Origin of the sequence: Litorivicinus lipolyticus (assembly GCF_009650135.1) — a bacterium.
Classification (GTDB): domain Bacteria; phylum Pseudomonadota; class Gammaproteobacteria; order Pseudomonadales; family Litorivicinaceae; genus Litorivicinus; species Litorivicinus lipolyticus.
In genome coordinates, this window is sequence record NZ_CP045871.1 from 2,175,001 (window position 1) to 2,231,086 (window position 56,086).

Below are 56,086 nucleotides of genomic sequence, written 5' to 3' on the forward strand. Positions count from 1 at the left end.
GCCGCAGAAAACGCCCAGCCCGATAGCCGGCGTGTGGTGATTGACCTGCCGGCGACGCCAGCACCGCAGTCGTCGACAACGGTGTTGCCGCTCGCCAGCGCGCAGCGTGTGCAGCCCAGCGCCACCACTACCGGCATCGACGTGGTGACGACTGACTTGCCAAGCCCGGCCAAACCGGCCGAGCCATCAGCCTTTGACAGCACCGCAAAGACGAACCAGCTGGAACCGGTAGAACCGGTAGAACCGGTAGAACCGGTAGAACCCTGGCAAACCCTAACCGTCAAGTCGGGCGATTCGATGTCAGCGCTGTTTCAACGAGCCGGCTTGTCCAGCGCCGAGCTGTTCCGCATCACCAGTGCCGACAGCAAGCGGCGGCTTTACAGCATCAAGCCCGGCCAACAGATCCGAGTACTGGCCCGGGACAGCCGTGTCGAAAAGCTTGAATACCTGCAAACCGACCTGAAAACCTACGTCTTCGATGCCACCGGCGACAGCGTCACGGTGGACCTGGTCGAGCGCGTACCGGACATACGGCTGGCACACGCGACCGGCGTCATTAAGGGCAGCCTATTCTATGCCGGCAAAGATGCCGGACTGAGCGAGCGCCAAACCATGAACTTGGCCAACATTTTTGGCCACGTCATCAACTTCGTTTACGACCTGCGCGCCGGCGATTACTTCCACGTTGTCTATGAAGAGCAGTTTCTGGAAGGCAAAAAGATCGGCGAGGGCCGCATTGTCGCCGCTGAATTCACCAACTCTGGCGAACGCTTTTCGGCCTATCGCTACCAAGACAGTGAAGGCTACTTCGGCTACTACGACGAAAAAGGCACCAGCATGCGCAAAGCGTTTTTACTCGCGCCGCTGAATTACTCCCGCATTAGTTCCAACTTTAAGCTGGCCCGCAAGCACCCGGTACTGGGCAAAATTCGGGCCCATAAAGGCACCGACTACGCAGCCCCAACCGGAACGCCTATTTACGCATCCGGTGACGGCCGAGTCAGTTTCTCGGGCACCAAGGGCGGCTATGGCAAGACCGTGATCGTAAAGCACGCCGGCGGTGTCGAAACGCGCTACGCGCACATGTCCCGGATCGCAGCGAGCTCGGGCAAGCGCGTCCGCCAAGGCCAGGTCATCGGCTACGTGGGCGCAACCGGCTTGGCAACCGGCCCGCACCTGCACTATGAATTTATTTTGAACGGCGCCCACCGCAACCCGCGCACGGTGCTGGCGAAACTGCCAAAAGCCAAGTCATTGCCAAGCAGCGAGATGGCACGGTTCGGCGACGCCATCGCCACCAAGGTCGCACTGATCGAAGGCCTACGGCAAACCCAACTGGCCCAACTGGAGCGCGCAAACTGAGCGCGCATCGGGTCATTGGCCTGATGACCGGCACCAGTCTTGACGGCGCCGACCTGGTACTGGCGACCTTTGATGACCACCCCACCGTTATCGCTGCGGAACACCACCCCTACCCCGACGCACTGCATGACCAGGCGGCTGCGCTGGCTGATGGTGAGCGCATCGATTTTGTCGCCATTGCCCGCTTTAAAGTGGACTTATCGGAGTGGTTTGCGGACTTGGCACTGCGCATGATCCAGCAGCACGGCGCCGTCGATGGCATCGCCGTTCAGGGTCAAAGCCTGGCCCACTTGCCCGGATTACACGCCTTCCAAGCGCTGCAACCTGAACGTATTGCGGCGCGTTGCCAAACCCCGGTCATCGCCGAATTCCGCAATACAGACATGGCCTTGGGCGGCCAAGGCGCCCCGCTAAGCGCGGCTTTTCACCAGCGACTGTTCGATCTGGATGGCATTGCCCGCGCCGTCGTCGGCATCAGCGGCATGGCACATCTGACCTACCTGGGGCCGAAAGGTGAATTATCAGGTGACGAAATTGGGCCTGGCAACTTACTGATGGATGCGTGGGCTGAACGCCACCTAAACCTGCGCTGGGACATGGACGGCGCATGGGCACGGCAAGGCCGAGTCAGCACGGATCTATTGCGCGTACTCAGAGCCGAACCCTTTTTCGATCAGCCCTCGCCCAAGGCCGCAGGCCCAGGCTTGTTCACCATCAGCTGGCTTGACCAAACCCTCAAAACACTGGCGACCAAGCCAAGCCCGGTGGACGTTATGGCGACGTTACTGGAATTGACCGCGTGGTCGATTTCGAAGCACTTGGCAGCGTGCCCCGTGGCACCGACGGACGTGGTGTTGTGCGGGGGCGGCGCTAATAATCGGGCACTGGTGGAGCGCATTGGCCAATTGTGCAGCCTGCCGACACGCCTAAGTGATGAGTTGGGCATTCCAGTGGGCCAGGTCGGGGCGACCGCATTTGCATGGTTTGGGCACTGCCGGCTGGCACGCCAGCGCTTGGATTTGGGCACCATCACCGGCGCCAGCAGCGCAGGACTGTACGGCACACTGTTCGAAATTTAGGCTAAAACGGAATTGCACCTGAGCGGGCCAGGCCGGCTTGGAAGCTGGGGCCAAAGGGCACCAGTTCAACGAAGGGCGGCAAATCCGTGACCGCCACTTGGTTGTCTCGCAGCCAGGTTTCGCAAACACGAACGTCAATCACTTTGAATGCGTCCAGTCGCGCCGCCAAGTCAACCAATGACTGGTTGACCCCATAGTTAGCGCGCTTGAACAGATTGATTTCGTCACCGTGCAAGACAAAGGTGACGGGCTCCACCGGGCTAAAATTGGACGCCCGCGCCAAATCGTCGGCGCGCATTAACAGCGCACTGAGTTCGTCAAAGTTATGATTACTGAGTTGGGTAAAAGACGGTGCTTGTAGCGGGACCAACTGGGCGCCTGGTAGCGCCGCTGCCAGCAAGGAGCCGCTAAACAGTAAAGCTAGCGCCGCAACCACAGGTTGATGTCGCATTCGGATTGTTGACCACAAATCGACTGCCCTCCAGCCCCTCTTTATAGTCAACTTCCGAGCCGACCAGGTATTGGTAGCTGAGGGGATCGACCAATACTGTAACGTCGTCGACCGCCACTTGGGTATCGTCCTCATTGACGGCGTCATCAAATGTGAAGCCGTATTGAAATCCGCTGCACCCACCGCCGGTGACGAATACCCGCAGCTTTAGGGCTGGGTTCTCTTCTTCGATCACCAACCCACGTACTTTGTTGACCGCACTGGCGGTGACCGCAATCGGCTGGGGAATATACTGCTGAGTCATTGTCTTCTCCTGATCCGCTTGAGTGGCTGCAGGTGCACCCTATTTCAAGACTAAGGTAGCAAACCGATGCCGCCAAGGCCCGCGCTTTCGTCCAGCCCCAACATCAGGTTCATACACTGCACCGCCTGACCGGACGCGCCCTTGACCAAGTTGTCTTCGACCGCCAGCACCACCACCCGGTCCGAACCAGGCGCACGATGGACCGCCAAACGGCACTGATTCGAACCGCGCACGGACCGGGTTTCCGGATGCGAACCGGCCGGCATGACATCGACCATGGGTTCGTCCGCATAGGTCGATTCAAACAGCGCCTGAAGGTCAGCGTCCGCGGTCAACCGCGCGTAACAGGTGGCGTGAATGCCACGGGTCATGGGCGTCAAATGTGGGGTAAAGACCAAGCCTACTGGGGTCCCCGCCGCAATCGACAGCTGCTGGCTGATTTCCGGCAGATGACGGTGACCCGACACACCGTAGGCTTTAAAGCTGTCATTAACCTCGGCAAACAGGGCACCGACGTTGGCGCCACGGCCGGCGCCGGACACGCCGCTTTTACAATCGGCAATCAAATCGCTGGGGTCCACAAGACCCGCCGCCAACAGTGGTGCCAGCGCCAACTGAACCGCGGTCGGGTAGCACCCCGGCGCCGCCACCAAGTCCGCCGACTGAATGTCAGCACGGTTAAGCTCGGGCAATCCATAGACCGCTTTGGCGGCCCAGTCCGGCGCGCTATGGGTCATGCCGTACCACTGGGCGAACACGTCCAGATCACGCAACCTAAAGTCAGCCGACAAATCGACCACCTTGATGCCGCGCGCTAACAAGGCCGGAGCTTGGGCCATAGCGACCCCGTGCGGCGTCGCAAAAAACACCAAGTCGCAACCTGCCAAGGCGGCTTCGCTGGGCTCGACGAAGCACAGATCGGTGTGGCCTCGAAGGTTCGGGTATAAATCCGCCACCGGTCGACCCGCTTCGGTGCGCGACGTTATCGCGCAAAGCTGTGCGTGGGGGTGCGCGCACAGGATGCGCAACAATTCGACCCCGGTGTAACCCGTGCCGCCGACAATGCCGATTTTTACCATGATGACCTCAGTACTAGGGTCGCCTATGATACCCCAAGCCCAATTGGAGTGTGGATGTCGTTTTTCGCTTTTCGCCGGCGCCTGTCCCAGGGCGACGAGTTCGTCTTTCAGACCCTGATCGGCCTGGTCATTGGCATGGCCGTGGCGGTCATCGTCATGATGTTCCATGAACTGATAGATGTGGCTGCCAGCGCGTCTCAGTTTGAAGACTGGCCGTGGTGGCAGCGACTGCTGCTACCGATTGCCGGTGCGATCGCCTGCTATGCACTATTACAGCGCCACCAAAATCGCGCCCAATTGGGCGTCGGCCATGTCATCGAAACCTTGCACCGGGCGCCGCGTCACTGGCCGGTGACGAACGCCATACTGCAATTCCTGTTGACCCCGGTGCTGCTGGCCAGTGGCCAAAGCGGTGGCCGCGAAGGCCCTGCGGTCCACCTCGGCGCCACCTTTGGCGCTTGGATGACCGAGCGCATGCACCTGCCGCGCAATAACCTGCGGGTGTTTGTCGGTGCCGGCGCCGCGGCTGCGATTTCCAGCACCTTTGGCACCCCGCTCGCCGGCGTCGCCTTTGCCATGGAAGTGGTGGTGATGGAATACACCGTCGCAGGGTTCCTGCCAATCATCGCCGCGGCCGTCGCCGCCTCATGGCTGATCGGCATACTGGTCGGCGCGCCACTGGTGTCGATTCCCGATTTAAGCAGCATGCAAAGCCCCGATTTGGGCTGGGTGTTGGTCCTGGGGTTGGGCAGCGGACTGATTTCAGCGGCCTTCAACTGGGTTGTTCGAACCACCGCCCAGCACCGGCCGCGCTTTGGCGTGATCTGGGCCGGAGTCATTTGCGGCGCCGTCGGTGTATTCGTGCCCGACGTTATGGGCGACGGATTTTATGTCCTGGGTGATCTGTTAGCGACGCCCAGCGTGTGGCAGCTGCTGGTGTTGTTGTTGGTGTGCAAACTGTTAGTCACCGGGCTTAGCCTGGGGCTGGGGATGCCGATCGGCTTTATCGGCCCGCTGTTACTGATGGGCGCAGCCTGGGGGGCACTGGTGGGCCTGGCCTCGGGCGCGCCGGATCCGCTATTGACGCTGATCGGCATGACTGCGGTCATGGGGGGGGCGTTGTTTGCGCCCTTAGCTGCGGTGTTAGCCGTGATCGAGCTGAGCCAGCAAACGGACTTAATTTTGCCGGCCATGACCGCCGTTGCGATCGCTATTTTGCTGCACCGACTGCTCGGTCAAGAGGGGCTCTTCGTGCACCAGCTAGCCGATGCTGGACGGCCGCTGGCCCTGCACCGATCAAACCACCCTATGCACCACCTCGGTGTCGATGCCGCCATTCGCAACAATGTGGTTCAAATCAACCGCCGCTTTAACGGTTTGCCCAAGCCTGCGGACGTAGTGGTCTGGGGAGTCGGGCGCCGACAAATGCGGGCCATGGAGTGGCTCGAGTTCGTTAAAGCCAGCAACGAGCTGGCCCCGGGCAGTGATTTGGCCACCGTAATCCAAGGCCATACCCTTGAACGCATGCATAACGACGCCACCTTAGCGGAGGTGTGGGCGCATACCCGCGCCAGTCACGCCCAAGGCGCATACTTTCGCCACCCAAACGGCCGCCTCAATGGCATCATATGGCGCACTCAACTCGAGGATCAGTTCCAATGACGTATCTAACTATTAAAGCCCTGCACTTAATCGCGATCGTGACCTGGTTCGCGGCCCTGTTTTACTTGCCGCGCCTGTTTGTTTATCACCGCAGTGCCGACGACAGCATCAGCCGCGAACGTTTTTGCATCATGGAACGCCGACTGCTCAAGGGCATCATGACGCCCTCGATGATTGCGGTCTGGATTTTAGGCATCACCCTCATCTCGATGAACCCCGGGGTAGCGTCGAGCGGCTGGTTGCACGTCAAACTGGTATTGGTATTGATCCTGTCTGGCTATCACGGCCTATGCGGCAAACACGTCAAAGCCTTTGCGCGCGACGAAAACCCTAAAACTGAAACCTACTTTCGCTGGTTCAATGAGTTCCCGGTCGTGATCTTGATCGCCGTGGTCTTCCTCGCCATCTTAAAACCGTTCTAATTTTCGGAGCCACCTGCATGAATGCCTCGACCCCCCTATTTGAAAACGCCCAAAAACACCTCGTCGGCGGCGTCAACAGCCCCGTGCGTGCGTTCAAGTCCGTTGGCGGCACCCCGTTGTTTGTGTCCAAAGCCAAAGGCGCCTACCTGTATGGCCCTGACAACCAACGCTACATCGACTACATCGGTTCGTGGGGACCGATGATACTGGGCCATGCCAACGAGCAGGTCCTGCAGGCGGTGCGCGAGGCGATCGAGTTGGGGCTGAGCTATGGCGCGCCCTCGGAGAAAGAAACTGAGCTGGCGATCGCGGTCAAAACACTGATGCCCAGTATCGAAAAACTGCGACTGTGTTCATCCGGTACCGAAGCCACTATGAGCGCGATTCGTCTGGCGCGCGGATTCACCGGTCGCGATGTGATCCTCAAGTTTGAAGGCTGCTACCACGGCCACAGCGATTCGTTGCTGGTCAAGGCCGGCTCTGGCGCGTTGACGCTGGGCGTCCCCACCAGCCCGGGCGTGCCGGCTGAATTGGCTCAGTTCACCTACACGCTGCCGTACAACGATGTGGCGGCCTTGCACCAGGTGTTCAGCGAAGCGGGTGATCGCATTGCCGCGGTCATCTTGGAGCCGATCACTGGCAATATGAACATGATCAAGCCCTTGGACGGTTACTTGGAGGCGATGCGGACGCTGTGCACCGAGCACGGCACGCTGTTGATCTACGATGAAGTCATGACTGGCTTTCGTGTCGCCGCTGGCGGCGCTCAGTCATTACAGGGCATCACGCCGGACCTGACCTGTTTGGGTAAAGTCATCGGCGGCGGCATGCCGGTTGGAGCCTTTGGTGGCCGCGCCGATGTGATGGCGCAGCTGGCGCCGGAAGGCCCCGTGTACCAAGCCGGCACATTAAGCGGTAACCCAGTAGCGATGGCGGCGGGCCTGGAAACCCTGAAAGGCCTCAGCGCCGAGGGTTTCTTTGACAAGCTGCAAAACAAGACCGACGTCCTGACTGCGGGCCTGAAAACCGCCGCGCACGAGGCCGGGGTTCCGCTGTGCACGGAAATGGCCGGCGGCATGTTTGGCTTCTTCTTTAGTGACGCCGAGCGCGTCACCAGCTTTGAGCAGGCCACGGCCTGTGACGCCCCGGCGTTCAACCGGTTCTTTCACAGCATGCTCGATCAAGGCGTGTATTTAGCGCCCAGCCACTATGAGGCTGGGTTTATCAGCGCAGCCCACACCCAGGCTGACTTGGATCAGACCTTGAGCGCGGCCCGGGTCGCCTTCAAGGCCGCTCGCGCCGGCTAAAGGCCGCGCGCCTTGGCGCGTGCCGCGGTCGCACCCGCGGCATTGCCGGCACGTTCGCGCGCCAGCGCAACCAGGTTCCAACTGTCGCGTCGCACGAAACTGTCGGGCGCCAGGTCAACGGCTTTCAACGCCAACTGTTCGGCCTCGCCCGCCTGACCCATTTCCAGCCGCAAACGGCCCATCTGGTAATAAATCTCCGGCTCGCGTGGGGCCAAGCGCAAGGCCCGCTCCAAGGTCGCCATGGCCTCGTCATTTTTGCCGCCGCTGGCTTGCTGGTCCGCGGTGTCCAGCAGTTCCAACACCGGCTCCGAAATCGGCGTTGTGCTGGCCGGCTCATCGGCCATCGGCTGCGATTCGATTTTCGCCACCTCAACCGGCTGGGTTTTGCCGCGCACCACGGCCGTGGTGGCCGGCGTCGTGACCGCGGCTGGCACATCAGCCCGCGCCGGGGCCTTGCGCACCCGGTCTTGCTCGCCGGCGTTTTGGGTGCCGTCGATTATCGGCGGCGGTACACGCAAACCCGAGGCACAACCTGCTAACACGAATGACGCCACCACTAAACCAATCCGAATCACACTAACCTCCAAAAATCTGTTTTACCCGACTCCATAGACTCGGGGCGTTGCTGCACTGTCCAGGCTCCGGCATGCGATCGCTTTGTACCACAACTTGCTGGGCGCTGGGGCAGTCGGCACTGGCCAAACGGCCCAGATCATCAACCCAAACGACCTCGACGCCGGCCGGTTGACGAAACCCTAAACCGGCCCCGGGAAAGGTCCGCATGACGTCCAACCACACCAGCCCGGCCCCGGATGAACCGGTCAAGCGCGTGGCCTGGTTATCATCCGAGCCGACCCACACAGCGACCACATTGGCCGCGTCAAAACCGGCAAACCAAGAATCGCGCTGGTCATTACTGGTACCACTTTTACCCGCCACCGAACGCCCAAGACGCTCACCAATAAAGCGCCCGGTGCCGCGTGACATGACTTGGGCCAGCACCTGCTGCAACTGATAGACACCACGCGAATCCAGCCGCGCGCTGGGCTGGGTCGGGTACGGATCGACCCCTTCGCCGTCTGGGCGCAACACCGCGCGTATTAACTTAGGCGGCACTTCAAACCCGTCATTCGCAAACAGGGCGTAAAGCTGGGCGACCTGGTACGGCGACATCAAATGCGCCCCCAGCACCCAACTGGGCAAGTCCGGGTTAACCTCGACGCCCGCGCGCTGGGCAGTTTTTGCCGTCGCGGCAAAGCCCAGCCGCTGAGCCAGCGTAACCGCCGCCAGGTTTTTGCTTTCACTGAGGGCCACGAACAAAGGCACCTGACCGTCAAAGTCACCGCTGTAGTTTTTCGGCTGCCAGACCCCGTCCGAGGTCGTGATCGAAACTGGCACATCGTCGACCGGGCTGAGCGCATTCAGGCCCTGTTCGAACGCATGCAGGTAAACCAGCGGTTTTAGCAACGAGCCAACTTGACGCCGCGCATCCAAGGCACGGTCAAAGCCGATGCCTTGACCGGCGCGATCCCCCAACAGGGCACGAACTTCGCCGGTGCCGGCAGCCAACACCACCGCCGCTGCCTGCAAATTCGATCCGCGGCCGGCTTTTTCAAACTGGGCCAAGCGGGCGCGAGCACTGGCCGCCATCGAGTCCTGCAAAATCGGGTCCAGCGGCGTCAGTACCGTCAGCCCCTCAGTTTCCAGCACGTCTTTGGGGTAGCGCTCTAACAGCGCCTGCTTGACCAGCCTCAGGTAGCCGGGGAAACGCCCTTGCTGGGTGCCAGGACGCTCGCTAACGCCCAATGGCGCAGTCCGTGCTCGGGCGTGCTCCGCGTCACTTAATAAGCCCTCGCGCAGCCATACATCCAACACCGCGTTGCGCCGATTAAGCGCACGTGTCGGGTGCCGGCGCGGGTTAAATGCACTCGGCCCCTTAACCAGACCGACCAGCACGGCCAAATCCGCAGGCGCAAGCTCGGCCAGCGGGCGCGCAAACCAATAAGCCGAGGCGCGCGAAAAGCCATGAATGGCGCGATCGCCACTCTGGCCTAAATACGCTTGGTTGAGGTAGGCCTGCAGGATGAATGCCTTGTCGTAGTGCCATTCCACCAGCAGCGCCATGGCCGCTTCATTGAGCTTGCGGGTCAAGGTTTTATCCCGCGTTAAAAACAAGTTCTTGACCAGCTGCTGCGTCAAGGTGCTGCCGCCTTGAACCACACGCCCTGCTTTGACGTTGGTCACCATCGCCCGCGCCAAACCGCGCACATCCAACCCCAGGTGCTGTTGAAAGCGCCGATCCTCGACCGCCAACAAGCCTTGGCTTAACAGTGCGGGGGTGTCCGCCGCTCGCAACAAGGTTCGGTCCTCGCCCGAACCGGGCACCAAGGTGCCGATCAGCGGCGGCTCCAAACGCGCGATCGCGGCGCCCTCGAGGGTCGCGATGGTGCTGGCGGCAAAGGTTAGGTTCAAGCGCCGCGCAGGCTCCGCCCCGTCTGGAAAGACAAAGCCGCGGGTAAAGACCTGAACGCGATTGCCGGCACGCAAATAGCGCCCCGGTCCCGATGTCGAGGATTTTTGATAGCCTAAACGCCGCAGCTCACCCTCCAGCTGATCCGGTGAGAGGCGCGCCCCTGGGTAGATCTCCAGTGCCCGGGCGTAGATTTTGGCCGGCACCTCCCAACGAAAGTCGTCGAGCACCTGGGTGACCCGCGCATTCAGCCAAATGACCCATAGCGCCACGACCACCGACCCGGTCAATGCAAGTTTTAGGGCCAGTCGAGCCCCACGTTGTTTCGTTTCCATGGGTGCGAGTATAAAGTGATCCGACACTAAACACGTTAGCTAGGAGTCTGTGTGCAGTCAGTGAATCTGTCGGTGCTGAAACAACCTGAGTTTTGGGGCGTCACAGCAGAGCAGTTTGAGATCAAAGAAACCCACTTGAGTTGGGTGTTTTTGGCCGGCGACGACGCCTGGAAACTCAAAAAACCGGTCGCCCTGTACTTTGTGGACACCTCAACATTAGAGAACCGCGCGTTCTTTTGTGACGAAGAAATTCGCCTCAACCGGCGCACCGCGCCGGACTACTACCTCGGCGTGGCCACACTGAATGGCGATCCGGACGCGCCGACCTTGAATGGCAGCGGCGAGCTGCTCGACACGCTGGTCCACATGCGTCGCTGGAACAGCGAACAACAGCTGGACGGGCATCCATTGCTGACCGACGATGCCGCCACGCTGGCGGTCTACCTGGCCCACTATCAAGCCCAGTGTGCGCCGGCGCCGAGCGACTCGCCGTTTGGCGACCCTACCGAGTTGGCCGCCCCGGCGCTGCTCAATTTTCAACAGGTCCAGCCGGTGTTGAGCGAACGCCAAGACCTGGAGCAACTTGAGCAACTCAGCGGTTGGGCGGACGAAGCATTGAAGCGGCTGTGGCCGCGCATGTCCGAGCGCAAAGACCAAGGTCGCGTGCGCGAAGTACACGGTGACCTGCATGCCGGGCACATTATTGTCGATGACTGGGGCTACCATTGCGTCGACTGCGTTGAGTACCGCAGTGAATTTCGCTTCGTCGATGTCATCAGCGAAATCGCCAACTTGGTCATGGATTTGGAAGCGCGCGGCCAGCAGGCATTTGCCAACCGGCTGATTAACGCCTGGTTGGAAACCACCGGCGACTATCACGGCATGTGGGTCTACCTGCCGTACAAAGCCTACCGAGCCATGGTTCGGGCCAAAAGCGCCTTGCTGCAATTGGAACCGGCCAAAATCAGCGCCGAAGCCAGCACAGCGCCGTTGACCCTGTACCGCCAATATGCCGATCGCGCCGAGAGCTACACCCAAGTGGCGCACCGATTTTTGATTATCACCCAGGGCACCATTGGTTGTGGTAAGGGCGAATTGTCCAACCGACTGGTCGAGGATCTGGGCGTCATTCGACTGCGCACCGACGTCGAGCGCCGGCGCATGAACGGCATGGCGATAGACGCCCCGACGGACGCCGAACTGGACGCTGGCATCCACGGCGACGCTGCCAGCGACGAGGTCTATCGTGTCCTCGCCCGTCACGCCGAACAGCTGTTACGCGCCGGTTTCCCGGTGATGGTCTCGGGCAGCTTCCTAAAAGCCAAGCAACGCGAACGTTTCCAGCGCCTGGCCGACGCCCAGGGTGTGTTGATGGTGATCCTGAAATGCGAGCCGCCGAGCGCGTGGGTCGCCCAACAGATCCGCGAGCGCGCCGTCGTCGCAGCCGACACCAATCGCGCCAACCTCAACGTGTTGGCCCACCAGCGCGCAGCCATGGAACCCCTATCGGGTGACGAGGAAACCCGCACACGGGTCATCGACAGCAGCGACAAGGCCGCCGTCGCGGCCCTTAGCACTTCATTAAAACAGGCCTTGCAGCCGCACTATGGATAGCTTTAAGGACCGCGCCATTGACGCCCTGGACGTGGGTTTAAAAACCCTGACGGACAGTTTTGGAGAGGCCAAACGCGACAACCCGGGCGCTGGACTGGCTGATCAGCTGGACGAGCACGAGCGGGCTCATCTGAATGGATTAATGCGCGTCAATCACACCGGCGAGGTATGCGCCCAGGGCTTGTACGCGGGCCAAGCACTGTTTGCGCGCAGCCCAACAACACGTGCCCAGATGCAGCACAGTGCCGACGAAGAAGTCGATCACTTGATTTGGTGCCAATCGGCACTAGCGCGACACCGCGGTCGGCCATCGCGCCTGAATCCGCTGTTTTACGGGGCCAGCTTTGCGATCGGTGCCGGCGCGGCAATGGTTAACGATCAAACCAGCCTAGCGTTCGTACATGCCACCGAAGAAAACGTCGAAGCGCACCTGGCGGACCACCTGACTCAGCTGCCGCCGGGGGCGGCCGCCTCGCGGGCGGTGCTGACACAGATGCAGCAGGACGAATTCGAGCATGGGCAAGCGGCCCTTGAGCAAGGCGGCAAGCCCTTGCCGGCGCTGGTGCGGCGTGCAATGAAACAAGTTGCGCGGGTCATGACCGCGACCGCCTACCGAATTTAGCGCGCGCGCTGCGCAGATGGCAGTGCCTCGAAGCTGTGGGTGATGGTGACGTTGCCCGCGCTCAGCATAAGTGACGCACTGCAGTATTTTTCTGCGCTTAGGGTCACCGCTCGGCTGACTTTGGCTGGGTCCAAGTCATCGCCAAACACTTTGAAATGAACATGGATGTCGGTGTAAACCGCCGGCACCGCATCGGCACGCGTGCCCGATAATTCGACCAGACAGTCGGTGACCGGCTGGCGACTCTTTTTAAGAATCGACATGACGTCAAAGGTGGTGCAACCACCCAAACCCATCAGCAATACCTCCATCGGTCGGGCGCCTGCATTGCGACCGCCATTGGCGGGCGCACCGTCCATCAAAAAACCGTGCCCTGAACCGGATTCGGCAACCATTGCCATGCCGTCCAGCCATTTGATCGTTGCCGTTGTTTGGGCCATCGATTGCTCCAAAGATTGCGAAAGTCGCGAGTCTACGGCAAATGCCTAGGTAGTTCACCGTAGCGCCTAGGTGCAATACCCTGAAACAGTCGACCCAGTAATAGTGATGCCACTCACACACAAGCAGGAACCAGAGTCATGCACAAGTTACTGATGCCGCAACCGGACAAAAACTTGGAGTATTTCCTCTCCCACTGCCACCGGCGCCGCTATCCTGCAAAAAGCACACTGATTTATGCCGGCGATAAGGCCGAGTCTTTGTTTTTCATCATCAAAGGTTCGGTGACCGTCTTGATCGAGGACGACGACGGCCGGGAAATGATTATTGCCTACCTTAACAAGGGCGACTTCATCGGCGAGATGGGCCTGTTCGACGAACACCCCACACGCAGCGCTTGGATTAAAGCCAAAACCGAATGCGAAGTGGCGGAAATTAGCTACGCCAAGTTCAAAGAAGTCATCCGCGAAGACCCGGAGTTCTTTTTACGCATCGGCCAACAAATGGCCCATCGCCTGCGCGACACCACCGGCAAAGTCGGCAGCCTGGCGTTCTTGGACGTGACCGGCCGGGTCGCACGAACTCTGCTAGAGTTAACCCGCGAGCCGGACGCCATGACCCACCCGGACGGCATGCAAATTAAGATCACTCGCCAGGAGATTGGACGCATTGTTGGTTGTTCACGGGAAATGGTTGGCCGGGTACTCAAAAACCTGGAAGAGCAGGGCCTGGTCCAGGTCTCCGGTAAAACCATGGTCGTTTACGGCACCCGCTAATGCTAGCGCCTGAGGCTGCGCACTGGCTGCGCGGTCAGGGCCTCGAACAAGTCCAAGCGCGCTCGGCCCTCGGCGCCAGCGCGTCCAGTCAAGTCAGTCGCTACCGGTTCATCCAAGGCACCTCGGTCATTTGGAAAGAGCAGCCAGGCATGAGCTTTGATTTTTTCCAAGCCGAAGCCGATGGTCTTGCGGCACTGCGCGCGGCGACAAGCTTGCGCGTGCCGCGCGTCTATTTTGTCGGTGAAGATGGTTTGCTAATGGAAGACCTCAACCCGGCACCCAGCTCGCCGCGGTACTGGGAATCGCTCGGCCGTGGCCTCGCCGAACTGCACCAATTCCGAGGCCCTCACTTTGGATTTAGTGGCGACAACTATTGCGGACTCGGCCCTCAGATCAATTCACCCTGCGCGGACGGACACGAATTTTTCGCGACCCGGCGGCTACTGCCACAGGCCCAGCGCGCGACGGAACGCGGCCTCCTCGGCGGCGACTTGTTACGCCAAATAGAGCAGCTATGCCAGCGACTGCCTGAATTGATTCCGCCGGCACCGGCGGTACTGGTGCATGGCGACCTTTGGAGCGGCAATGTCATTGCCGATGAACAAGGGGAACCGGCATTGATTGATCCGGCCGCGTATTGGGGCTGGGCCGAGTCGGACCTGGCCATGACCTGTCAATTTGGCGGATTTGCCGGCCGCTTTTACGATGCCTACCAAGAAGCCAGCGGCATGAACGGCGAGTGGCGATCACGCGCCGAGCTACTCAACCTGTACCACCAACTCAACCACTTAAACCTGTTTGGCACGCTGTATGCCGAGACCGTAAACAGCACCTTAGCTCGCTATCGTTGAGTATTACTCCTACACTCAAGTCAGATGAAATCGCTCGTACTGACAACGCTGCTGCTAGCCAGCGCACCCCTTTACGCCTCCACCACCTGGGTCATTGCGTCAGCGTCTGCGACTGACCCTTGGACCAGTCAAGTGCTGGTCGCACTCGGCCGCAATCTGCCGGCCAGTCATCAGCTTGAAAGCTATTTTTTGGATGGCGGTAATGCCGCCATCGCCTTGCCGGACGAGCGCCCGACTCACTTAGTGTTGCTGGGCGACCAAGCCGGCCAATGGCACGCCGCCCACCCCCGCGCGCCCATGCCCAGCGCCCAAGTCCGCATCAGCGCTAAAAACGATCGCGACAACGCTTGGACACAGATCATTCAACGCCCTAATTTTGGTCGCGAACTGACGTTACTGCGCGCCATAGCCCCCGACATTGAAACGATCGCCGTGCTCAGCCAAGCAAATGCACCGATGCGCGAATTGGCGCAACATTCGATCGCGCGTGCCGGCTTTGGCGGCGCGGACTTGGCCCAGGCCCGTCCAGAACACACCGCAATTTTGGACCTGACTCAAGGACAGGCGACCGACTACCGAGCTCGCGGTTTTCTGGTGCTGTCGCCATGGCGCGGCGATATCGGTTATAGCGCCCATCTAGGCGGCTCGTTGGACGGTGAACAAGCCGGTGAACTGCTGGCCAAAACACTTGTCGCCGCCGGCGCTCAATCGACAGCGGTCCAACTACTGCAAGTCAGCACCCAAAAAATTTGGGCCGACTATGCCGGCCTCGCCGACCTTGGCATTCGACCAAGCCGGGGTGACGAACAAACCCGCTGGGTCAATCACCAAGGCGTCACCTTCCAAGACCGGGCCGCCTCCGGCGTGTTCTTTTTGATTGGACTGCTGATCGTGTTGCTAATGGGCGTCAGTTGGCTCGCGATCCGCTTGCAGCAACAGCGCCACGCCCAGCAAGCGCTTAACCGCCTGGCCTTAAGTGATTCACTCACGGGTTTGTCCAATCGCGAAGGCTTTATCACCCAGGTCGACGCGCGGATGGCGCACTGGGAGCGCGATCAACGCCACGGCCTGGTGTTTATCGACATAGACCGGTTCCGTAATGTTAACGACCGCTACGGCCACGACGTCGGCAACACCGTGATTCGACTGATGGCCGAACGTCTATCGCAGCTTGTCCGGACTCGGGATTTTGTCGCGCGCTTATCGGCAGACCAATTCGGGGTCTTTTTAACTCAGGTCAACGACAACCAGGGTGTCGAGCAGATCATGGACAAGCTGTGCGAGGCCATTCGACTGCCGGTTGTCATTGGCGAACTCAATGTCAGTATTGGCGCCAGCCTTGGGATCGCCATTTTCCCAGATCACGGCGACACCGCCATTGGGCTGCTACGGCGCGCCGAGAGCGCCATGAGCAGCGCCAAGCAAATTGACGAAACCAGCTGGAGTCAGTACGACGACGCCCTGCGCGAAAGCCAAGACCTGGCCACGCAAATGGCAGAGGACTTGCGCGATGCGCTGGCCAACAACGGCCTGCACCTGGTTTATCAGCCAATTGTTAACTTGGATGACGACAGCATGTCCGGGGTCGAAGCCTTGATGCGCTGGCAGCACCCCAGCCTAGGTATGGTGCCACCACCGGAGATACTCAAAATTGCCCGCGAAAGCGGTCAACTGCTGGCGTTAGGTGACTGCATCCTGATGGCGGCCTGCCGCCAAGGCCATGCCTGGCAGCGGCTGGGGCACGAGTTGCGAATGAACGTTAACGTGACCCCGGAGCAGTTTAGCGACACCGGACTGGTCGCCCGCGTTCAACAGATGCTGTTTGAAAGCGGCATGGACCCACGCCTGCTAACACTCGAAATTACCGAGGATGCGACATTGGAGCAGCCAGCCCAGGCCGAGGCTGCGCTGGAACGCCTGAATGCAATCGGCGTGACCGCCGCAATTGATGATTTTGGCACCGGCTATTCATCCCTTGGACGGCTCAAGCGCTTTAAACTACGGGCGCTAAAAATTGACCGCTCGTTCGTCACCGACCTGGCCACCGACCAGAACGACCGCGCCATCAACCGCGCCATTGTTCAAATTGCCCAGAGCATGAACATCAAGGTGGTAGCAGAGGGAATCGAGACCGCCGAACAGCTGATGCTGCTGCGCCTTGAAGGTTGTGACTACGGTCAGGGCTACCTGTTCAGTAAACCCATCGACGCGCGCAGCGTAATCGAGTTAAAACTGAGTAATCCATGGCAAAAATCGGCTTAATTCTAGCCCTTGCTGGCTGTATTTTTGGGCCCCTACTGGTTCGGGCCGGACTGCCTTACCGGTTAGGGCTTGGGCTGTTTACACTGGGGACCTTATTGGCGGCCGGCTTGGGGCTTTGGCTGGCGCGCGAAAATCTGTGGGCATTGCTGGGTGCGGTACCGCTGGTGCTGGTTGCGCCGATGGTGTTGAAGGCGCTGTCATTGCCGCCGATTGCCGATGTCATGACGCGGCTACAACCTGCGATTGAGTTTATCGTCCCACCGCCGGGTGACAATGACCTGGCGATTAGCGCCGCGGTCGGCGATGCCCATCGCAATCACTACCATGACCTGCGCACACGCGTAGATGCCGACTCGCCGCGTACGTGGATACTGGCCTATGCAGAGCGCGCGGGTTGGGTGCTGACCCAGGAACGCGAACAGGCGCTGCAGTTCGAAGTGCGGTCGCGGATTTTTGGTTTTACCGATGATGTGGTGGTGCGCTGGGCCGCCGATGGCGACAACGTCCGCGTCGACGCCAGATCACGCTCCCGCGTTGGCGTCAGCGATCTAGGGGCCAACGCAAAACGACTGCGTGCGCTGCTAGGCGTCGCCGCGGACTAATACCGCGCAGGCTGCACGCACGCTCTCCGCGTGTTCGGACTCAAGTTTCATCCGTTCCAGATCCAAACGCATGCGCGTTTGCTTGTCCAACGCGTTGCGCGCGTCCTTGATTGGCTGATCCGCCAGAGCCTCAGCCATCACTAAAATCGCACGCAAATCGCTGCGTTGTAACCAACTGGTGTCAACCGCGTCCAGCAACGGCTTCAACCGCAATGCCCCTTCACTCACATCGCATTGCTCGGACATCACCGCGCGAGCAATCGCATCGACACTGACCTGCAGATTGGCCAGGCGCGCCTGCGTCGCCGCCGCCTTGGCCTCGTCCTGGGCCTTGACCTTGGTCAATTCGCGCCACGCAACCCAAGCAAGCCCTGCAATAACCGCCAAGCCTGCCGCAATCATCCATCCAACAGTCGCACTCATTCGCCGAACAACCCAGCAAGGGCCTGGCCCGGATCGGGCTGGCGCATGAAGGCTTCGCCGACCAAGAACCCACGCACGTCATGGGCATGCATCTGGGCGACATCGGCGGCATTCAAAATGCCCGATTCCGTGACTACAAAGCGATCCGCGGGAATCCTGGGCAACAGCTCGATCGTGGTCTGCAAACTGGTCGTAAAGGAACGCAAGTCGCGGTTGTTGATACCCAAGATGCCACTGGGCAGCGCCAACGCACGATCCAGCTCGTGACCGTCGTGGACCTCGACCAGCGTATCCAAACCCAAGTCGGTGGCGCACTGCTGCAAACTGGCGGCCTGGGCATCATCCAGCACCGCCATAATCAGCAGCACACAATCGGCTCCAAGCGCGGCCGCCTCGACGACCTGATAGCTGTCACAAACAAAGTCTTTACGCAGCACCGGCAAATCACAGGCCGCGCGCGCCGCCAACAAATAGTCGTCCGCGCCTTGAAAGAAGTCTCGATCCGTCAGCACCGACAAACAAGCGGCACCGCCGGCCTGGTATTGACTGGCATGCAATGCCGGCTGGAAATCCTCGCGAATGATGCCCTTGGATGGGCTCGCCCGTTTGATTTCAGCGATCACCGCGCTGTCGCCGGCTAGCGCTTTGGCCAACAAGGCGCGTTCAAAACCGCGCGCGATATGGCCCTGAGCTCGGGTCAACAAAACGGCTTCGCTGGTGGCGGATTTAAGCGCCGCGACTTCCTCGGCCTTGCGCGCCATGATGGTGTCTAAAATAGTAGCCATTAAAATTCCTGAGTCATTGCAGCCAGTGACGACAAACGCTGGGCGGCCTCGCTGGAGGCCATGACGGCGCGCGCAGTGGTGACACCTGCGGCCATGCTCGGCGCTAGCCCACTGACATAAATAGCCGCACCGGCATTGAGGGCGACGATATTAGATTCGGGGCCGGGGACGCCGTTCAAGGCGTTCATGACCAGGCGGTGACTTTCGGCGACGTCACGCACCGCCAAGTTCTCGAGTGAGCCCGCGGCGTCATAGTCGGCCGGGTCCAGGCGCCATGTCGTGACCTCGCCGTCCTTTAGTTCGGCAACCAGAGTCGGCGTTGCGATCGAGATTTCATCAAGCCCATCGTCCGAGTGCACCACCATGACGTGATTTGAGCCCAGCGCTTTGAGCACATGCGCCATCGGTTCGACCCAGTCAGCGCTAAAAACGCCCAGTACCTGGTTGGGCGCGCCGGCTGGATTGGTCAGCGGCCCTAGCAAGTTAAAGACCGTACGCACGGCCATTTCTTTGCGCGGCCCGATGGCGTGTTTCATGGCGCTGTGGTGGGACGGCGCAAACATAAAGCCGACACCCAAACGGTCAACGCAGGCCTTGACCTGCTCGGCATTCAAATCCAAGCGGACGCCCACGTGCTCCAATAAATCGGCGCTGCCGGTGGTACTGGAAACCGAGCGGTTACCGTGTTTTGCGACCTGAGCGCCGGCGGCCGCGGCGACAAATGCGCTGGCGGTTGAGACATTAAATATCGACGACCCATCGCCGCCGGTGCCGCAGGTGTCGACCAAGTGTTCGCCGTCGATGCTGACCTTTGAGGACAGCTCGCGCATCACCTCGGCGGCCGCGGTGATCTCGTCAACGCTCTCGCCTTTGAGCGCCAGCGCAACCAAAAAACCGCCAATTTGAGCATCGGTACACTGGCCGGTCATGATTTCACGCATCACCGCGCGCATGCTATCGACGGACAGGTCGTTCCCGGCCATCAGCTGTTTCAGTACGCTTTGAATCATAGCTAGGCCCGCTTTAAGAAGTTGTCGAGCATCTCGTGCCCCTGTTCCGAAAGAATAGACTCGGGGTGGAACTGGACGCCTTCAAGTCCCAGTTTGGTGTCGCGAATGCCCATAATGCATTCACGCTCGCCGTCGGCAACAGAATACGAGGTGACTTCAAAGTTATCCGGCAGCGTCGCCGGATCAATCACCAACGAGTGGTAGCGGGTCACGGTCAGCGGGTGTTTCAGGCCGCTAAACACCCCGCGCCCGTCGTGTTCAATGTCCGAGGTTTTGCCGTGCATGATGCGCGGTGCACGCACAATGTCGGCACCGTAGGCCGCTGCCATCGACTGGTGACCTAAGCACACCCCCAGGGTCGGAATACGGCCGGCACAGGCTTGAATCAGCGCGACCGAAATGCCGGCTTGCTTAGGCGTGCATGGACCCGGGCTGATCACCACCTGGTCGGGGTTCAACGCCAACACCTCGTCAACCGTGGTCTCGTCGTTGCGCAATACCTTGACCTGCGCGCCCAGCTCTTGAAAGTACTGGACTAGGTTGTAGGTAAACGAGTCGTAATTATCGAGCATGACCAGCATGGGACGTCTTCTATGGTTTGGTGGAAGTGGGAGCTGCGGAGTCTAGCACGCTAGCATCGGGCATTTTTTCGCTCATGGCGCTCAACTGCAGCTGCAAACGGGTCAGGGATTCCTGGGTTTTTTCAAGTTCCGCCAGCACGTTTTCAGGGCTCGGAATCTGGCGTAGCTTTTCCAACCGCTCGGCCTTGGCCTCGTCTAAGTTGTTCAACACCACGGCAATAAACAGGTTGATGACGACAAAGGTACCCAGCACCACGAAGCTTACGTAATACACCCAAGCCCAGGGTTTGACCGCCAACGACGCGTACATGACATCGGTCCAATCTTCGAGCGTGACGATACGAAACAGCGTCAGCAGACTGATGCCCAGGTCGCGCCAGTGGGTCGGGTCGATCTCGTGAAATAGGTAAAAACCGGCGACGCCGTAGATGTAAAACACGATCGACATCAGCAGTACCACGTGCCCCATGCTGGGGATCGAGCGCACTAGGGTATGAATCACCAAGCGCAGTTCGGGAAAGGCTGAGACCAGGCGCAACACCCGCAGAATCCGCGCCAGCCGCGCCAGCGTCGCAAATTGCCCGGTAGTCGGAATCAACGACGCCACCACAATCGCGAAATCGAACAGGTTCCAGCCGTCAGTGAAATAGGCGCGCGGGCGCAGGGCAAATATTTTCAACCCAGCCTCGAGGATAAAAATGGCCAAGAAAACCCGGTCCAGCAGCACCAGCCATGGCCCAATCGCCGCCATCACGGCTTGGCTTGTTTCCAGCCCTATCACCACCGCATTAAGCAAGATAATGGCGATAATGATCTGGTGAATCAGTCCACGTTCGGCAGACTCGGCGATACGTTCACGCATGTTCAGGGCGTCTCCGTCAGACCCGCGTGTGCCATGGCTGCGGCACGGAAAATCGCACGGCATTTCTTAAGGGTTTCTTGCCATTCGCTTTCAGGGTCCGAATCGGCCACTACGCCGGCACCGGCTTGGATGTACAGATTTCCATCCTTTAACACCGCGGTGCGAATCGCGATCGCCGTGTCCATGTTGCCCTGCCAGCCCAGGTAACCGACGGCGCCGCCATATATGCCGCGGCGCGAGGGTTCCAACTCGTTGATAATTTCCATTGCCCGCACTTTTGGGGCCCCGGACAGCGTGCCCGCGGGCAAGCAGGCTTTGAGTACATCAATCGCGTCCATGTCATCGGTCGCCATCCCCGTCACGTTCGACACAATGTGCATCACGTGGCTATAGCGCTCGACGATCATTTTGTCCGTCAGCGTGACCGTGCCGGTCTTGGCGACACGGCCGACGTCGTTGCGACCCAGGTCAATCAGCATCAGGTGCTCGGCCAGCTCTTTGGCGTCGGACAATAAGTCCGCTTCCAAGGCCTGATCCTCGATTTCGTTGGCGCCGCGTTGACGCGTCCCAGCAATCGGTCGCACCGTCACCAATCCGTCTTCGAATCGAGCCAGAATTTCCGGCGACGAACCGACGATTTGGAAGTCATTCAGTTGCAAAAAGTACATGTACGGCGACGGATTCAACCGGCGCAATGCCCGATACAGGTTCAGCGGCGGCGCTTTGAACGGCAGTCGCATGCGCTGCGATGGCACCACTTGCATGCAGTCGCCGGCGTTGATGTAGTCCTTGACCCGGTTAACCGCGGCACGATAGCCCTCGGCGCCGAACTCGGATTCAAAGTCCGACTCAACAATCGGCTCGAAACTCGGCGCATCCAAGGCTTTGGCCGGCAACGGTCGGGCCAGTCGTTCACGCAATACGTCCAGGCGCGCCTTGGCTTGGACCAGTGCATCACCGGCGCTGGGGTCGACGTGGGTGATCAGGTAAAGGCGACCGGATAGATTGTCAAAAACAACCACTTCGTCGGACAGCAACAGCAAAATATCCGGCGTGTCCAAACCCGGGTCCATCGGGAAACTGTGAGCGACCTTGGATTCGACCAAACCGACCGTGTCGTAGGCAAAATACCCGACCAGACCACCGGTAAATTTAGGCAAATCCAAATTAGGCAAATCCGCCGGCGTCGCCACCGCCAAACCGGCCTGGTAGCCGCGGATCCATTCGAGCGGATCGGCCTCGGCGTGGCTGTCGATGGTTTCGCCGTTACGCACGTGAGTGATAACGCCATCTTTGAGTGACACGCGTTCGCTGCACGGCAACCCGATCATGCTAAACCGGCCCCATTGCGCCCCGCCCTGGACGGATTCCAACAGGTAACTGTAGGCACCGTCGCCGAGTTTGAGGTAGCACGACAGCGGTGTTTCCATGTCCGCTAACACGGTCATCGCCACAGGCACACGCTTGAAGCCTCTTGAACTTAGACCAAGCAGTTGTTCGGGAGTCGGTGCAATCATGCCAAAAGCTCTAAAAAGTCGTGATAAATCAAATCGGGCGCGGCCAGCTCGACCGCGTTGCCATGGTTATAGCCCAACCGCGTGAGTGCAACCGGCATGCCCAAGGCTTGCGCGGCTTCAGAATCGTTAGACGAATCGCCCACCATGACACAGCGCGCCGGATTGACGCCCATCCGCTGGCACGCCAGCTGAAGCATGTCCGGGGCTGGTTTTTTGGTGGCCACACTATCCCCGCCCAGCACCACGTCAAAGCGCATATCCAAGGCATCCAGCATAATTGTCGTGTACTGCATCGGTTTATTGGTCACCAGCGCCGTCGGCCATTGCTGCTGAATGCGTGCCAAGCCCTCGGCCACGCCGGGGTAAAGCACCGGATTGCGCGCGCACTGCGCCTGGTAGTGGGACTCGAAACGCAGGTAAGCCGCATCCGCATGCTGGCTGGCGTCGGCAAATTCGAAGGCCCGATGAATCAGGTTCCACGCCCCGCGCCCAACCCAATCACGCACCCGGGCCTCGCCTGCCGGACCCTGTCCGTATTCGGCCAGCACCGCATCCACCGATGCTGCCAAGTCCGGCACGCTATCGACCAATGTGCCGTCAAAATCAAACAGCACTGCTTCCAGCGGTCCGTCGACCAGGGATCGAATTTTCACTGGCCGGCCAAGGCCTGACGCATACGGTCCACGACCACTTTGTAGTCAGGCTGTCCAAAAATGGCCGAGCCGGCGACAAAGCTATCGGCTCCCCGACTGGCGACCTCGGCAATATTGCCCGGGCCGACCCCGCCGTCGACTTCAATGCGCACGTGTTGGGCGCCGCGTGCGTCCAAATAGGCCCGTGTAGCGGCGATTTTATCAAGCGTACCGGGGATGAATTTTTGACCGCCAAAGCCTGGGTTGACGCTCATCAGCAAGACCACGTCGAGTTTGTCCAAGACGTATTCCAAATGCGTCAGTGGCGTCGCCGGGTTCAGCACCAAGCCCGCTTTCAAACCGCGCTCTTTGATCATCGCCAACGAGCGATCCACGTGTTCCGAGGCTTCCGGGTGAAAGGTAATCCAGCTGGCGCCGGCGTCGGCAAACATGCCGATCAGCGCATCCACTGGCTTGACCATCAAATGCACATCAATCGGGGCGGTCACGCCATGCTTTCGCAGGGCCGCACAGACGCTGGGGCCAAAGGTCAGGTTAGGCACGTAGTGATTATCCATCACATCAAAGTGGATGATGTCGGCGCCAGCCACCAAGACGTCATCGACTTCCTGGCCGAGTTTGGCCAAGTCGGCGGCAAGAATAGAGGGGGCGATCAGATAATCGTGCATAACTACTCCGTCATTTGAGGGCGTAAGCATACCGATTCACTCAACAATCAGCGAGTTGCGTGTCGCTTTACTTTATTCCAGGCAGCCTGAATTTTTTGCGACTCTTGCTTGGCCGCTTCAATCGCTTCGGCTGAACCCCCGGCCGCGGCGACTTTGTCTGGATGGTGGGTACTCATAGCCTTGCGGTAGGCTTTTTTCAGCGCCGCACCCTGAGTCCCCGGAGCCACCCCGAGCACTCGCCATGCCGAGCTAGGAGTCGCAGCCGGCTGCGACTGCGGCGCGTCCGGCGCGGGTGTTTTTTTCAGTCGCACCAGCACCGCCGGCAAGCCCAGCCTCGCGACCGTGGCCTGCAATCGCGACTCCGCCGCCAGGCCCTGGACATCGCTGCGCACCAAACGCACCAGCAACCAAGCCAACGACGCGCTGTGCAATCGGGTCCGGCAGTGATGACGCAAACGCGCGCTGACGGCGTCCGCATCCAGCCCCGCTTTCCCCTGATTAAACGATGCGACCGCTTCGCGCTGACCCGAAACGCTCAAATCCAGGCGTCGAATCAGGCTTTGGGTGGCGGCCAAGTGGCGCGGCGTGATCGCGCCTTGCAGTTTGCAGTGAAAGCCGGCCAGGCGAAAAATGAGGCGCTGCTGGGCCAAATCATCGCGAATGTCCGCAACGATCGAACGCCACAGTGCACGCCCGGCAATGGCACCGGTCACGGCAAACACCAACGCTGGAAATACACCGCCCCAAATACCGATCGCCGCACCGACCAACGCACCAAATACCTGCACACCCTCACCACTTCGTTTCGTCCTGACCACAGTCTAGCTTGGGCTTTGCGACTTATCTGCTTATAGTGCCAACTTGCCTTGCCACCTCGGACACCAGTTTGTTAAAGCGACTTTCCCTACTGGCCCTCGCCGCCAGCTTTCACAGTGCCGCCAATCCCGCACTGGTCGGCGTCGACTGGATCGAGGACCCGGTCGCCAATCCGCTGTGCGGGGGCTATTACCTGTCACCGCAACTGCCGGATGCCCGCGGCGAAGAAATTGAAGCGCGCGCGTTGGAAACCGAATACGACGGCTCTGACCGCATTGCACTTAAGGGCGACGCCCAACTGTGGAACAACCAAATTGCCCTGGAAGCGGATGAAATCAGTCTGTACCGCGTGTCCGGCGATGGCGACGCGATTGGCAACGTGGCCTTTCGCGACCCGCAGTTCTTAGTCCGTGGCAAGACCGCGTCACTGAACCTGTACAGCGGCCGGGTCGAGCTGCGCGACAGCGAAATTGTCGCACACGAGCTGCACCTTTACGGCCAAGCCGAGGACGTTGTGCGCAATGGCGCCGGTATCATTCGCGTACGCAATGTCGACTACAGTTTTTGCGCGCCCACCGATGACGCCTGGCAAATGGGGGCGGGTGACATCAAACTCGACTTCAACTCCGGTCGCGGTTACGCCAAAAATGTCACCCTGAAAATCAAGAAAGTGCCCTTTGTGTGGTTGCCAATTATTGGTTTCCCGGTCGATGAACGCCGTTTAACCGGCTTTTTATGGCCAAAATTTTCATTAGAAAGCAGCGACCTGTACGGCAGCGACTATTCACTGGAAGCGCCGTTTTATTGGAACATCGCGCCGCAAACCGACGCCCTGATCGTGCCCACGCGGATCGCCCACCGCGGCAACATGTTACAGCTTCAACAGCGCTATCTATTCGCCAACGAAAGCCAGTCCACGGTCAATCTGGGGTGGCTCGATGACGACGCCATTAGCGGCGGCAAACGCCGCGCCATCACCGCGACCTGGGCTACCGAAACGAGCTCGCCGTGGATTGCCAATGCCTACGGCGCCTGGGCTGACGATGCCGACTATGAAACCGACATCGGCGGGCTTGCGATCCCGGACGATGAACAGTTCCCCAGCCTGAAAGTCTCTACCAGCTACCGCCAACCGAGCTGGAGCATCACCAGCAGCCTAAAAAGCTACACCCTCGCCGACGCCAGCACCGGCCAGGCGGCACGCCCGTATCGCGAGCTGCCGCGGATCGTCGCCCAAGGCCGCATTGATGACAGCCAGCGCGACCAAAACTGGTACGCCCAGTTCGTCAATTTCGAGCGCGACAATACGCTGCTCAGCGGCACCAGCGCCGACACCGGCAGCCGTGTCAATCTGCGCTACACCCTGGCGCAACCGTTTCGCTCCAGCTGGGGTTACCTGACCCCAGCGATCGGTGCCGACGGCATCGCCTACGCATTGTCCCGCGACAGCGGCCTGGATGACGCGCCCTCAGTCGCGGTACCGCGCGCCAGTGTCGATGCTGGGTTGTTTGTCGAACGTCGTTTTGAGCGCCTGACCCACCGCATTGAGCCGCGCCTTAAATACCTGCGCGTGGCGCACGTGGACCAAGACGCCCAACCCAATTTTGACACCGGCAGCGTCGGCTTTAGCTTTACCCAATTGTTTTCCGATCGACGCTTTTCCGGCGGCGATCGCATCGGTGACACCGAGCAGGTCACCGCCGGGCTGTCCAACCGCTGGAGCGACAACGACAGCGGCAGCGAGCGCTACCGCTTTGATCTCGGCCAGACGTTTTATCTGCGCGATCGCTCGGTCGGACTGAGTGCAAATAGCGTCGACACCACCGCACGCTCGCCATTGGTCGGGGAAGCACGGATCAACCTCAACGAGCGCTGGAGCCTGGGCAGCGAAGCGACACTGGACCCGCGTTTTGGGGTCGACTCCGGCGCCTCTAGCGTTAAGTACCGGCGCGATCAGCACCACCTGGCCACCCTGCGTATTCGTTGGAACGACCAAGCGGCCACCAGCCATGAGGGCAGCGTGTTGTGGGGGCTGAATGATCGTTGGCGTGTCGCAGCAGGCTACGGCTATAACGAGGAGACTCGGCACTCCGAACGCTTTGCATTTGGCTTCGAATACGAATCCTGTTGCTGGCGAACCGCAGTCGTCCAGAGTTATGATCGCCCCTCATCGACCGGCGCCGGCACGCACAAACTGTCACTGCAATTCCAATTAAAAGGGCTGGGCCAAATCGGCCGGCGCGCCATCAACAATTTGCGAGATAACATTGAAGACTATGAACCCCGTCCTATTCGCTATTAGCCTAGTATTCGCGACCTTGGCCCACGCCGCGCCCTTGGATCGCGTGGTCGCGATCGTCGAGCAGTCCCCGGTGCTGGCCTCGGACATCGACAATCGATTGACGCTGCTGCAAATCCAAAGTGCTCGCCAAAACCGCAGCTTCCCCGAGGTCAACACGGACCTGCGAACACGCATTTTGGATCGTCTGATCGACGAGCAGGCGCTGCGCAACGAAGCCATTCGCCAGGGCTTTAGCGTCACGGACGAGCAAGTTAACGAAGGCTTGCTGCGGTTGGCCCAAAGCCTCGGCGTCGATGGCGGCATCGCATCGCTGGCCCGGGAGCTGACACCGTTGGGGCTGCCATTTGACCGGGTCCGCGAAGAGACCCGCACCGAATTACTGATCAGCGCCGTCCAACGCCGCGCCGTCAGCAACCAGATCAGTGTCAGCGACCAAGAAGCTCGCGCCCTGATCGAACGCGAAGGCCTCAATCAAGGCCAGGTGCAGCTGTCCGAGATTTTTGTCGCGCTGCCCAGCGCACCCACACCCGAACAGATCAACCAAGGCCAGCAGCGGATTTTGGGGCTGGCCCAAGCCCTCGAAAACGGCGCAGACTTTGACCAATTGGCGACCCAAGCCAGCGACGGCGCCCAGGCTATCACCGGCGGTGACCTCGGCTGGCGTGAAGTGTCCGGCTTAGCCGACGCCTTCCGTAACGCCCTGACCGGGACCAACAGCCGCGGCATCACCCAGCCCTTCCGTTCGCGCGCCGGCTTCCACCTGCTCCAACTCAACGGCAAACGCGGCTCGGAAACGGTGCTGATTGGCGAGGCCCTCGCGCGTCATATTCTGCTGCGACCGGACGCCATTACCGACGTCGAGGCGACTCGCTTGCGCGCCATCGAGCTGCGCACCGAACTGGCCGGCGGGGCTGACTTTGGTGAACTGGCCAAGGCGTTTTCGACCGACCCGGTCTCGGCTTCAAAAGGCGGCTTGCTGGGATGGTCCGACCCCAGCCTGTACGTGCCCGCATTCGCCGCCCAAGTGTCGAACCTGCCGCTGAACACCGTCAGTGAGCCGATCGAAACGCGCTTTGGCTGGCACCTGATTGAAGTGCTCGACCGGCGCACCGTCGAGAGCGAAAACACCGGCCAGCTGCAACGCGCCAAACAGATCATTATTGACCGTCAGGCCGACGAGATCATTGCCGCCTGGACCCGCCAAGTTGTCGAATCCAGCTACATCGAGCGCCTGTGAACCACAAAGCACGTAAGCGTTTCGGTCAGAACTTCCTGACCGATCAACGCGTATTGGATCAAATCCAAGCCGCCATCCGGATTCGCCCCGGGCAACACCTGATCGAAGTCGGCCCTGGCTTGGGCGCCCTGACCGAACGTTTGATGGCGGCGGACCGCCTTAGCTTGATTGAATTGGATCGTGATCTGGCGGTCGGGTTGCGTGCGGCCTTTGCCGACAACCCGTCGGTTAATCTGGTCGAGGGCGACGCCCTGCATGTTGACCTGGACGCGATCGCGGATGCCGACGTCGACAATCCGGCCCTGGCCATTCGGCTGGTTGGCAACCTGCCGTACAACGTCGGCACCGCCTTAGTGCTGCGCTTTTTACAGTGGGGCCGCGCGCTGGACATGACCTTCATGCTGCAAAAAGAAGTCGTTCAGCGCCTGTGCGCCCAGGTCGGTGATCGCCACTACGGACGTTTGGCCATTGTCACCTCTTGCTATGCGCGCACCGAGCAACTATTCGATGTGCCACCAACCGCGTTTGATCCGCCACCCAAGGTCGACAGCGCCATTGTCCGACTGACGCCCATCGACGACCCAGGCTTTGCCATCACCTCGATGGACATGTTGGAGCGCGTCACCCAAGCGGCCTTTGGCCAGCGCCGCAAAACCTTGCGCAACAGCCTTAAACCGCTGATTGACGAAAGCGTGCTGGTGTCGCTCGACATCAACCCCGCTGCGCGCGCCGAGACACTGACGCCGCTTGAATTTGCGCGCATCAGCAACCACTTATCTGCGCATGAATGATTTACGCTACCAGGTCGAAGTGACCGCCAAACCGACCTACAAAGGCCAACAAAACGGCCACTACGCGTTTGTCTACGAAATTTCGATTCACAATGCCGGCAGTTTCAGTGCTCAACTGCTGAACCGGCATTGGCTGATCACCGATGGCAACGGCAAGACCGAAGAGGTCAAAGGCCCCGGTGTAATTGGCGAACAACCGGTGCTGGTGCCTGGCGATACCTACACCTACACCTCGGGCGCCCTGCTGAAAACTGAGGTCGGCAGCATGCGCGGCCAATTCGAGATGCAGGCCGACGACGGCCACCGCTTTATGGCGCCAATACGGGCGTTCACCCTCGCGGTACCCGGCGCGCTTAACTAAATGGGACGCCGGCTTGCCATTGGCGATGTCCAAGGCTGCTGGCACAGCTTGCAGCACCTGCTGGATGTGATGAACTGCAGCGCCGACGATCAGCTGTGGCTGGCCGGCGATCTGTGCAACCGCGGCACCGGTTCACTTGAGGTCCTTCGATTTTGCCGTCAACGCCAGGTCACGGCGGTCCTGGGCAATCATGACCTGCACCTGCTGGCGTGTTATTTCAACGCCGCCGACAGCCACCGCAAAGACACCCTGGCAGCGGTGCTGGCCGCCCCGGATATTCGCGACATTGTCGATTGGTTGCTGGCGCAGCCGCTGGTAGTGGTTGAGGGTGACTGCTGGATGGCCCACGCCGGGCGCTGGCCCGGCTTCAGCATGCCGGAATGGCAGCGCCTCGCCGGCGACACCCAGCGCGCCTGGCAAGCCGATCCCGAAGCGTTTTTCCGTCAGATGTATGGCAACCATCCCGCCCACTTAGACGACGCCCGTAGCGACGCTGAGCGCTGGCGCTTTTGCGTCAATGCCAGCACGCGGATGCGCGTGCTCGACGCCGACCTACGGCTGAACCTGGCGTTCAAAGGCGAGCTGGCCGAGCGTCCGGCCGGCTCCAATGCCTGGTTTGATTACCCCTGTCCCGAGGATGGCATACGCCTTGGTGTGTTTGGCCACTGGGCGGCGCTTGGTGCCGGACGTCCGCGGCCGGACTTGGTCGCGCTGGACAGCGGCTGTGTATGGGGATCGGGATTGACCGCATTGGATTTGGACAGCGCCGAGTGGCACCACGTAGCAACCGACCCGAGAGACCTGAATGATTAAATTTTTGAACCCAACCGAGGCTGAGGCGCTGTACCTGGACGAGTCGGCCGAGTGGCTCGACATTCGCGATCCCGCCAGCTTCAGTGCCGGTCACATCAGCCGCGCCCGGCCGCTGGACAACGACACCGTCGGCGACTTTATTGCGCGCACCGACAAGGCCGCACCGGTCGTGGTGTGCTGCTATCACGGCAATTCCAGCCAGCAGGCCGCGGCCTACCTAATGAGCCAAGGCTTTGAAACCGTGTACAGCCTGAACGGCGGGTTTGAGGAGTGGAAAGTGACCCACCCCGAACGCGTTTCAGCGTCCTAGGGCGATATCCCCCGGCTGCAAGTTGATGACCTCGGCGCGTGCCGACAAGGTCGCCAGACTGCGCTCGGGCAGCACCTCGACCAGAGTGATTTTATCGTCAATGGGATTGGTTCGGTAGGCGGTTGAATCGCCAAACCGACGCGCCTGAACCAACGCCAAGTCCAGCACGTCACCCGCTTCCAATCCCAGATCTGAGCCTGCGCCTATTTCAACCTCTGTGCCGCGCGCGGTAATGATCGGCAAGCTAACCGGCTCGCACGCTAGCTGCGCATTCATCCGCGCCGCAAAGTCGCTGACGGGACGTAACTGCTCGTGGCTGAAGCGCACGATATGCTTGCCGACCCGACGTGGCAACTGGGCGGAGACCGCCAAATTCTCAGCGGCAACCCGCGTACCTCGGCGCAAATCGTACAGCTCCAGCGTCACCCCCAGCTCGACCGCGGACTTGGCCCCGGCACGGGCTTGGGTCCAGTTGACCAGGCGCACGATCGGATCACGTTCGTTGTTTAGGCTAGCGCGCGGCCGATCAATCCGAGGCAACAACAGGTATTGGGCGGCATGCTGGCGGCCGAGCACGGTCAAGGCGCGACGACGCTCTTGGTCAGACAGCGACAGCAACTCCAGCCCGCGCATAAATCGGATATCAAAATCTGTGTGCTGGTGCATCACCCTTAAAAAAGTGTCGTCAAAGGCATCGTGCAGACTGCGCCAGGCCAGTGGCACAGAGCCCGCCAGTTGAACCGGGAATACGATCATGCGGTGGCGATAGCGGCTTTGCTGATCCGCCTCACACAGCGTCAGTCCTCCGCGCAGTAGTTGCCACGACTCGGCCTGAGCCATCGGCACCGTCGCAACCCACACCAACCACAACCAACCCACTATGCGCACGCGTCGCCCTCCGTTTGAGACTATATCGGACAGGCACGCAGAAGCTTAAGTAGGTCCGGTAATGGATCGCGCCCGAGGTAACCGTGACGCCACTCAGATTCTTTAAGGTGCAAGTAAAGGTGGGTTTTCGGCCAGCCTTGGCTCGCGACCATACGCCCACGAATACTGGCGCTGAGCTGCTCAAGCGACAGAGGGTGCAGTGGATCCGAGGCGACCGAGTGTGGCGACGTGCACAGGCGGCGCACGCGCCCAGTGTCCAGGTCAATCAACCCCTGATAGCCCCAGCAATCGAGCGAACGGCTGGCCGGGATTTGGCCATAGAGGATCCGAAAGGCCTGGCTGGCATTGTCCGCATTGACCCATTCACAGACCAGTTGATGCTGAACCCGGCGCACCCCGACCAAGCGTGGCACCGTTTCCCCGCACTGCGGCCGGCGACCGCGCACGCGTCGCTCCCGAGCAACAATCGACAGCGGCGCAAAGGGGTTCAATCGTTCTCGTTCGCGCGCGATCCGGCGGCGTAATCGCTGATAAATCGAATTGACCGACTTGGTGCTGACGCCGACCTCGACGGACAGGCGCGATGCGCTGTCGCCGCGTGCGAAACCGGCGACGATCTGCATAAAACTCGGCAACGACAGCCGGGCACGTTGGCACAGGGGATTGCGGACAGGCGCATTCATAATCGACTCCTTGTAAACTGGCGCCATTGTCGCGCCATCTAGGCCGGCTCCCGTTAAATAGGCGACTGTGCGTGTACGACTTTCCTGACGACCCTGTAGTCGAAGGCCTGACTGTTTTATTGGTCGGCGGCGCGGTCCGCGATCTGTTGTTGAAGCGCCCGTTTCACGAGCGCGACTGGGTCGTCGTCGGCGCCAGTCCCGAGGCCATGCTGGCACGTGGATTTCAGCGCGTTGGCAAAGACTTCCCGGTGTTTTTGCACCCAATGACGCACGAGGAGTACGCGCTGGCCCGGACCGAACGCAAAACCGCGGCGGGCCACCAAGGCTTTGAGTTCCATGCAACGCCCGAGGTCACCCTGGAACAGGATTTAAGCCGCCGCGACTTCACCATCAACGCCATGGCGATCGACCGCGACGGTCAGCTTCACGACCCCTATCAGGGTCACCAGGCACTCATGGATCGCGTGCTACGGCCGGTCAGCGCAGCCTTTTTGGAGGACCCGTTGCGGCTGATTCGTGCGGCACGCTTTATGGCCCAGTTGCCCGGTTTCCGCGCCGCTCCCGAGCTAATTGATGTGATAGCGCAGATGCGCCCGGAGCTTAAGCACCTGTCGGTCGAGCGGCTGTGGAAAGAAGCGACCAAGGCGTTCACCGGCGACGCCCGGGTGTTTTTTCAAACGCTCAACGAGTGGCAGCTGGATCAGGCTTTGGCGTTGCCCACTTTTTGGCTACCGGCAGCGGCCAGTGACGGCACCATGGACGGACAATTGGCCAGCTGGAATGCCGCCGCACCCGAACCCTTGGCATGGCCCGGTGCCTGGCGCGCACCCAACGCGACCCTGGATTTAATGGCCGACGCCCGGGCGTGGGCACGCACCCCCGAGCTGCGCCCGGCATTGATGCTGCGCACCGGCGTGATTAAAAACACACCGCGTTGGCAACGCCTTGCCGGCTGGATTGACGACCCGGCCTTGGCGCCCAAAATCGCCCGGGCCCGGACCATTAGCGCCGCCGACTTCGCCGATCGGCACCAGGGGCCGGCCTTGGGTCAGGCGCTCAACAGCGCCTGGCTCAGTGCGCTTGCTGGCGAGTAATGCGCACCCCGAGCGAGGTGGTCCCGGCAACCGCGCCGGGTTTGTGCAAGGTCAGCGTTAACCGTGACAGGCCAAAGGTCTGCAATAAATCTTGGGCGACGGCCTCGGCAATCGTCTCGATCAGCAGCGGCTGCATGCTCGAGACCAGCGCACGCACGCGCTGACTGACGGCATCATAATTCAGCGCCAATTCCAGGTTATCGCTGGCCCCGGCCGGTCGATTGTCCCAATCCATGTCCAGGTCGATCAGTAACTGGCGCGGGGCAACCCGCTCAAAATCGTAAACACCGACGATGGTTTCGCACACCAATCCCGTGACAAAGACCGAATCAGACATGTGACAACTCCTGCAATGGCCAGCGTGGGCGCGGCCCTGGGTAACCTTCATCCGCCTGTCCGGCGTGGATTCGCTGGGCCCCTGCATAGGCGATCATGGCACCGTTATCGGTGCAGTACGCCAGCGGCGGGTAGAAAAGTTCAGCGTCCAATTGTGCTAAGCGCGCACGTAACCGTAGGTTCGCCGCCACCCCGCCGGCCATCACCAGCCGCGTCAGGCCGGTTTCAGCAAGCGCACGTTTACACTTGATAAACAGCGTTTCCGCCACGGTGTGCTCGAACGCCGCCGCCAAATCGGCCGCGTCTTGGTCGCCGACACGCCCGTCCACCGCCAATTTTTTGGCCTGAACTAGGGCCTGGGTTTTGAGCCCACTAAACGACAAATCCAAGCCCGGGCGATCGACCATGGGGCGCGTCATTTTAAAGCGCAGCGGGTCCCCGCGTTCTGCCAGCTTGGCCAGGTGCGGCCCGCCTGGGTACGGCAGATCCAATAGTTTTGCGACCTTGTCAAAGGCTTCGCCGGTGGCGTCATCGATAGTGCCACCCAGCAGTCGGTACTGACCAACCCCAAGGACCTCGATGAACTGGCTGTGGCCGCCGGACACCAGTAACGCCACAAACGGAAATGGCGGCGGGTTATCCGACAGCATCGGCGCCAACAAGTGGCCTTCAAGGTGATGCACACCCAGTGCCGGAATGCCCAAGCGTGCCGCCAGCCCGCGCGCGGTGCTGATGCCGACCAACAACGCCCCGACCAAACCGGGGCCGCGGGTGTAGGCGACGCCATCCAAATCAGCGGCGACAATGCCGGCCTCGTCCAAGGCCGCATCAATCAGCCACGGCAGCTTGCGGACATGGTCGCGCGAGGCCAATTCCGGCACCACGCCGCCGTACTCGGCGTGCGTTGCGGCCTGGGTGTAGAGTTGATGGCTGCGCAAGCCACGCGTCGTGTGATAGACCGCAACACCGGTTTCGTCACAGCTGGTCTCAATGCCTAAGATATTCATCCGGCAACCCTATGTCCGAAAGCCTTGATGTTCAATCCATTCATCTGTATGTTTTCGCGCCCTTATGGGTCAAAAGACCCTGACTAACCTAGAGAGGTGAATACCTGTGCCGTTCGTTAAAGTCAAAGACAACGAGCCTTTTGACGTAGCCCTACGTCGTTTTAAGCGTTCATGCGAAAAAGCGGGAGTTCTGAGCGATGTACGTCGCCGTGAATTCTACGAAAAGCCCACGTCAGTGCGTAAGCGCAAGGCGGCGGCTGCGGTTAAGCGTCACTTGAAAAAGTTGTCACGCGAAACCAAAAAGTTCGAACGTTTGTACTAAGGTTTAGCCCTCAACCATGAGTGAGCTAAAGGCACAGTTAACCGCCGCCATGAAAGACGCGATGCGAGCGAAGGACAAACTTCGCTTAGGCACCGTGCGCATGGCGCTGGCTGCACTGAACCAAAAGGAAATCGACGAGCGGGTTGTACTGACCGACGCCGATGTTCTTGCGATCGTCACGAAGCTGGTTAAGCAACGTGACGACTCTGCTACCCAATTCCGCGATGCAGGCCGCCCCGAGCTGGCCGATCAGGAAGAAGCGGAAGCTGAAATTTTAAAGACCTTTTTGCCCTCCCCCCTGTCGGAGGATGAATTGGCCGCACTGATCGATCAAGCCATGAGCGAGATCGGTGCAACCAGCATGGCCCAAATGGGTGCCGTGATGGCTTGGCTGCGACCCCATGTCACCGGGCGCGCCGACCTCGGCCAACTCAGCGGCAAAATCAAAAGCCGGTTAGGCTAAGGTCACCGTCCGCATGGCCGGGCAAATCCCACAATCGTTTATTGATCAGCTACTCGACACCGTCGAGTTGACCTCGTTGATCGGCGAGGACGTCGCGCTCAAACGCTCCGGCAACAATTACCAGGGCAAGTGCCCCTTCCACGACGACCGCAGCCCCTCGTTTAGCGTCTCGCCCGAAAAACAGGTGTATCACTGCTTTGGCTGTGGCGCGTCCGGCAATGCCCTGACCTATGCCAAGGAAAAGCGTGGTTTGGACTTTATTGGCGCGGTCGAGATGCTGGCCAAGCGCCAAGGCGTAGAGGTCCCGCGCGAAGACGTCAGCCCGGCCCAAGAGCGCGCCCAAAAAGCACGTCAGCGTCTGTATGACGTGGTCCAGGCGGCGGACGAGTACTTCCAATGGAATCTGCGCAACGCCGCCAACAAAGCCGGCGCCATCGACTACCTTAAAGGCCGCGGCCTCAGCGGCGCGACTGCCAAACGTTTCGGTATCGGCCTCAGCCCCGTCAGCGGCCAGGCGCTGCGTCAACACCTGACCCAATCGGGATTCAACGACGACGAAATGGAGAAGGCCGGGCTGTTGGTGCGCAAACCTGGGCGCAACTACGACCGTTTTCGTAATCGCGTGACCTTCCCGATCCGCGACCGGCGCGGCCGCACGGTGGCCTTTACCGCGCGTGTGCTGGACGACAGCAAGCCCAAGTACTTGAACTCATCCGAAAGCGACATTTTCCACAAAGGTAAAGTGCTATACGGACTGCACGAAGCCATCACCGCCAACCGCACGCTGGAGCGGCTGATCGTGGTCGAGGGACAAATGGACGTGATTGCGCTGGCCCAGTTCGAATTGCCCTGCGCCGTGGCGACTTCTGGCACCGCGATCACGGCCGACCATTTAGAGCAGCTGTGCCGACTGGTTCCACAGGTCGTATTTTGTTTTGACGGCGACAAAGCGGGCAAAAAGGCCGGCTGGCGCGCGCTTGAAAACGCCCTGCCAATGATGGACGGTCAAACCGAATTCCTGTTCCTGTTTTTACCCGATGGCCAGGACCCTGATTCACTGCTGCAAGCCGAGGGCACGGCGGGCTATCACAAGCAGCTGAGTCAAGCAGTCGCGCTGACCGACTTTTTATTCGACCACCTGTGTGTGGACCTGGACATGCAGCGGCTGGATTCTCGCGCACGCTTGGGCGGCATTGTCGCGCCACACCTAAAGCGCATGCCCAAGGGCCTGCCAAAAGAACTCATGCTGGATGAGTTGGCGCGCCGCGTCGGCACCGACAAGACCGCGATCCGCGACCTGGTTGATCATGCGCAGCCCGCGCCAATCGAACCGGCGCCGACGCCTGCGCCAGAACCCGAGCCCGAGCCGCCGGCTGAACCGGTGACCAACGACGGCTATGACGAGCTGATGAACTACGCAGGTTCCGACGACAACGAGGGCACCGATTACTACGCCGACTTCGATCCAGCACCCATGCCGATTGGCGAGGCACCCGCCGCCCCAGAGGCCAAGCTTGAGTTGCCGCCCATTGGCATTAATCTGCCGGCCCAAGCCAAGTACTTGCAGTGCCTGTACCACCTACCCAGCCTAGCCGTGGAACCGATGAGCTGGGCTCACGAAGGGGCCTGGGAGCGCGCCATCAACCAAGTCATCGAGGCCATTGTCGACCACAAGATCGACAGCACCGCGGCGCTGATGGGGTATTTTTCGAACACCGACATTGGCCGCATCTTTGCCGAATTCACGCGCCGCGACCCACTGATTGCCCAGGACCGACTGGCCGCACAATGGCAGGACCTGGAAAACCACCGCGACCGTCGCAGCGCCAAGCTGGAGCGCCGCGGAATCAAAGCCAGCGGCAACGACGATGCCAGCGCACTAGCACGCTTGATTGCAGCGCGAAACGCCGCACAAACCCAGAAAAAGCCCTGACCACGGCTTTTAATTCCTGTGGTATAATTCAGGGCTACCTCCGCACACCTTTTGCCGTCAGGATCTTATGTCAGAAGCAAACGAAAACGTCTCGGGCACCCGCCAGTCCCGCATCCAAGACTTGATTGCCCGTGGGCGTGAACAAGGCTACCTCACCTTTGCCGAGGTCAATGACCACCTGCCGGAAGACATTGCCGACCCCGAACAGGTCGAGGAAATCATTCGCACCATCAACGAGATGGGCATCCCGGTGTCCGAGCAAGCACCGGACGCCGAGGAACTGCTGTTGGCCAAGGGCGACAGCTCCGCGGACGACTCGACCAGCGAAGAAGCGGTCGCGGTACTGACCGGTGTTGAAACCGACATCGGGCGCACCACCGACCCCGTGCGTATGTACATGCGCGAAATGGGCACGGTCGACCTGCTGACCCGTGAAGGCGAAATTGTCATCGCCAAGCGCATCGAAGACGGCATCCGCGAAGTGATGGCGGCCGTGGCCCATTACCCCGGCGTGGTCGATGCCATTTTGGCCGAATACGACCGCATCATCGAAGAAGACGGCCGGATCACCGACCTGATGAGCGGTTTCTTGGACGAAGTCGAAGACCCCAAGAGCCCCGAGCAGATCGCCGCCGAGGCTGCCGAAGCCCAAGCCGAAGCGATCAAGGCCGGCGAAGCGGTTGAAGAAGACAAGAGCGACGAAGACGACGAAAACGACGAAGACGAGGCCCCGAGCGGCCCGGACATGGTCGAAGTCGGCGCCCGTTTTGAGCTGATCCGCACTCACTTGGAATCGGTCAAAGCCGCACAAACCAAAGACGGCCGCGGCACCAAGTCTTTCGACTTGGCAATGGACGAACTGCTTGACGTTTTCTGTTCGATTAAACTGGTTCCGCGCGTCTACGAAGACATGGTCAGTCAGGTCAAAGAAGTCCTGGATCACGTCAAAGAGCAAGAGCGCCAAGTTCAAAACATGTGCGTACGCCACGCCCGTGTCGACCGCAGCCTATTTATTAAGTCGTTTACCGGTAACGAAACCAACCCGGAATGGTTTGATGAAATTCGCAGCAAGTCGAAAAAGCCAATGCTGGACCGCTACATTTCCGACATCAAACGCTGCCAAATCCGAATTGCCTCGGTGCTGCAGGCGTCGGGCCTAACCTTCACCCAGTTAAAGGCATTGCAGCGCGCCCTGAACAAGGGCATGTCCAAAGCTCGCCGGGCCAAACGCGACATGGTCGAGGCTAACCTGCGCTTGGTGATTTCGATCGCGAAAAAGTACACCAACCGTGGACTGCAGTTCCTCGACTTGATTCAGGAAGGCAACATTGGCCTGATGAAAGCGGTCGACAAGTTTGAATACCGCCGCGGTTATAAGTTCTCGACCTACGCGACCTGGTGGATTCGTCAGGCCATCACCCGCTCGATCGCCGACCAAGCACGAACCATTCGTATCCCGGTCCACATGATCGAAACGATCAACAAGCTGAACCGTGTTAGTCGCCAAATGCTCCAGGAAATGGGCCGCGAGCCGACACCTGAAGAGCTGGGTGAGCGTTTGGAAATGCCAGAAGACAAGGTCCGCAAGGTCCTGAAAATCGCCAAAGAACCGATTTCAATGGAAACGCCTATCGGTGACGACGAAGACTCTAACTTGGGTGACTTCATCGAAGACAGCAGCGCGTCGAGCCCGCTGGACCGTGCCACTGAAGAGGGCTTGTTAGAAGCAACCCAAGACGTACTGTCGAGCTTGACCGCACGCGAAGCGAAGGTGCTGCGCATGCGCTTTGGCATCGATATGAACACCGATCACACCTTGGAAGAGGTCGGCAAACAGTTTGACGTCACGCGTGAGCGTATTCGTCAGATCGAAGCCAAGGCTCTGCGCAAGCTGCGCCACCCGACACGCTCGGATCACCTGCGCAGCTTCCTGGACGAGTAACCGGACGCGGCGGGCTTGATCGTGCACGTTAAATGCGCGATTGGCCCGGCCCACCCGATTGAAGAGGCCCCGGAATGGCGAACGCTGACTATCCGACAGCAAGCGACGAATCCCAGCGGCTGGCCGCACTGCAAGCCTTAAACCTGCTCGACACGGGCGCCGAAAAGAGCTTTGACCGGCTGACTCAAATGGCGGCCAATATTTTTCAAGTCCCCATCGCGCTGGTCAGCCTGATCGATCAGGACCGCCAGTGGTTTAAATCCTGCGTTGGCCTGTCAGCCCATCAAACACCCCGCGACCAAGCCTTTTGCAACTATACGATCTTGGATGACAGCATTTTCGAGGTAAAGGACACCCATCGTGACCTGCGCTTTATGGACAATCCGCTGGTGACGGGCGAGCCCTACATCCGTTACTACGCAGGCACCCCTATTTTATCCGCCGGCTACCGTGTGGCGACCTTTTGCCTGATCGACCATGAACCGCGTCAGGCGCTGGACGCCCGTGAACGGGACATTCTGTTTGCCCTCGCGGCCACCGTCAGTCGCGAAATCGAACTGCGCACCAGCATCCGCACCTCACTGGCGCAAATTCGCGCGCCCGGCGGCGCCGACTAGACCGCGCCACCCTAACTTGGGCTATACTGCGCGCCGACCAAAGCCTGCTTTGGTTAGCAGTGTAGCGGGGCCTGTAGCTCAGTTGGTTAGAGCACACGACTCATAATCGTTCGGTCCTCGGTTCAAGTCCGAGCAGGCCCACCATCTACACCCCCCCATCTCAAAGGCCCGAGCGCACATGGACAGCATCCTGTCGTTGATCCAACAACTTGGCCCCACGATTTACCTGATGTTATTTATTTATTGCGCCTTAAAAAGCGGTGCCCTGCCCCTGTTTGCTGGGTTCGCAGCACACCAAGGCGCCCTTGATCCGGTCTGGGTCGGCGCCGCAGCCTTTGCCGGCGGCTACCTAGGTGATGAAGTGCGTTTCTGGGTGGCGCGGCGCTACGGGAACAATTGGCTGGCGGACAAACCGCGGCTGAGCAAGTGGGTCGCCGGTGCCACCTTGCTGCTTAACCGCTACGGCGCCGCCTATATATTTATCTATCGCTATCCAAAGGGTCTGCGCACCGTGGGCGCCTTTCCGGTCGGCCTGACCGACATTGCGTGGCCGCATTTTAGTCTGCTCAATGCCGCATCAGCGGCCAGCTGGGCCAGCATCATGGTCGGCATCGGCTATACCTTTGGCGCCTCGATTGAACGCGCTATCGACAACGGGTATGGCGCAGTTAGCCTGGTGCTGTTGCTGGTGTTTGTCGGATCAACCTGGTGGGTGTGGCGACGACTGACGGCCGAGCTGGCGGATTAAACCGGCGCCAAGATATCCGCGTTAAATGATACCGGCTGTTGCCCGCCCAAGATCGTCAGCAACAGCACCACCCGCGCCTCATCACTTTTCAAAACGTCGGCGGTAACCCCGGCAAAAGGGCCGCTAAGCACTTCGGCCCGGTCACCGGATTTGAAACGCCCGGGTGTGCCGGCGGCCAGCAGGCGCGCCTCAAACTCTTGGATTTGTTGAATCAGCGGGTCGGTCGCCCAAGCCATTTGGGTGCCAAATCGGACTACTTGGCTGACGCCTCGGGTCGAGCGAATCGGCATTACGGAGGGCGCGGCGGCGGTTAATCGGGCAAACAAGTAACGCGGAAACAGCGGCACCGGCTGGGCCGGTGTTTGACTGCGCGCACGGGCCGGCCGCATGGGCAGGTAAACATCGAAGCCCTGGTTGCCGAGTTGATGCTTGGCGTCGAGCTCAGCTTTGGGCTTGCTCATGATCACTAACCAGCCGTCGTGGGTTTGCATCGCCGTGTCCTCCTTGTCCTGCGCCTAGTTTACCGCCGACGCGTAAAGGACGCTCCGGTATTATCGGCCTATTCTTGTCTCAATTCGGCCATCTGTATCTGTGTGAAATTGATCACACTCTTCTACACTAAACGGGTCGGGCTATGTCGTCGGACAAATGCATAAAGGCTGCTTTATATGAAAGGTGTTATTTTTCTCGAATTCTTGAATTTGGTCGAAGCAAAATTTGGCCTGGACATGGCTGACGGCATCATAGAGTCAAGCACGCTGGCGTCGAATGCCGCCTACACAGCAGTCGGGACCTACCCTTTCAGTGAAATGGTCAGCCTTATCAGCGCCCTCAGTGAGCGCACTGGGGTATCAATCCCAGATCTATTACAGGTCTATGGTGAGCACCTGCTGGGGCGCTTTGCGATCAAATACCCGGTCCATTTTGAGGGCGTCACCAGCACCTTTCAGCTATTGGAAAAGCTCGACAACACCATCCACGTGGAAGTGATGAAGCTTTACCCCGAGGCTGAATTGCCCCGCTTTTACCCAAACCGCTTAGCCGAACATGTGCTCGAAATGACCTACCGCTCGGACAAGCCGTTGTCGACATTGGCCTACGGCCTGATCGCCGGTTGCGTTGGCCACTTTAACGAACACATCGACATTGCCATGGACGACCGCTCGGATGAAGCCCAAACCCACGTCATCTTTACTCTGACCCGGATGGCCGCGTGAGCGACGAACAAGCCAAGCAAATCGCTCGGCTGGAACGCAAACTGTTGAGGGTCGAAGCGGCTCGCAACGAAGCCGAGCAGCTACTGGAATCCAAGACGCTGGCGCTGTACACCGCCCTGCGCGATGCCGAATCCGCGCGCGATCAGCTGTATGCCCAGGCCAACTCGGACCCGCTGACCGGATTGGCCAACCGCCGCCAATTAGAGCACACCTTTGAGCAGCTATTTGCCCTCAACATCCGCGACGCCGGCATCGCCATTGGCTTGCTGCTAATTGACCTGGATGGGTTCAAGCCCATCAACGACAACTATGGCCATGAAGTGGGCGACTGGGTGTTGCACCAAATTGGGCAACGCTTAACCGTGGCCGCGCGCGCCACCGACTGCGTGGCCCGTATCGGCGGTGATGAGTTTGTTATTTTGTGCACCCAAATTCGCGGACCGGGCGACCTCCACACCGTCGCCGAACGGGTTAGACGCGAGATCATGAAGCCCGTTCGCGTCGAAGATCGCTCCAGTATCTTGTCCGCCAGCATTGGCTATGCCATGGGTTCACGTTCATCGACCCTGGGCCAGCTGCTACGCGAGGCAGACACCGCCATGTATCACGCCAAACGCACCGGCAAAAATCGCGCGACCGCCTATGGCGACGTTCCGGTCATCGACACACATCTAATTCAATAACCCAAGCCAATTCGCGTCCGCGGCCTTAATGAACCCGGGAATATCCGCCTCCCAGTTACGTTTCACGCTGGCGTTATAGTTCAAAAACAAGCGCCCATCGACGACCGAATACTGCATCGGGTCACCGCTGGCGGTATAGCCTTGGGCCGCAGCCCAGGCGCAATAGCCGCCGTATTGCGGCGCGTACTGGGCGGGTGACGCGGCGAACGCCATGCGATTGGCAGCGTTGGCGAACAGCCAGGTTGCGCCCATGTAGTCATGGCTAAAGGCCGTATTCCCACGCTGCGGTGGCGAGCCCGCGTGGTAACTGACGGCGTCATAACCACCTAGGGCATTGTTGCTAAACCGTGAGGTGTAGACCGGATCAGTGGCGGCCGCGGCCAGCGTCGACACCGTAACGAGCATAGTCATGGCGATAGTTTTCATGGATGCTTTCCGTTGTTTGATACCCCTAGGACTGCGCACCCGCGCAATGGTTCCTAGGACCAAAAGGAGACGAACGTGAGCTGTTACGTAGTTGGATTGATTCACTTAAAAGATGCCGAGGCATTTGCCCAGTACCGCGACCAAGTCGCGGCTACCCTGAGGCCCTACGCAGGCGAAGCGGTCGCGCGCGCCGACTTCGATACTTTTTTGTTTAACGAGACCCTAATGAGCGCACCCGACGCCCTGGCCTTACTACGCTTTCCGGACACCGCCGCGGCACGGGCCTGGGCTGACGGGCCGGAGTACCAGCGTTTGCTGGGCATACGCGGCCAAGCCATGGCCTTGAGCTTACTCAGCTTCGGTTAAGGCGTGATCGAAAACTGGCCCTGGCCGAGCGCGCCCTGGGCACCCTCCACCGGCGCCAGGCCAGAGTTGGCATGCCAGCGCATCGCACCGCGCACGCGCACACGCTCGCCCGGCGCCAGCACCTCGCAGTTCAGCCCTTGCTCGCACGCACGGTCCGCAATGAACCGGCGCAACCCATCGTCATCCAGCGCCGCGGCCAAATAATCAACCAGACCGTTGCGATACCAAAGCCCGCCACCGTCCTCAGCCAATGCCTGGGGCGTCAACGAGGTTTCGATTTGTTCGCGCCACCGGACCACCCGCGCGTCGGGTAATTCGCAGCCCATCGACCACTCGCTGCGGTATGAGCCAACTCGGACCACCTTAATGGGCATCAATTGCGTCATCGCCCCCGGCGCCAGGCCTTCGGGGATACTCAGCTCGGGCGTTTTACTGGCGCTACGCGGACCGAGTAAGACGCGGCCGCTCGCGGCGGCCAGTTGATCGACCCGCGCCGGATCGACAATCGCGCTGGCCGGGCACAGCACCAGCGCATAGCCATTCAGGTCAGCACCGGGACCCACCACGTCCAAGGTCAAACCGCTCTCGCGAGCAGCACGGTACCAACGCATAGCCTCCCACAGCGGATTCCAGCTGGCACCCTGAGGCTGAATCTCCTGAGCCCACAAGGATTCGTAGTCCAACACCAGCGCAACCGGCGCCTGGACGTTCGCCGGCACTCCGTTGGGGAACCATTGGTCGCGCTCTTGGGCGGCGCGTTGGGCCGCATAAAATGCCGCGTCCGGCTGACCGTCCGGCCGCAGCATGCCGGCGTGCATTTGCTCCTGGGCCCAAGGCGCCTGGCGCCACCGGAAAAAGCTGACGACGTCGGCCCCGTGGGCCCAGGCCTCCCAGATCCAAAAGTGCTCCATGCCCGGCAACGGCGCCGGATTGTGCGGCGCCCAATTGACCGGCCCGGGCTGCTGTTCCATGACCCACAAATCGCCCATGCCGCGATACAGGTCGTGATGGAACCCGGCGATGTCCGGGTGCCCCGTGCGCATGTACTCGAGCTTTTGCGCCAGCGGCAACGGCGACATATCGGTGAATCCCAAGGGATACGAGTCCCAGGCCGCAATGTCCAAATCTGCCGCCACGCGGTGATGGTCGAATTCGGTAAAAAAGCCCATGAAATTATGCGCCACCCGCCGCCCCGGACTGTGCGTGCGCAACAACTCGACTTGCGAGCGGTTGAAGTCGACCACTTGATCCGAGCCAAACCGGCGCCACGCCAAGGCACAGGCTGGGTTGATTTCGGTGACCGCACCGACCGGCAACCAGAGCTGGTCAAAGTCAGTGATTTCTTGACTCCAAAAGGCGTTGCCCCACGCTCGGTTCAACGCGTCTGGCGTGGCGTAGCGAGCCGCACACCAGTCCTTGAATGCGCGCAAATCATCCGGCGCATAACTGAACGTGGTGTCGTGACAGCCGTATTCGTTGTCAGTTTGCCAGGTCGTGACGGCCGGGTGCTGGCCCCAACGCGCGGCCACAATTTCGGTGATCCGTTCGGACTGCTCGCGATACACGGTGCTGGCGAAACGATAGTGGCGACGCGAACCGAAATCGCGCAGCTGCCGATCCGGCCCGACCGGCAGTATTTCGGGGTAACGGTCGACCAACCATTTAGGTGGTGTCGCCGTCGGCGTGCACAAGCACACCTCAAGACCGGCGCTGTGCATGCGGTCCAGCGTGCGATCCATCCAATCAAAATCAAATTGGCCTGATTCACGCTCAATCCGCGACCAGGCAAACTCGCCCATGCGAACGATATCCAAACGCGCCTGAACCATCAGGTCGACGTCGCGCTGGTGCTCACTGGGGTCCCAATGTTCTGGGAAATAACAGGTACCTAACCGCATGCGGCCTCCTTTATGCGCGCGCTGCGCGCGCCATGGCCAAACTCAACTGGGCCGCCGCGTCCTCGGGGCGCAGCGGGTTGACCACATTGCCGCTCAATTGTTCGAAGCCACCAAAATACTTCAATTTATCCGGCTCGCGCAGCGCCGGCTGGGCCATTAACGTCAGCTGCCAGTCGCGGTTGCGTGGATCGCCATCAACCGGAGCGCTGGCCCACAATAGATTCATCGGCGTCGCGCGCCCAAAATGGCCGTCGTAGGCCCGAACTAACTGGCCCAGCAGCGGCCCCAAGGCATCGCACTGGGCATCACTCAGACCGTCCAGATGACTGACTGCACTGTCCAACGTAGTCCAGGTCTCAAACGGCAAGCGCGCGCATTCGGGCACGTACACCGACCATTCACCCTGGCCACCGATGCGCTGCCCTGGAGCCATCCCGGCCAAGTAATCCGGAATCAACCGTCCGCCCGATTTAACCCGGTGCTGGTGCTGGGCGTCGCGCCATTCGTCCGCTTGGCGGGTTACAAAGTCAGTCGCATATAGCTGGCCATGCGGGTGCGGATTTGAAACGCCGATCTCGGCGCCGCGGTTTTCAAACACCAACACTTGGGCGACACCTGGCCGGCGCGCGGCACGATGCTCATCGCGCATCAAGCGCACCACGGCTTGCAGTGCAGCGTCATCCAAACTGGCCAGGGAATCGTTGTGGCGCGGGCTCCAGCACAGGACTCGACACAGACCACCGGCTTGATCGCGGCCCGCGGCGGCGGTGACCGGCGCGGCGAATGACAGCGACGGAAAGTCGTTGTCGAAGGCATAGGTTCCAACGTAGGCCGGATTGGTGTCACCGCAGGCGCGTGTGTTACCCGGGCACAGGTAGCAATTGGGGTCGTGCTTGACAGCCGCGGGGCCCGCGCCATCGACCCGGGCACCGCCCCACGGACGCGCCGCGGTGTTGGCACTGATAATGACCCACTCTCGGCGCAGCGGATGCCAGCGCTTTTCCCAATGGCCACTCATAGGATGTGGGCCCCCGCGGACGGCACACCGGCAATAAAGTCCGGCACTCGGCCGGTCGCCTCGGCGTAGTCCTGGGCGACCCCGGCTTGCATCGCCGTGACCGCATCAGCGGCGACCAAAGCGACCACACAACCGCCAAAGCCACCGCCGGTCATGCGTGCCCCCAGCACACCCTGGCACTCCAACAGCGCGACCTGCAGGGCGTCTAGATCCGGCCCCGAGACCTGGTAGTCGTCGCGCAGCGAGTCGTGGGACGCATTCATCAACGCCCCCATCGTCGCCACATCGCCGCTGGCTGCCGCCGCGACAAACTCACCAACCCGTGCCTGTTCGCTGACGACATGGCGCAATCGAGGTTGCAACGCCGGCGCAAGCTCGCCAATCCGATCGTCCGGGCAATGCGCCAATGCCCCTGTCACCCCCAGGCACCGAGCGATTTCGGCGGTTTCGGCGACGCGCTGGTTGTACAGGCTGCCGGGCAATCCACGCGGCGCTTTTGAGTTCACCACCCAAATTTCAGTGTCCCCTAGATTGAGCGCGACGTCGGTGTGCGCGGGCACTCCACAGTTAATGCGCAGCGCATGCCCGGCGCGCCCATGCGCACTGGCGTACTGGTCCATAATGCCGCAGTTCAAACCAATCCATTCGCGCTCGACGCGCTGACCGAGCACGGCGATTTCGGTCGCGCTTAAACCACCCGATAGCGCATGGTTCAGCGCGGTTAGCACCGCCACCTCCAAGCTTGCACTGGAGCTCAGTCCGCTGCCGCGCGGCAAATCGCCGGCCACATAAATGCGGCACGCCGTTAATGCTGGACCCGGCCAAATTTGCAGGCACCCCACCAGGTAGTCGTACCACTGCCCGGACGGCGCCGGCCAATGATCACCACGCCAAACTTCGGGGTAGTCGGCACTGATGAATTCAAATGTAGCGGCCGGCGTGATCGACACCCGCGTGCCCAGCGCCAGCGCCATCGGCAACACATCACCCCCCAGGTAATCAATATGATCGCCAATCAGATTGACGCGACCCGGCGCGAACGCCCGAATCGTCATACCCGGGTGCCTTCAATTAACAGGGCCTGCTCGGGCAACAGCGTGACTAGGTTCAAGCCTTGGGCCGCCAACCAGGCGCCACTGAGGACCTCGCCGCTGAATGATGGCGGCGCTGTGTAGGCACGGCTAAAACCGTGCAAGTCACTGTCCATCACCGTATTCAGCCGCCACTCGCCGTCCAGCGGCAACCGCGCCGGTGGCGCCACTCCGCCAGGTTCAGCCCGCACCTGAATCACCCACAGCGCCATGTGCGAGCCGCACGCCGAACGTTTCATCAGCAGCTGTCGAGGCGCCGCCGGTTCCGTCAACACAAAACTCTCGCAGCACTGCATCCACAGCCGGTTGGCCTTGTACCACTGCGCGCCCTCGGCCAGCAGCGCAAGCTGCGCTTCGTCCAAACTTGCCAGGTTGAATTCATAACCGTAGCTGCCCTGAAGCGCCGAAATAATTCGGGTTTTCAGCGCAGTCACCCGCGATGTTGTGTGTGAATCCGCGGGACCCGCGTGTGAGCCGAGCACTTCGGGTGGTAAAAACTTGATCATCGCCGGCTGCATCAGCGCCCGCTCTATCGGATCGTTGCAGTCGCTGGTCCAGACCCGGTAGCAATGCCGCAGCACACCCAAATCCATGCGTCCGCCACCGGACGCGCAGCTTTCGATCTGAACGTCAGGATGGGCCGCTCGCAGGCGTTCAAACAGTGCGTACACGCCCAGCACCGCCGCGCGTGTGCCATAGCGCCCTTGCGAACGCGGTTGCCCGGCAAGCCGGTTATGGTCCCACTTTAGGTAGCGAATCGGGTAGGCCGACAAGACCGCATCCAAGGCTGTAAAGAGCGCGTTCTGGACCGCATCCAGGCCCAAATCCAGCATCAATTGCTGGCGACCTTGAATGGGCGGGTAGCGGGCATCGTGCAACATCCACTCGGGGTGGCGCGCGGCCAACTGCGAAACCGGATTAACCATTTCCGGCTCGACCCACAGTCCAAAATTTTGCCCATGCTGGGCCAGCACCTTGACCAAGGGGGTAAATCCCTCCGGCCAGACCTCGGATGAAATCGTCCAATCACCGAGGCCAGATTCATCATTGCGGCGCGAGCCGAACCAGCCATCGTCCAACACGAAACGCTCGGCCCCAGCGCGCTCTCCGGCCGCGGCCAGTGCCGCCAAACCCGGCAGGTTATGGTCAAAATAAACCGCTTCCCAACTGTTTAAATGGACGTCACGCGGCTGCGCCACATCAACCGGCAACCAGTGCGCGCGCAGCGCTTGGTGCAGATCATGCTGCGCCGCCTGTTCGCTGGGACCGACACTGACCAAGGCCGGCGGCGACTGGTGACGCTGGCCCGCTGACAGTGCCAATGGCACCGCCAGGTGCTCGCCAATTTGGGCCAGGCGCTGACCCTCGGCCAAGACATCGACGTGGGACTCATGATCGCCACTCCAGGCCAACGACAGCACCATCGAGCGGCCCGGTTGATTGACGTAAAACGCCGGGTAATGGTCGTGGCCACTGCGGCCGACCCGACTGGTTTGGTGCCAGCCACCGACCTGCAGGGTTTGGCGATGCAACTGCCCTTCCCGGGTCCACCCCCCGGCACAGAACAGCACATCACTGGCATGCACCACCGGAATCGCGACACTGGCCAAATAGTTCAGCTGCGTGTCCTGCGACGGCAGCACTTCGCTGTGGACACGAAATACGCCGCTATCACCCAGCGCGTGCCAATGCTGACTCCAATGCAAGTCGATCACGGCATCGTAAAAGTGAATCGCCAGGCACCCGTCGGCCACCTCAACGCGCACGCTCGACGGCCGTGGCTGGGCATTGTCACCGCGACAATGTACCGCCAAACCCGGCACGCCAAACCAACCATTGCCGGCCAACGGCAATGCCTCGGGCCAGCTGGGCTGTTCAGTGCGCGCCCGCGACACCTGCGGTTGGTAATTCGGAATATGTCGCAGCGGCAGCCGCGCGCCCAAGTGAGCGACCCGTCCAGCCTGATCCACAATCAGCTGATTGTGACCACATTCAAGCGCGATCATCCCTTGCTAGCCCCCAGCGTCAGCCCGGCAATAAAGTGTTTTTGCATGGCGAAGAACATCAGCACCGGCGGCAGTGCCGCGATGATCGAACCGGCACTGACCAGGTGCCAGCGCGCCACCCACTGTCCGTTCAAGGCTTTAAGCCCACCGGTAACCGGCATGTCTGACTCGGACTGGATCAGCACCGTGGCCCAGAAAAAGTCGTTCCAGATAAAGGTAAAGATGAGCACGCACAAGGCCGCAATCGCCGGGCGCATCAACGGCAGCACGATACGGGTAAAAATCGCAAACTCACTGGCGCCATCAATACGCGCCGCTTCAATCAAATCAAACGGCAAGGCCTTGATGAAATTGCGCATAAAGAGCGTACAAAACCCCGCTTGAAAGGCCACGTGAAACATCACCAAGCCCCACATCGAGTTATACAGACCCAGCTGCAGGGTAAGCTCGCGCACCGGCACCATCAGAATCTGGAACGGCACAAAGTTGCCGGCAATGAACATAAAGAACACGACCAGATTCAACCGAAAACGGTAAACCGCCAGCGCATACCCGGTTAGGCACGCAATCCCGACCGCACCGAGCATGGTTGGGATGGTGATTTTCAGCGAGTTGATCATGTACGGACCGACCTCGGAGTTAAAAATCACCTCGGCAAAGTTCTGCCACCACAGGATTTCACTGGGCATCCCCCAATAGTTGCCCGCATTGATGTCGCCACCCGGTCGCACCGCGGTCAGCAACACCGCAAACAGCGGCAACAACCACACCGCCAAGGCCAAGGGCAGCGTGATCTTGTAGCTGATTTGGGCAAAAATGGAACGTTTTTGTATCGGTTCAGGAAACATCAGACACCCCGCTCGTCGCGGTACATTTTGACCAAGAAGCCGACGATATAAACCATCATAATCATGAACAGCACCGTGGCGATGGCGCTGCCATACCCCATTCGGTAGCCGTATTCGGACAGTGCTTGCTCGTACATGTAGTAGGCCAGCACCTGGGATTGTTGATATGGACCGCCCTGGGTCATGATGGCGATCAAATCGAACGATCGCAGCGCGCCAATCACCGTCACCACCACGGCAATAAAGGTCGCCGGACGCAGCTGGGGCAGGACCACACTCCAGAGCATGCGAAAGCCTTCGGCACCGTCGATCTTGCCGGCCTCGACCACGTCAGGACTGACCGAATTCAAGCCGGTAAGGTACAAGATCATGCAGTACGCGGTCTGGGGCCACAGCCCGGCGGCGATGATGCCGTAGGTAACCAGGTCTTCGTCGGCCAGGATACTGACCGGGTCGAATCCAAACCATGCCAACACAATGTTGAGCAAGCCGTTATTGGGGTCGTAAAACCACGCAAACACCAACCCAACCACAACTTGGGAAATCACAAAGGGGAAAAAGAACAGGCTCTTGATCAACCGAATGCCCGTCACCGTTTGGTTCAGCAACAGCGCGATACCCAAACCAAAGGGCACGGCCAACATATACAATACCAACCAAATAACGTTGTTTTTCAAGGCCACCATAAAGGTCGGGTCGGACCACAGCTCGATGTAGTTGTCCCAACCAATATAGGTCGGCGCGGACAACCCGTCCCATTGGTAAAAGCTCAGGGCCAAGCTCTGACCAATAGGCCACACGACGTACAGCAGGAACATCACTATTCCCGGCGCCATGAACAGCCAAGGCGTCAGGGCACGTTTTTGTTGTTGACTCAGCATTTGAATCCGTCCGTGTGGAGGAAATTGCAAGAAAAGCAGCCAGCCTGGACTGGCCGCTTCGGTCTATCGATCTACTGGTATGCGCGCTTCATCACACGGTCCAGGTTTTCCAAGATCGCCGCGCGGCGATCGGGCTTAACCATGTATTCCTGGAAGCCGTCCATGCCCGCTTTGGCCATTGCAGCCGGTGCGTCACGGTCATAGAACTGAGCCAGTGCATAGGCACCCGACAGCATCTCGAAACCGGCGTTCAGGTAAGGGTCGTCGTTAACCTGCGCAGCCGATGACGGCGGCAACTGGCCCAAGATTTTGTTCATCTCGGTCTGGACCATGGGCGAGGCAATGTGCGCCAAGAACTTCTTAGCGTCATCGACGTTTTTAGCACCGGCCGGGATAAAGAAGGCATCCGCCGGGGCGTCTTCGGCCATCGGCAATCCCTTGGTGATTTCCGGGAACTGGAAGAAACCTAACTGGTCTTCGGTCAGGCCGGCTTCTTTGAAAGGTGCCACCGCGAAGTTACCGATCAGGTACATGGCCGCGTCGCCCTGAACCATCGGTGCCATGCCTTCCTGCCAGTTGTAGGTGGCGTGGTTTTCGATGAAGTAGCCGTTGTTAACCAGCTCGTCCCAACGATCGAAGGTCGCCTGGACGCGTGAATCCGTGTACGGCACCTTGCCCGCGGTCAGGTCCATGTGGAACTCGTAGCCGTTACTGCGCAAGTTCAGGTAGTCAAACCAGCCGCCCGTGGTCCATTTGAATTTAGATCCAATGGTGAAAGGCGTAATGCCGTTTTCCTTGAGTGTCGCGCTGGTCGCCAACAGTTCATCCCAGGTTTCAGGGACCTCTGCGCCAACCTTGTCAAACAGGTCCTTGCGGTAATAGATGCCCCACTGGTAGTAGCTGTACGGCACCATGTATTGCTTACCGTCGCGGCTCATAGTGGCTTGAGTGCTGGCCATTTCTTTGTCCAGGCCCTCGGCAGCCCAAACGTCGCTGATGTCCATGAACAAGCCGGCATCAACAAAGGGCGCCATGCGGTTACCGGGGTACCAGGTCGCGACGTCAGGTGCATCGGCCGTCAGAAAGTTACGGATGCGAGTTTTGTAACCTTCGCGGTCAAAGTTGTTCCACTCCACCGTGACGTCAGGGTTGGCGGCTTTAAAACTATCGATTGCGTACTCGAAGGCCGCTTTCGGTGCAGGGTTTTGGTCGTCAGTGTTGATAACCAGAGTGCCTGCGTTAGCGCCACCGGCCATCAAGGCTGCGGCCGCAAGTGCGGTCAGTTTCTTATTCATGGGTGATCCTCGTTTATTCTTTTGGGTGTTACCTCACGACTATGCGCCCAAAGGGCATTGGTCACTTCCGAATAAAGCAGGTACGCTTCCGAAAAAATAACCTCGAGGTACCACCCCGTGCTCGACTACGCACCCGGCCCCGGCTTTAGCGTTCAACGCCACACCCCAGTCGTAATGGATCGTAGCCACACCCACGCCCACCTCGAAGTGAACTTTTTAACCGGCGCTCGCATGCTCTATCAAACCCCACAAGGCGAGGTCTGGGTCGAGCCGAACCAGATCACCTTGTTCTGGGCTCAATTTGATCACCAGGCCGTGATCGTCGAAGGCCAGGGCGAAATCATTAATATTAACCTGCCACTGGATTCACTCAGCCAGCTGCAACTGCCGATCGAGTTCTTGGCGCGCCTGTTTCGCGGTGACATATTGTTTGCCAAGGACCAGGCCAGTTTCGACCGCCCGCTATTTCGCCACTGGCACGCGGACTGGACGTCGGCGGTGCAATGGCGCCAGCAGCAAACCGTACAGGAAGTCGGCTTGCGGATCCGGCGCATGGCCATGGCCCACATCCAAAGTCAGGGCCTGCAGACCGCCTCGCCCCCGGACTTGGTGCGCATCCAAAAAATGCTCAACTTCGTGTTCACACGCTATTTGGATGCGATCACGGTCGACCAGGTCGCCGCCTCGGCCGGATTGTCTGTCAGCCAGGCCCGGCGTATTTTCCAGCGGCTATTGGATTGTGGTGTACACAGCTTTATCCGCCGACTACGGCTGTCCCATGCCCACCGAATGATCGTGCGCAACGAAAAACCGGTGACTGCCATCGCCCTTGAAGTGGGTTTCAATTCCTTGAGCGGCTTTTACTCGGCCTTTACCGACGAATACGGCCTCCCCCCCGGCCAAGCCGGCGCCCGCACACGGACGCTGTCGTAGTGGCGTATTCTAACGCTTGGCTGATCTGGCATGCGCTGCCGGCGGCGGCGGCGGTGATCGTCGGCGCCGGCGTGTTGCTGGCGGCAAAAGGCACCGCGCGGCACAAAGGCGTCGGCCGTTTGTGGGTCGGGTTAATGCTGTGGGTTGCCGCCAGCTCATTTGTGTTGGCCGATCACTTTAGCTGGATTCATCTATTGTCCGGCTGGACCTTGCTCAGTTTGACGCTGGCAATAATCGCCATTCGCCGCGGCCACCGCCGCGCCCACCAACGCCATATGCTCGGTTGTGCTGGCGGACTGTTGATCGCCGGCGCCCTTGCGGTTTTGACCCCTGGGCGCTTAACCGCGGGCCTATTTGGGCTCTAGCCCAGGTTGACCGCAGCCGATTTCTTGACGCTCGAAACTGCGACCTAAGGGCAGATTAGGCGGCGCACCAAGCACTAGACTGTCGATCCGCTTAAATTCAGGGGGATTGTTATGGACCAGACCACGTTTATTCATGATTCGACACAGGCTACTCGCAAGGTGCAGGCGCTGCTGCAACAATTGATTGCCCACCGCGGCCAACCCGAATCCATGCACGCGCTGACCCCGCACGCGACACAATGCCTGCAACAGCTGTTCGAATTGTCCGAAGCGGCGGGACGCCATGACTGGCCAAGCGAGAGTTTGGACGAGGCCAAAAGCACCCTAATCAAACACTTCCCATCGCTGCTGACCCGCGACGATCCGGCCTGGAACGACGTCTAGGCCAGGTAGGTTTGAACCACGTGCCGGTCGTCGGCCAAGATAGCGGTCGCAAATAGCGCCTCGCGCAGACTATCGGCACGCGCCACGCGCTGCGCCAATACCGGTGATTGCGCCGGGTCAATCACAATCAGGTCGGCCTCAAACCCGAGCGCCAAATTGCCCACGTTGGCCCAACCCAATGAGCGCGCGGCGCCCAGCGTCGCGCTGTACCACAACGGCTCGATATCCAACGCCCGTCCCGTCATGGCCGAGACCTGATAGGCCGCTTTCATGGTCGCCAACATAGAAAATGAGGTGCCCCCCCCCACATCCGTGGCCAGCGCTATCGATTGCCCAGCCTCCAGCAAGGCCTGAAACTCAAACAGCCCAGACCCCAAAAACAAATTCGACGTCGGGCAGTGAACCAGCGCCGCACCGGCGTCTTTGAGCACCGCCCGCTCGCGCTCATTCAAGTGAATCGCGTGGCCAAACAAGCTGCGAGCGCGCACCAGCCCGGCATCTTCATAGACGCCGACATAGTCCTGTGACCCCGGAAAGAGCTGCTTAACCCAGTCAATTTCCGCACGATTCTCAGACAAATGGGTCTGCAGCGCGACGTCCGGGTAGCAGTCCCATAAGGCCGCACAGGCGGCCAGCTGCTCGGGCGTCGAGGTCGGCGCAAAGCGCGGCGTCAGCGCGTAGTCCAACCGATCAACGCCGTGCCAGCGCCGAATCAGGGATTCGCTATCGTCGTACGCAGACTGGGCGGTATCGGCCAAGGCTGGCGGGCAATGCCGATCCATCATGACCTTGCCGGTCATAACCCGGTGGCCGCGGGCCTGCGCACTGGCGAACAAGGCGTCGGCCGAGACCGGGTGCACGGTCGAAAAAACCGCCGCTGAGGTGGTGCCGTTGCGGGTTAATTCATCCCAAAACGCGTCCGCTTGAACCCGCGCATAGGCGGGGTCATGGAAGCGCATTTCTTCCGGAAAGGTGTAGTCCGTCAACCATTCCAGCAACTCGCGCCCATGACTGGCGATCACCCCAAGCTGGGGATAATGCACATGTGCATCAACAAAGCCGGGTAATACCCAGGCATCACCATGGTCCGTCAGCGGTGCATCCGGGTAGTCCGCGCGCAACGTCGCCAACTCACCCAGTGCGACAATACGGCCGCCATCGATCGCGACCACACCACGCCGGTGCGAGGTGAACTGGCGGTCGTCATCGAAACCGACCAAATGGCCCTGGATTAACTTCATTGGATACGACTCGTCGGCAGCTGGGATAAAAGCTTCGGCATCATCGCATGCAGCAACGACAGTGCAACCACTGGCGGTGACTTATCACCCAAGCGTTGCCCCACCGGGCACTCGATTACGCTCGCATCAAGGCCGTCTTGGATCAGGCGTTTACGAAATCGGGCCGCTTTGCTATCTGAACCGATCACGCCCAACCAGGGCACGCCGGCGCCGGCCAAATAGTGCCGACACCAGTCCAAATCCTGTGAGTGTTCGTGGGTCATAATCAGCACCGCGTCCGGGATCTGATCGCTTGCGTCCGCGCGCACATCGACCCCGTCCGGCCACTGCCAGTGGCGCCATTCGGCGCGCGGCTCGATCACTTCCACCGTCACCGGCATGTCGACACACAGCCGCGCCAAAGCGCGCGCCACATGCCCGCCCCCGTGCACACGCAGCACGGGCAAGGGCGGCCGCGCCAACCAACGACGGCCAGACGGCAACACCACCCAGTCCGGCTCGCTGTCCAGCGCTGCGAGGTGCACAAACTCGACTTCAACGTAGCCACCACAGCACTGATCAATGCCGGGGCCTAAGTGAAACGCCCGGGTGTCGGCACCCTTCAACTGACGTGCGTGGGCGATGCTCTGAAATTCC

The 56,086-nt window shown here is 60.2% G+C and carries 60 protein-coding genes and 1 tRNA gene (2 of these 61 running past the window's edge); 31 read left to right on the top strand and 30 right to left on the bottom strand.

Annotated features, from left to right (window positions below):
- Both GH975_RS11110 and GH975_RS11115 read left to right on the top strand, forming a co-directional pair.
- Positions 1–1,362: the 3' portion of a M23 family metallopeptidase gene (locus tag GH975_RS11110; RefSeq protein WP_153714583.1), read on the top strand. It extends 96 nt beyond the left edge of the window; only the last 1,362 of its 1,458 coding nucleotides appear in the window; its start codon lies off the left edge, out of view; the stop codon is at positions 1,360–1,362.
- 20 nt (positions 1,363–1,382) lie between these two features.
- On the top strand, positions 1,383–2,441 hold the full coding sequence (locus GH975_RS11115) for an anhydro-N-acetylmuramic acid kinase (protein ID WP_272482795.1): 1,059 nt from the start codon (positions 1,383–1,385) through the stop codon (positions 2,439–2,441).
- Between the two features lies 1 nt (position 2,442).
- Here the strand turns inward: GH975_RS11115 and GH975_RS11120 are convergent, their stop codons facing one another.
- Genes GH975_RS11120 through argC form a run of 3 tightly spaced genes read right to left on the bottom strand, consistent with a single transcriptional unit; the run spans position 2,443 to position 4,275 of the window.
- Positions 2,443–2,811, bottom strand: coding sequence for a hypothetical protein (locus tag GH975_RS11120; protein WP_153714585.1), 369 nt, complete (start codon positions 2,809–2,811; stop codon positions 2,443–2,445).
- Positions 2,812–2,848: 37 nt separating this feature from the next.
- Entirely contained in the window at positions 2,849–3,196 is a 348-nt protein-coding gene (gene erpA / locus GH975_RS11125) for an iron-sulfur cluster insertion protein ErpA (RefSeq protein WP_153714586.1), read from the bottom strand.
- 50 nt (positions 3,197–3,246) lie between these two features.
- Positions 3,247–4,275, bottom strand: a complete 1,029-nt coding sequence (gene argC / locus GH975_RS11130) for an N-acetyl-gamma-glutamyl-phosphate reductase (RefSeq protein ID WP_153714587.1) — start codon at positions 4,273–4,275, stop codon at positions 3,247–3,249.
- Positions 4,276–4,329: 54 nt separating this feature from the next.
- Here argC and GH975_RS11135 point away from each other — a divergent pair, with 54 nt between their 5' ends.
- Genes GH975_RS11135 through hemL form a run of 3 tightly spaced genes read left to right on the top strand, consistent with a single transcriptional unit; the run spans position 4,330 to position 7,666 of the window.
- Positions 4,330–5,937 carry a chloride channel protein gene (locus GH975_RS11135; RefSeq protein ID WP_153714588.1) on the top strand — a complete coding sequence of 536 codons (1,608 nt, stop codon included), beginning with the start codon at positions 4,330–4,332 and terminating at the stop codon, positions 5,935–5,937.
- Positions 5,934–6,359 carry a protoporphyrinogen oxidase HemJ gene (gene hemJ, locus GH975_RS11140; protein ID WP_153714589.1) on the top strand — a complete coding sequence of 142 codons (426 nt, stop codon included), beginning with the start codon at positions 5,934–5,936 and terminating at the stop codon, positions 6,357–6,359. The genes GH975_RS11135 and hemJ overlap by 4 nt, the downstream gene beginning before the upstream one ends.
- Positions 6,360–6,376: 17 nt before the next feature.
- The gene (gene hemL, locus GH975_RS11145) at positions 6,377–7,666 is read left to right on the top strand and encodes a glutamate-1-semialdehyde 2,1-aminomutase (RefSeq protein ID WP_153714590.1); all 1,290 of its coding nucleotides are present in this window, start codon (positions 6,377–6,379) and stop codon (positions 7,664–7,666) included.
- Here the strand turns inward: hemL and GH975_RS11150 are convergent.
- Both GH975_RS11150 and GH975_RS11155 read right to left on the bottom strand, forming a co-directional pair.
- Entirely contained in the window at positions 7,663–8,241 is a 579-nt protein-coding gene (locus GH975_RS11150) for a tetratricopeptide repeat protein (protein ID WP_153714591.1), read from the bottom strand. The genes hemL and GH975_RS11150 overlap by 4 nt on opposite strands.
- A 1-nt stretch (position 8,242) precedes the next feature.
- Positions 8,243–10,471: a transglycosylase domain-containing protein gene (locus GH975_RS11155; RefSeq protein WP_153714592.1), complete on the bottom strand. Its 2,229-nt coding sequence runs from the start codon at positions 10,469–10,471 to the stop codon at positions 8,243–8,245.
- Between the two features lie 51 nt (positions 10,472–10,522).
- On the opposite strand from GH975_RS11155, the gene GH975_RS11160 reads away from it, so the two are divergent.
- Together GH975_RS11160 and coq7 are read left to right on the top strand one after the other, a co-directional pair.
- A complete protein-coding gene (locus tag GH975_RS11160) occupies positions 10,523–12,085 on the top strand; it encodes a bifunctional aminoglycoside phosphotransferase/ATP-binding protein (RefSeq protein WP_153714593.1) in 1,563 nt (520 codons plus the stop codon).
- Complete coding sequence (coq7, locus tag GH975_RS11165; RefSeq protein ID WP_153714594.1) at positions 12,078–12,707, top strand: 2-polyprenyl-3-methyl-6-methoxy-1,4-benzoquinone monooxygenase; 630 nt, start codon at positions 12,078–12,080, stop codon at positions 12,705–12,707. Before GH975_RS11160 ends, coq7 begins: the two co-directional genes overlap by 8 nt.
- Here coq7 and GH975_RS11170 read toward each other — a convergent pair.
- Positions 12,704–13,147, bottom strand: a complete 444-nt coding sequence (locus tag GH975_RS11170) for an OsmC family protein (protein WP_153714595.1) — start codon at positions 13,145–13,147, stop codon at positions 12,704–12,706. The two genes, coq7 and GH975_RS11170, sit on opposite strands and share 4 nt — an antisense overlap.
- Positions 13,148–13,285: 138 nt before the next feature.
- On the opposite strand from GH975_RS11170, the gene crp reads away from it, so the two are divergent.
- From crp to GH975_RS11190, 4 genes are read left to right on the top strand one after another with little or no spacing between them, the layout of a single operon-like run.
- The gene (crp, locus tag GH975_RS11175) at positions 13,286–13,921 is read left to right on the top strand and encodes a cAMP-activated global transcriptional regulator CRP (protein ID WP_153714596.1); all 636 of its coding nucleotides are present in this window, start codon (positions 13,286–13,288) and stop codon (positions 13,919–13,921) included.
- A complete protein-coding gene (locus GH975_RS11180; RefSeq protein WP_153714597.1) occupies positions 13,921–14,772 on the top strand; it encodes a fructosamine kinase family protein in 852 nt (283 codons plus the stop codon). The genes crp and GH975_RS11180 overlap by 1 nt, the downstream gene beginning before the upstream one ends.
- Positions 14,773–14,796: 24 nt before the next feature.
- Positions 14,797–17,034: a putative bifunctional diguanylate cyclase/phosphodiesterase gene (locus tag GH975_RS11185; RefSeq protein WP_153714598.1), complete on the top strand. Its 2,238-nt coding sequence runs from the start codon at positions 14,797–14,799 to the stop codon at positions 17,032–17,034.
- Positions 17,016–17,636: a DUF1499 domain-containing protein gene (locus GH975_RS11190; RefSeq protein WP_153714599.1), complete on the top strand. Its 621-nt coding sequence runs from the start codon at positions 17,016–17,018 to the stop codon at positions 17,634–17,636. Before GH975_RS11185 ends, GH975_RS11190 begins: the two co-directional genes overlap by 19 nt.
- Here the strand turns inward: GH975_RS11190 and GH975_RS11195 are convergent.
- From GH975_RS11195 to GH975_RS11235, 9 genes are read right to left on the bottom strand one after another with little or no spacing between them, the layout of a single operon-like run.
- On the bottom strand, positions 17,616–18,059 hold the full coding sequence (locus tag GH975_RS11195) for a DUF2489 domain-containing protein (protein ID WP_153714600.1): 444 nt from the start codon (positions 18,057–18,059) through the stop codon (positions 17,616–17,618). The two genes, GH975_RS11190 and GH975_RS11195, sit on opposite strands and share 21 nt — an antisense overlap.
- Positions 18,056–18,844, bottom strand: a complete 789-nt coding sequence (gene trpC / locus GH975_RS11200) for an indole-3-glycerol phosphate synthase TrpC (RefSeq protein WP_211365813.1) — start codon at positions 18,842–18,844, stop codon at positions 18,056–18,058. Before trpC ends, GH975_RS11195 begins: the two co-directional genes overlap by 4 nt.
- The gene (gene trpD / locus GH975_RS11205) at positions 18,844–19,854 is read right to left on the bottom strand and encodes an anthranilate phosphoribosyltransferase (RefSeq protein WP_153714602.1); all 1,011 of its coding nucleotides are present in this window, start codon (positions 19,852–19,854) and stop codon (positions 18,844–18,846) included. Before trpD ends, trpC begins: the two co-directional genes overlap by 1 nt.
- A 2-nt stretch (positions 19,855–19,856) precedes the next feature.
- On the bottom strand, positions 19,857–20,435 hold the full coding sequence (locus GH975_RS11210; protein WP_153714603.1) for an anthranilate synthase component II: 579 nt from the start codon (positions 20,433–20,435) through the stop codon (positions 19,857–19,859).
- A 10-nt stretch (positions 20,436–20,445) separates the two neighbouring features.
- Entirely contained in the window at positions 20,446–21,297 is an 852-nt protein-coding gene (locus GH975_RS11215; RefSeq protein ID WP_153714604.1) for an ion transporter, read from the bottom strand.
- A gap of 2 nt (positions 21,298–21,299) precedes the next feature.
- Positions 21,300–22,814: an anthranilate synthase component I gene (trpE, locus tag GH975_RS11220; RefSeq protein ID WP_153714605.1), complete on the bottom strand. Its 1,515-nt coding sequence runs from the start codon at positions 22,812–22,814 to the stop codon at positions 21,300–21,302.
- A complete protein-coding gene (gene gph / locus GH975_RS11225; protein WP_153714606.1) occupies positions 22,811–23,467 on the bottom strand; it encodes a phosphoglycolate phosphatase in 657 nt (218 codons plus the stop codon). The genes trpE and gph overlap by 4 nt, the downstream gene beginning before the upstream one ends.
- Positions 23,464–24,135: a ribulose-phosphate 3-epimerase gene (rpe, locus tag GH975_RS11230; RefSeq protein WP_153714607.1), complete on the bottom strand. Its 672-nt coding sequence runs from the start codon at positions 24,133–24,135 to the stop codon at positions 23,464–23,466. Before rpe ends, gph begins: the two co-directional genes overlap by 4 nt.
- Before the next feature lie 47 nt (positions 24,136–24,182).
- Positions 24,183–24,923 (bottom strand): DnaJ domain-containing protein, encoded by a 741-nt coding sequence (locus tag GH975_RS11235; protein WP_170272638.1) that lies wholly within the window; start codon positions 24,921–24,923, stop codon positions 24,183–24,185.
- A gap of 98 nt (positions 24,924–25,021) precedes the next feature.
- Here GH975_RS11235 and GH975_RS11240 point away from each other — a divergent pair, with 98 nt between their 5' ends.
- Genes GH975_RS11240 through glpE form a run of 6 tightly spaced genes read left to right on the top strand, consistent with a single transcriptional unit; the run spans position 25,022 to position 30,765 of the window.
- On the top strand, positions 25,022–27,253 hold the full coding sequence (locus GH975_RS11240; RefSeq protein ID WP_153714609.1) for an LPS-assembly protein LptD: 2,232 nt from the start codon (positions 25,022–25,024) through the stop codon (positions 27,251–27,253).
- Positions 27,228–28,490, top strand: coding sequence for a peptidylprolyl isomerase (locus GH975_RS11245; RefSeq protein ID WP_153714610.1), 1,263 nt, complete (start codon positions 27,228–27,230; stop codon positions 28,488–28,490). The genes GH975_RS11240 and GH975_RS11245 overlap by 26 nt, the downstream gene beginning before the upstream one ends.
- Complete coding sequence (rsmA, locus tag GH975_RS11250; protein ID WP_153714611.1) at positions 28,487–29,281, top strand: 16S rRNA (adenine(1518)-N(6)/adenine(1519)-N(6))-dimethyltransferase RsmA; 795 nt, start codon at positions 28,487–28,489, stop codon at positions 29,279–29,281. Before GH975_RS11245 ends, rsmA begins: the two co-directional genes overlap by 4 nt.
- The gene (gene apaG / locus GH975_RS11255; RefSeq protein ID WP_153714612.1) at positions 29,274–29,642 is read left to right on the top strand and encodes a Co2+/Mg2+ efflux protein ApaG; all 369 of its coding nucleotides are present in this window, start codon (positions 29,274–29,276) and stop codon (positions 29,640–29,642) included. The genes rsmA and apaG overlap by 8 nt, the downstream gene beginning before the upstream one ends.
- Positions 29,643–30,455, top strand: a complete 813-nt coding sequence (locus tag GH975_RS11260) for a symmetrical bis(5'-nucleosyl)-tetraphosphatase (protein ID WP_153714613.1) — start codon at positions 29,643–29,645, stop codon at positions 30,453–30,455.
- The gene (glpE, locus tag GH975_RS11265) at positions 30,448–30,765 is read left to right on the top strand and encodes a thiosulfate sulfurtransferase GlpE (RefSeq protein WP_153714614.1); all 318 of its coding nucleotides are present in this window, start codon (positions 30,448–30,450) and stop codon (positions 30,763–30,765) included. Before GH975_RS11260 ends, glpE begins: the two co-directional genes overlap by 8 nt.
- On the opposite strand, the gene GH975_RS11270 is transcribed toward glpE, so the two are convergent.
- Positions 30,754–31,653 carry a hypothetical protein gene (locus GH975_RS11270; RefSeq protein WP_153714615.1) on the bottom strand — a complete coding sequence of 300 codons (900 nt, stop codon included), beginning with the start codon at positions 31,651–31,653 and terminating at the stop codon, positions 30,754–30,756. The genes glpE and GH975_RS11270 overlap by 12 nt on opposite strands.
- Before the next feature lie 20 nt (positions 31,654–31,673).
- Complete coding sequence (locus tag GH975_RS11275) at positions 31,674–32,336, bottom strand: hypothetical protein (RefSeq protein WP_153714616.1); 663 nt, start codon at positions 32,334–32,336, stop codon at positions 31,674–31,676.
- 71 nt (positions 32,337–32,407) lie between these two features.
- Between GH975_RS11275 and GH975_RS11280 the strand changes: the two genes are divergently transcribed.
- Positions 32,408–33,430 carry a polynucleotide adenylyltransferase gene (locus GH975_RS11280; protein WP_211365814.1) on the top strand — a complete coding sequence of 341 codons (1,023 nt, stop codon included), beginning with the start codon at positions 32,408–32,410 and terminating at the stop codon, positions 33,428–33,430.
- Here the strand turns inward: GH975_RS11280 and folB are convergent.
- Positions 33,408–33,767 carry a dihydroneopterin aldolase gene (folB, locus tag GH975_RS11285; RefSeq protein WP_153714617.1) on the bottom strand — a complete coding sequence of 120 codons (360 nt, stop codon included), beginning with the start codon at positions 33,765–33,767 and terminating at the stop codon, positions 33,408–33,410. The genes GH975_RS11280 and folB overlap by 23 nt on opposite strands.
- Entirely contained in the window at positions 33,760–34,773 is a 1,014-nt protein-coding gene (gene tsaD / locus GH975_RS11290) for a tRNA (adenosine(37)-N6)-threonylcarbamoyltransferase complex transferase subunit TsaD (protein WP_153714618.1), read from the bottom strand. The genes folB and tsaD overlap by 8 nt, the downstream gene beginning before the upstream one ends.
- A 106-nt stretch (positions 34,774–34,879) precedes the next feature.
- On the opposite strand from tsaD, the gene rpsU reads away from it, so the two are divergent.
- From rpsU to GH975_RS11325, 7 genes are all read left to right on the top strand, one after another.
- Complete coding sequence (gene rpsU / locus GH975_RS11295) at positions 34,880–35,095, top strand: 30S ribosomal protein S21 (protein WP_153714619.1); 216 nt, start codon at positions 34,880–34,882, stop codon at positions 35,093–35,095.
- 16 nt (positions 35,096–35,111) lie between these two features.
- The gene (locus tag GH975_RS11300; RefSeq protein ID WP_153714620.1) at positions 35,112–35,558 is read left to right on the top strand and encodes a GatB/YqeY domain-containing protein; all 447 of its coding nucleotides are present in this window, start codon (positions 35,112–35,114) and stop codon (positions 35,556–35,558) included.
- Between the two features lie 13 nt (positions 35,559–35,571).
- Complete coding sequence (gene dnaG / locus GH975_RS11305; RefSeq protein WP_153714621.1) at positions 35,572–37,491, top strand: DNA primase; 1,920 nt, start codon at positions 35,572–35,574, stop codon at positions 37,489–37,491.
- A 67-nt stretch (positions 37,492–37,558) separates the two neighbouring features.
- Positions 37,559–39,433, top strand: coding sequence for an RNA polymerase sigma factor RpoD (gene rpoD, locus GH975_RS11310; RefSeq protein WP_153714622.1), 1,875 nt, complete (start codon positions 37,559–37,561; stop codon positions 39,431–39,433).
- Between the two features lie 74 nt (positions 39,434–39,507).
- Entirely contained in the window at positions 39,508–40,050 is a 543-nt protein-coding gene (locus tag GH975_RS11315) for a GAF domain-containing protein (RefSeq protein WP_153714623.1), read from the top strand.
- 67 nt (positions 40,051–40,117) lie between these two features.
- Positions 40,118–40,194 (top strand) — tRNA-Ile (locus GH975_RS11320).
- Between the two features lie 34 nt (positions 40,195–40,228).
- A complete protein-coding gene (locus GH975_RS11325; protein ID WP_153714624.1) occupies positions 40,229–40,798 on the top strand; it encodes a DedA family protein in 570 nt (189 codons plus the stop codon).
- Here GH975_RS11325 and GH975_RS11330 read toward each other — a convergent pair.
- The gene (locus tag GH975_RS11330; protein ID WP_153714625.1) at positions 40,795–41,289 is read right to left on the bottom strand and encodes a transcription termination/antitermination NusG family protein; all 495 of its coding nucleotides are present in this window, start codon (positions 41,287–41,289) and stop codon (positions 40,795–40,797) included. The two genes, GH975_RS11325 and GH975_RS11330, sit on opposite strands and share 4 nt — an antisense overlap.
- A gap of 177 nt (positions 41,290–41,466) precedes the next feature.
- Here GH975_RS11330 and GH975_RS11335 point away from each other — a divergent pair, with 177 nt between their 5' ends.
- Both GH975_RS11335 and GH975_RS11340 read left to right on the top strand, forming a co-directional pair.
- On the top strand, positions 41,467–42,015 hold the full coding sequence (locus GH975_RS11335; protein ID WP_153714626.1) for a heme NO-binding domain-containing protein: 549 nt from the start codon (positions 41,467–41,469) through the stop codon (positions 42,013–42,015).
- Positions 42,012–42,698, top strand: a complete 687-nt coding sequence (locus GH975_RS11340; RefSeq protein ID WP_153714627.1) for a GGDEF domain-containing protein — start codon at positions 42,012–42,014, stop codon at positions 42,696–42,698. Before GH975_RS11335 ends, GH975_RS11340 begins: the two co-directional genes overlap by 4 nt.
- On the opposite strand, the gene GH975_RS11345 is transcribed toward GH975_RS11340, so the two are convergent.
- On the bottom strand, positions 42,687–43,124 hold the full coding sequence (locus tag GH975_RS11345) for a YHS domain-containing (seleno)protein (RefSeq protein WP_153714628.1): 438 nt from the start codon (positions 43,122–43,124) through the stop codon (positions 42,687–42,689). The genes GH975_RS11340 and GH975_RS11345 overlap by 12 nt on opposite strands.
- A 75-nt stretch (positions 43,125–43,199) precedes the next feature.
- Between GH975_RS11345 and GH975_RS11350 the strand changes: the two genes are divergently transcribed.
- Positions 43,200–43,490 carry a DUF1330 domain-containing protein gene (locus tag GH975_RS11350; RefSeq protein WP_153714629.1) on the top strand — a complete coding sequence of 97 codons (291 nt, stop codon included), beginning with the start codon at positions 43,200–43,202 and terminating at the stop codon, positions 43,488–43,490.
- Here the strand turns inward: GH975_RS11350 and GH975_RS11355 are convergent.
- From GH975_RS11355 to GH975_RS11385, 7 genes are all read right to left on the bottom strand, one after another.
- Positions 43,487–45,388, bottom strand: a complete 1,902-nt coding sequence (locus tag GH975_RS11355) for a beta-galactosidase (RefSeq protein ID WP_153714630.1) — start codon at positions 45,386–45,388, stop codon at positions 43,487–43,489. The genes GH975_RS11350 and GH975_RS11355 overlap by 4 nt on opposite strands.
- 10 nt (positions 45,389–45,398) lie before the next feature.
- A complete protein-coding gene (gene galT / locus GH975_RS11360; protein WP_153714631.1) occupies positions 45,399–46,406 on the bottom strand; it encodes a galactose-1-phosphate uridylyltransferase in 1,008 nt (335 codons plus the stop codon).
- Positions 46,403–47,461, bottom strand: coding sequence for a galactokinase (gene galK / locus GH975_RS11365; RefSeq protein WP_153714632.1), 1,059 nt, complete (start codon positions 47,459–47,461; stop codon positions 46,403–46,405). The genes galT and galK overlap by 4 nt, the downstream gene beginning before the upstream one ends.
- Entirely contained in the window at positions 47,458–49,503 is a 2,046-nt protein-coding gene (locus GH975_RS11370) for an alpha-galactosidase (protein ID WP_153714633.1), read from the bottom strand. Before GH975_RS11370 ends, galK begins: the two co-directional genes overlap by 4 nt.
- Positions 49,500–50,351, bottom strand: coding sequence for a carbohydrate ABC transporter permease (locus GH975_RS11375; protein ID WP_153714634.1), 852 nt, complete (start codon positions 50,349–50,351; stop codon positions 49,500–49,502). Before GH975_RS11375 ends, GH975_RS11370 begins: the two co-directional genes overlap by 4 nt.
- Positions 50,351–51,232, bottom strand: a complete 882-nt coding sequence (locus GH975_RS11380; RefSeq protein ID WP_246164724.1) for a carbohydrate ABC transporter permease — start codon at positions 51,230–51,232, stop codon at positions 50,351–50,353. The genes GH975_RS11375 and GH975_RS11380 overlap by 1 nt, the downstream gene beginning before the upstream one ends.
- Positions 51,233–51,303: 71 nt before the next feature.
- A complete protein-coding gene (locus GH975_RS11385) occupies positions 51,304–52,527 on the bottom strand; it encodes an ABC transporter substrate-binding protein (protein ID WP_153714635.1) in 1,224 nt (407 codons plus the stop codon).
- A gap of 117 nt (positions 52,528–52,644) precedes the next feature.
- Here GH975_RS11385 and GH975_RS11390 point away from each other — a divergent pair, with 117 nt between their 5' ends.
- The 3 genes from GH975_RS11390 (at position 52,645) to GH975_RS11400 (ending at position 54,209) form a co-directional block, all read left to right on the top strand.
- The gene (locus GH975_RS11390) at positions 52,645–53,460 is read left to right on the top strand and encodes a helix-turn-helix domain-containing protein (RefSeq protein ID WP_153714636.1); all 816 of its coding nucleotides are present in this window, start codon (positions 52,645–52,647) and stop codon (positions 53,458–53,460) included.
- On the top strand, positions 53,460–53,825 hold the full coding sequence (locus GH975_RS11395) for a DUF2306 domain-containing protein (RefSeq protein WP_153714637.1): 366 nt from the start codon (positions 53,460–53,462) through the stop codon (positions 53,823–53,825). Before GH975_RS11390 ends, GH975_RS11395 begins: the two co-directional genes overlap by 1 nt.
- A gap of 111 nt (positions 53,826–53,936) precedes the next feature.
- Positions 53,937–54,209: a hypothetical protein gene (locus tag GH975_RS11400; protein WP_153714638.1), complete on the top strand. Its 273-nt coding sequence runs from the start codon at positions 53,937–53,939 to the stop codon at positions 54,207–54,209.
- On the opposite strand, the gene guaD is transcribed toward GH975_RS11400, so the two are convergent.
- Positions 54,206–55,450: a guanine deaminase gene (gene guaD, locus GH975_RS11405; protein ID WP_153714639.1), complete on the bottom strand. Its 1,245-nt coding sequence runs from the start codon at positions 55,448–55,450 to the stop codon at positions 54,206–54,208. The two genes, GH975_RS11400 and guaD, sit on opposite strands and share 4 nt — an antisense overlap.
- On the bottom strand, positions 55,447–56,086 hold the 3' portion of the coding sequence (gene xdhC / locus GH975_RS11410; protein ID WP_153714640.1) for a xanthine dehydrogenase accessory protein XdhC. It continues 155 nt past the right edge of the window; the window shows 640 of its 795 coding nt (coding positions 156–795); its start codon lies beyond the right edge, outside the window; its stop codon occupies positions 55,447–55,449. Before xdhC ends, guaD begins: the two co-directional genes overlap by 4 nt.

Excerpts from the sequence above, each read along its gene's own strand:
- GH975_RS11400 (WP_153714638.1), top strand. The coding sequence starts at position 53,937 with ATGGACCAGACCACGTTTATTCATGATTCGACACAGGCTACTCGCAAG.
- GH975_RS11180 (WP_153714597.1), top strand. The coding sequence starts at position 13,921 with ATGCTAGCGCCTGAGGCTGCGCACTGGCTGCGCGGTCAGGGCCTCGAA.
- GH975_RS11325 (WP_153714624.1), top strand. The coding sequence starts at position 40,229 with ATGGACAGCATCCTGTCGTTGATCCAACAACTTGGCCCCACGATTTAC.
- guaD (WP_153714639.1), bottom strand. The coding sequence starts at position 55,450 with ATGAAGTTAATCCAGGGCCATTTGGTCGGTTTCGATGACGACCGCCAG.
- trpE (WP_153714605.1), bottom strand. The coding sequence starts at position 22,814 with ATGATTGCACCGACTCCCGAACAACTGCTTGGTCTAAGTTCAAGAGGC.
- GH975_RS11170 (WP_153714595.1), bottom strand. The coding sequence starts at position 13,147 with ATGGCCCAAACAACGGCAACGATCAAATGGCTGGACGGCATGGCAATG.
- GH975_RS11345 (WP_153714628.1), bottom strand. The coding sequence starts at position 43,124 with ATGAAAACTATCGCCATGACTATGCTCGTTACGGTGTCGACGCTGGCC.
- GH975_RS11330 (WP_153714625.1), bottom strand. The coding sequence starts at position 41,289 with ATGCAAACCCACGACGGCTGGTTAGTGATCATGAGCAAGCCCAAAGCT.
- GH975_RS11315 (WP_153714623.1), top strand. The coding sequence starts at position 39,508 with ATGGCGAACGCTGACTATCCGACAGCAAGCGACGAATCCCAGCGGCTG.
- tsaD (WP_153714618.1), bottom strand. The coding sequence starts at position 34,773 with ATGAATATCTTAGGCATTGAGACCAGCTGTGACGAAACCGGTGTTGCG.
- GH975_RS11190 (WP_153714599.1), top strand. The coding sequence starts at position 17,016 with ATGGCAAAAATCGGCTTAATTCTAGCCCTTGCTGGCTGTATTTTTGGG.
- GH975_RS11135 (WP_153714588.1), top strand. The coding sequence starts at position 4,330 with ATGTCGTTTTTCGCTTTTCGCCGGCGCCTGTCCCAGGGCGACGAGTTC.
- trpD (WP_153714602.1), bottom strand. The coding sequence starts at position 19,854 with ATGATTCAAAGCGTACTGAAACAGCTGATGGCCGGGAACGACCTGTCC.
- GH975_RS11375 (WP_153714634.1), bottom strand. The coding sequence starts at position 50,351 with ATGTTTCCTGAACCGATACAAAAACGTTCCATTTTTGCCCAAATCAGC.
- GH975_RS11380 (WP_246164724.1), bottom strand. The coding sequence starts at position 51,232 with ATGCTGAGTCAACAACAAAAACGTGCCCTGACGCCTTGGCTGTTCATG.
- GH975_RS11385 (WP_153714635.1), bottom strand. The coding sequence starts at position 52,527 with ATGAATAAGAAACTGACCGCACTTGCGGCCGCAGCCTTGATGGCCGGT.
- GH975_RS11260 (WP_153714613.1), top strand. The coding sequence starts at position 29,643 with ATGGGACGCCGGCTTGCCATTGGCGATGTCCAAGGCTGCTGGCACAGC.
- GH975_RS11245 (WP_153714610.1), top strand. The coding sequence starts at position 27,228 with ATGAACCCCGTCCTATTCGCTATTAGCCTAGTATTCGCGACCTTGGCC.
- GH975_RS11300 (WP_153714620.1), top strand. The coding sequence starts at position 35,112 with ATGAGTGAGCTAAAGGCACAGTTAACCGCCGCCATGAAAGACGCGATG.
- coq7 (WP_153714594.1), top strand. The coding sequence starts at position 12,078 with ATGGATAGCTTTAAGGACCGCGCCATTGACGCCCTGGACGTGGGTTTA.
- glpE (WP_153714614.1), top strand. The coding sequence starts at position 30,448 with ATGATTAAATTTTTGAACCCAACCGAGGCTGAGGCGCTGTACCTGGAC.
- GH975_RS11355 (WP_153714630.1), bottom strand. The coding sequence starts at position 45,388 with ATGCGGTTAGGTACCTGTTATTTCCCAGAACATTGGGACCCCAGTGAG.
- GH975_RS11210 (WP_153714603.1), bottom strand. The coding sequence starts at position 20,435 with ATGCTGGTCATGCTCGATAATTACGACTCGTTTACCTACAACCTAGTC.
- GH975_RS11335 (WP_153714626.1), top strand. The coding sequence starts at position 41,467 with ATGAAAGGTGTTATTTTTCTCGAATTCTTGAATTTGGTCGAAGCAAAA.
- crp (WP_153714596.1), top strand. The coding sequence starts at position 13,286 with ATGCACAAGTTACTGATGCCGCAACCGGACAAAAACTTGGAGTATTTC.
- GH975_RS11195 (WP_153714600.1), bottom strand. The coding sequence starts at position 18,059 with ATGAGTGCGACTGTTGGATGGATGATTGCGGCAGGCTTGGCGGTTATT.
- galK (WP_153714632.1), bottom strand. The coding sequence starts at position 47,461 with ATGACGATTCGGGCGTTCGCGCCGGGTCGCGTCAATCTGATTGGCGAT.
- GH975_RS11370 (WP_153714633.1), bottom strand. The coding sequence starts at position 49,503 with ATGATCGCGCTTGAATGTGGTCACAATCAGCTGATTGTGGATCAGGCT.
- hemJ (WP_153714589.1), top strand. The coding sequence starts at position 5,934 with ATGACGTATCTAACTATTAAAGCCCTGCACTTAATCGCGATCGTGACC.
- galT (WP_153714631.1), bottom strand. The coding sequence starts at position 46,406 with ATGAGTGGCCATTGGGAAAAGCGCTGGCATCCGCTGCGCCGAGAGTGG.
- GH975_RS11215 (WP_153714604.1), bottom strand. The coding sequence starts at position 21,297 with ATGCGTGAACGTATCGCCGAGTCTGCCGAACGTGGACTGATTCACCAG.
- apaG (WP_153714612.1), top strand. The coding sequence starts at position 29,274 with ATGAATGATTTACGCTACCAGGTCGAAGTGACCGCCAAACCGACCTAC.
- dnaG (WP_153714621.1), top strand. The coding sequence starts at position 35,572 with ATGGCCGGGCAAATCCCACAATCGTTTATTGATCAGCTACTCGACACC.
- folB (WP_153714617.1), bottom strand. The coding sequence starts at position 33,767 with ATGTCTGATTCGGTCTTTGTCACGGGATTGGTGTGCGAAACCATCGTC.
- trpC (WP_211365813.1), bottom strand. The coding sequence starts at position 18,844 with ATGGCTACTATTTTAGACACCATCATGGCGCGCAAGGCCGAGGAAGTC.
- GH975_RS11185 (WP_153714598.1), top strand. The coding sequence starts at position 14,797 with ATGAAATCGCTCGTACTGACAACGCTGCTGCTAGCCAGCGCACCCCTT.
- rpe (WP_153714607.1), bottom strand. The coding sequence starts at position 24,135 with ATGCACGATTATCTGATCGCCCCCTCTATTCTTGCCGCCGACTTGGCC.
- argC (WP_153714587.1), bottom strand. The coding sequence starts at position 4,275 with ATGGTAAAAATCGGCATTGTCGGCGGCACGGGTTACACCGGGGTCGAA.
- rpoD (WP_153714622.1), top strand. The coding sequence starts at position 37,559 with ATGTCAGAAGCAAACGAAAACGTCTCGGGCACCCGCCAGTCCCGCATC.
- GH975_RS11275 (WP_153714616.1), bottom strand. The coding sequence starts at position 32,336 with ATGAATGCGCCTGTCCGCAATCCCCTGTGCCAACGTGCCCGGCTGTCG.
- hemL (WP_153714590.1), top strand. The coding sequence starts at position 6,377 with ATGAATGCCTCGACCCCCCTATTTGAAAACGCCCAAAAACACCTCGTC.
- erpA (WP_153714586.1), bottom strand. The coding sequence starts at position 3,196 with ATGACTCAGCAGTATATTCCCCAGCCGATTGCGGTCACCGCCAGTGCG.
- GH975_RS11155 (WP_153714592.1), bottom strand. The coding sequence starts at position 10,471 with ATGGAAACGAAACAACGTGGGGCTCGACTGGCCCTAAAACTTGCATTG.